Below are 57,671 nucleotides of genomic sequence, written 5' to 3' on the forward strand. Positions count from 1 at the left end.
TCATACCATGATAGAAATATAGTCTATTGTCACATATTTTTCCCTCACAGTCGAGGTACGCACTATCTACCGATTACGAAAGAACAGCGCAGAAAAGAAATTGAGCGTTGTCTTTACGAGGTGTTCAGCAAATATGGAGACAGATTTCCCTAATCATTCGCAACATTGTTGTCCGGGGCTGCTGATGGTATAATATAGTTGTAAGGTTGGTAGCTCCATTCCAACAAGGAAAGGAGCCCAATATGGAGTTTATCAGAGAAGATTGTATTTACGCAAGACAGTCAGTAGACCGCAAGGACAGTATCAGCATTGAAAGTCAGATTGACTTTTGCAAGTATGAATTGAAAGGTGGGAGCTGCCGGGTATTCAAGGACAAAGGCTATTCCGGTAAGAATACGGACAGGCCGGAGTTTCAAAAGCTGCTGGGCGAGATCCGCAAGGGAAAGGTCCGGCGGGTCATCGTGTACAAGCTGGACCGTATAAGCCGCTCTATTCTGGACTTTGCAACGATGATGGAGCTGTTTCAAGAGTACGATGTGGAGTTTGTATCATCCACAGAAAAGTTTGATACTTCGACCCCGATGGGCCGGGCCATGCTGAATATCTGCATTGTATTCGCCCAGCTTGAACGTGAGACAATTCAGAAGCGTGTCACAGACGCCTACTATTCCCGGTGCCTGAAAGGCTTCCACATGAGCGGACAGGCGCCATACGGTTATCAGTTAGAGCCTACTGTGGTAGAGGGTATCCGCACAAAGAAAATGGTTGCTGACCCCGTAGCCGCCGACCATGTACGGCTGATGTTTGAAATGTACGCTGAACCGGAAACCTCCTTCGGAGATATTACCCGATACTTCGAGGAACATGACATAAAAATTTATGGCAAATCCATGTTCCGTACATTTCTTTCCCAGCTTTTAAGAAACCCCGTTTACGCACAGGCCGATTTGGAGCTGTACGAATTTTTCAAGAGCCAGGGCGCAGCGATTGTCAATGACGCTTCCGACTTTGCCGGAACAAACGGCTGCTATCTCTATCAGGGGCGGGATGTGAAGGAGGACAAGGACAGGTGCTTAAAAGACCAGATACTTGTTATCGCTCCCCACGAAGCACTCATTTCCTCTGACACATGGCTTAAATGCCGGAAAAAACTTATGGCAAATACCACCTTCCAGCAGGGACGGAAACCGAAGAACACTTGGCTGGCCGGAAAAATCAAATGCGGGCATTGTGGGTATGCTCTGAAAGCCACCCATGTACCAAACAGCACCGGATATTTCCGCTGTACCAAACGGACGGAAAACAAAGGCTGTCCGGGCTGCGGGAAAATCCGCAAAGAAGAATTTGAGCAATTCATTTTCTCGGCCATGCAGGAGAAGTTCAAAGACTTTCAGATACTCCACGGCAGGGAGGAAAAAGTCAATCCGAAGCTGACCGCCTATCAAGTGGAGCTGGCACAGGTGGAGGCAGAAATTGAAAAGCTGCTGGATACGCTGACCGGAGCCAATGCGACCTTGCTTGCCTACGCCAACAAAAAAATTGAAGAACTGGACACCCGACGCCAGACCATTTCAAAGGCAATCGCCGAATTGAGCGTTGAAACCATATCTCCCCAGCAGATAAAGAAGTTATCCTATTATCTCGACAACTGGGAGAGCATAGATTTTGACGACAAAAGAAAAGCCGCCGATGGTTTGATCTCTACGATCAAGGCCACCAGCGACCGTGTTCAGATAGAGTGGAAAATCTGACATTTCCGCTCTATCGCCCCTCATTTCTATTTTATCTTGTTTGTACCCCTTGTACACCGATGTTTTCTTAAATTTTTTGATAATCCGCTTATTTTCAGCATACATTTACTCTCCTTTTTTTAATTAACACACCATAGAAAACTGCTACGGCTAAGTCCATACCTATAATCAACAGTAGTATCGGAATAATACCAATCCGACTTTTGAGGGCTAAGAATTTTACGGTGGACATTGCAGGTAAGATTGGTATCGGTAAAACTGTGTTTAACAAATAAACAGCAGTCATATGAACAGGAATTACAATTCCAAGAAAAACAATTCTAAGATTACCAGTCCATTACTTACTGCCCTCTATTGCAGGCTATCCCTTGAAGATGGGAAAGACAACGAGAGTATGAGTATCAGCAACCAAGAGAATATTTGTCAAGGGGGATTTCACCCAAAAGATGAAATCCCCTATAAACTGGAATTTTTATCTCTCAATTCTATAAATGTAGCAGGCTTCATTTTGTTTCGTTATAATATTTGTTTAATATTTGGGCTAAAAGTAGAGGATTTTCTTCATTTACAACGTGTCCGGTGTTTTCGATGATTTCTAATTTTGCATTTTGAATATTTTGGTGGAAATAATACGCAGATTTAATGTTGGCGCTATCTTTTTTCCCGCAAATCAAAAGAGTAGGACATTTTATACTGTTAATGCTGTCACTGAAATCCAATGCTCTCATGGAGTTTCCCAAAATGAAAGTGTCTTTTTTATTAAACGCCATATTTTCAAACATTGATCTGGGTAAAAGTCTAAAAATGATATTTTGAATGCCAAATATTACCCTGGGAATTTTATGGGGAGTACCAATCAAAACAAGTGATTTCACTTTATCGGGGAAATCCAATGTGTAATGTAATGCTAATATTCCCCCTAACGAAATGCCGCACAAGTTTATTTGTCCGTCATTATTATTACAATATTCTTTGAATGAAGAATATAAATTTTTATAACAAGTTTCCTTGCCATTAAGAATTGCAGATAAGTCTGGACACAAGATATCTCTATTGTCTTCCATATATGAAATTGTTTCATTCCAACTTGTTGACTTATGGCCCGAACCGTGTATAAAAATAGTTTTCATCAATTTTTCCTTTCAGTCGAGTAGACAGGCACCTCACGATGCCAGCCCCTCACAGATCCGTACGTGCGGCTTTTCCGCATACGGCTCCTCATAACAACATTCACAGTTTCAGAACAGACTGAAATATATCTTCGGCATTGCCAGCGGATAATATTTCAGCATTTCTATAAACCCTTCCCGTGTGTAGCTCTTTCTGTTGCTTCTACGGTTTAGGACTTTAAATAGCATTTCCCGCACTTGTTGTTTGAAATTGCTTATCATCCTGCCGTTGAAACTGACACCATAATACCTGTAGTGCCCTGTCAATTTCAGATTGAGCATTCCCATCAGCTTCTTTAGTTTCTGGTCTCGATTAGCGTACATCCAGACTTTTATGTCCTTCAGTTTCTGCCGGAATTTCTTACTGCTCGTTTTCGGCATTATCCATGCTGTTCCTTTCCTTGTCCTTCCGCAATAAAATGTAAATCCAAGGAAATCGAAAGTTTCCAGCCTTGTTGATTCTCCGCGTTTCTGCTTCGATTTTGCCAGATATCCTCCGCTTGCCAGCATCCTGCTCTTGCTTTCCTCCAGTTCCAGTCCGAACTTTTCCATTCGTTCCTTAAGAAGCTTATAATATTTCTCCGCTTCCCATTCGTACTGGAATCCCGCAATGAAGTCATCTGCATAGACAATCAGGAAATTCTCGCCCCTGCTCTCTTTGGCTATTACAAACTTGTACCATAGTGTAAGAACATTGTGCATATAGATGTTCGCAAGGATTGGGCTGATGATGTTTCCCTGTGCTGAACCTTCTCCGTTTTCAACCAGCTTTCCCTCATCCATCACCCCGGCTTTCAGGTATTTGTTCACCAGCCAGAGGATGTTCGGGTCTTTGATGTATAGATTCAGGAATTTCATTATCCAGTCGTGCTTCATATGGTCAAAGAAGCCTTTAATGTCTGCATCCACGATGTAGCATATCTTCGTGAAGTTCAGCCTCTTATACAGTTCCTTCACTGCCCCATGGCATCCCCTGTCTGGTCTGAATCCCTACATACAGTTTAGAAATCTCGGCTCGTAAATTGCTTCAAGTATCTTCTTCAAAGCCAGCTGGACTATTTTGTCCTCGTAACTTGCAATCCCCAGCGGACGCAGTTTCCCATTGCTTTTCGGAATATATACCCGCAGCGATGGCTGTGGCTTATATGACTTCCTTTTCAGCCTTTCTACAAGCCCCTTGATGTTCTGTTCCAGGTTCTCTCCGTATTCCTTCTTTGTCACTTCATCAATCCCCACTGCCTTGCTGCCGTCCAGTTCCCTGTGGCATTGCATTAACAGTTCTTTATTTATCAGATGGTACAAAGATGTGAATTCCGGTTTCGGCTCATGGGCCGATTTGTCTGCTATTCTCTCCAATTTCGTTTCCATCAGTATCTCCGTCCCTGAGTACGGCTGATGTGCCCTCAGAGAGACCGTTATTATGTAGCCCCCTTCCCTCCACCGGAATTACCCGGCTTCTTCGGTACTATGAAGCTATCCGACTGCCTGACATCTGTTTGACATCCTCCGTTTCAGCGTTGTCCGCCATACTTGAAAACAAGAGACATCAGGCTCTCCCCAGTTGACTGGGTAGTCACAATGTAAAACATGAAAAGCTCTTTGACCCCGCAGAAGCAGACTGCATCTCACCATAGCAATGCCGCCTGTGTTGCTTTCCGCCGAAATTAGAGCGTCAGCCCTCCAAATGTCAAAATTTCGAGGCTCAATCACTTTCCCTGTTTTCTCGCTGTCTACGCTTAGCAGGCTACATTACTGCACCCCACCCAAGACTCGCTACTGCTGGTTGGTTAAACCTTCGCAGACAGGCTTCTCACCTGCCAGACTACCCGCCCTTCGTCTGGGCGCACAATTTCGATTTGTCATGAGTCAAGCATACCACCAATACTGGCAACTTTCAACCCTCATTTATAGGCACTGGTAGTAGTGGTTATACCGAAACTTCTATTATACCGAAATCTCCATGGAAAGCTGATAAAGCATGGCTTCTTGCGGAGATTTTCGGTATAACTTTTTACTGGATCTTATACAGTAGAAAACAAAAAATGCCGCCCCGACACAGGAATTCGGTATAACCTACAAGAGCTTACAAGCCATAGAGTTGCTTTAGGAGATTCTCATCGTCTATGGTATAGCTTGAAGAATCTTCTGGAGCCCCTGTCCCAGAACCCATGGCTTTTTCTATCGCTTTACGCTTTGCCTCCGTGTCGGCATGGGCATAGACCAGAGTGGTCTCAAGGCTGGCATGCCCAAGCCATTGGGAGATCAGTGTCAGGTCCATCCCGTGCTGGTACAGGTGCATGGCACGGGTATGCCTCAAATGGGGAGCTCCCCATTTGCGGCATAGCAAAGCAATGCATCTGCTTCAGTCCGGAGTCAATCTTGTTTATATCAGAGATCTACTGGGACACTCTGATATTTCAACAACCGAAATCTATGCATGGGCAGACGAAAAAATGAAGAGAAAAGCATTGATGGAAGCTTACGACAGTCCATCATCTGACGAACTGCCAGCGTGGAAAAAGGATAAAGACCTTCTTGATTGGTTGAAATCTTTGTAAGGGTTTACCCCTGATTATGCAAAGTTCAAAAGAGCCTATACCCTATAAAATCAGCAAAAGTGTAGGCTCAACTTTGCATAATAACTTACTTTTCATAACCGACACCGCCTTTCTGGTTTGCTATTGCTATCACTTTACACATGGTTTTATTCCTCCGTTTAGTCAGATTTTTCTTTGATGTTGGCTTTCTGCACTTCCACATAAGCCCGGTAATACCTGTTTGTACCCTTGTTCCGGTACAGCTCGGAAACTTCCGTCACAGCCACTTTGGGCTGTCTTTGCAGGAGCTTCTCGAACCACTTAATATCATTCTTCGTTCCCATCAGTCGAATTTTCAGCACGTTTCCTCTCCATTTCTGCAAGGATTTCCTCAATAGACCTCTGCTTTTGGCAGTATTCCGGGTAACGGAGTTTAATGCCCTGCCAGAAGTACAGTGCGTAGCCGCAGCAGAAAATATCGCTTACGGAATACTCCCTGCACTCGCCAATCTGCTCGTCCTTGCGCTTATAATCGTCAACACTCGGCGTTCCGTCTGTGTAAAGGTTAAAGGCAAGCCTTACCACACGGACACTGCCGCTTGTCTGCCAGCCTTGATGCAGACACTCCGGCTTGATGAATCCGGACTTCATATCGTAGATCTGGCTGAAATGATTCCTTGTGTCCTCTGAAATACCGAGAATGTAGATCAAAGCCTTGTGATAGCAGTCCTGATACCTCGCCTGCTCCAATTTCTCATAATAAAACTTCTCATGTTCCTCGTTTGCAAAAACCATGTGTGTGTTGTTGGTGCTACGCACCTCTGCTCTTAACGCTGTGTTGTTCATCCCGTGAACCTCCTTTGATTATTTTGTTTGTGTATATAAAAAGGACTCTATCCTTTGTTTGGGATAGAATCCTTTGAAAAAACCACGAAAAAAGGGGAAAACTCTTAAATGAATTTTCCCCTAATCGTCAAAGATAGATTTTACAAACGAAATCCTCAAAGCGGTTCGCCTTTGTGTACTCCGGACGATGTGCCATAAAATCATTCACATCAGCTCTGGTTATCAGATATTCCGTAAAGTACATATATTTGTAATCTACTTTCCTACATTGTTTATCGCCGCCTGTGCTGCCGCCAGCCGGGCAATAGGTACCCTGAACGGTGAGCAGGAAACATAATCCAGCCCAATCTTATGGCAGAACTCCACGGAAGAAGGATCTCCGCCATGCTCGCCGCAGATTCCCACATGCATCTTGGGATTCACGGGCTTGCCCAGCTTGATGGACATATCCATCAGCTTGCCTACGCCGTTCTGGTCCAGCTTCGCGAACGGATCGTTCTCCAGAATCTTTGCATCATAGTAAGCGGTGAGGAACTTGCCTGCATCGTCACGGGAGAAGCCAAATGTCATCTGGGTCAAATCGTTGGTGCCGAAGCAGAAGAAATCAGCCTCTGCCGCAATCTCGTCAGCGGTAAGGGCAGCTCTGGGAATCTCAATCATCGTACCCACTTCGTAGTACAAATCGATACCAGAAGCCTTGATTTCCGCGTCTGCGGTCTCCACTACAATCTTCTTCACATATTTCAGTTCCTTTATATCGCAAATCAGAGGAATCATGATTTCGGGCTTCACTTTCCAGCCGGGATGCTCCTTCTGCACATTGATAGCGGCACGGATGACAGCCTTGGTCTGCATCCTGGCGATTTCAGGATAAGTCACCGCCAGACGGCATCCTCTGTGGCCCATCATCGGGTTGAACTCATGGAGGCCTGCGATGATGTTCTTGATTTCCTCAACGGTCTTGCCTTGTGCCTGCGCCAGCTTTTCGATGTCAGCTTCCTCGGTGGGCACGAACTCATGAAGAGGGGGATCAAGGAAACGGATGGTAACAGGATATCCTTCCAGGGCCTCGTAAAGCTTCTCGAAGTCGCCCTGCTGATAAGGCAGAATCTTCTCCAGAGCAGCCTCTCTGTCCTCTACGCTGTCAGCACAAATCATCTCACGGAAAGCAGCGATTCTGTCTTCCTCGAAGAACATATGCTCTGTACGGCACAGCCCGATGCCTTCCGCACCCAGTTCTCTCGCTTTCTTCGCGTCGGCGGGAGTGTCGGCATTGGTACGCACTTTCAGCTTTCTATACTTATCGGCCCAGGCCATGACTCTGCCGAACTCGCCTGCAATGGTAGCGTCCACCGTGGGAATCTGTCCGTCATAGATATTGCCCGTAGTACCATCGATAGAAAGGTAATCTCCCTCATGATACTCTTTTCCTGCCAGAGTAAATTTCTTGTTCTCCTCATCCATGGCGATGTCGCCGCAGCCGGATACGCAGCAGGTTCCCATGCCGCGGGCAACCACTGCCGCATGGGAAGTCATGCCGCCGCGGACAGTCAGGATACCCTGAGCCGCTTTCATGCCGGTGATGTCCTCGGGAGAAGTCTCCAGGCGAACCAGAACCACTTTCTCGCCTCTTGCATGCCAGGCCTCGGCATCCTCTGCCGTAAATACAATCTTGCCGCAGGCAGCGCCGGGAGATGCACCCAGACCTTTGCCGGCAGGGGTGGCAGCTTTCAGAGCAGCCGCGTCAAACTGGGGATGCAGCAGAGTGTCCAGGTTGCGGGGATCGATCATGGATACCGCTTCCTGCTCTGTACGCATGCCCTCATCCACCAGATCGCAGGCAATCTTCAGAGCTGCCTGAGCGGTCCTCTTACCGTTTCTGGTCTGCAGCATGTACAGTTTGCCGTGCTCAACAGTGAACTCCATATCCTGCATATCTCTGTAATGATTTTCCAGAGTGGCGCACACGTCCTTGAACTGCTTGAACGCCTCAGGGAACTTGTCTGCCATCTCGGTAATCTTCATAGGGGTGCGGACACCTGCAACCACGTCCTCGCCCTGTGCATTGGTCAAAAATTCACCGAACAGGCCCTTTGAGCCGGTAGCCGGGTCACGTGTGAACGCAACGCCCGTACCGCAGTCATCGCCCATGTTGCCGAAAGCCATGGACTGTACGTTTACGGCAGTACCCCAGGAATAAGGGATATCGTTGTCGCGGCGGTATACATTGGCGCGGGGGTTATCCCAGGAACGGAACACGGCCTTGATAGCGCCCATCAGCTGCTCCTTGGGATCGTCCGGAAAAGCATTTCCAATCTTGGCCTTATACTCAGCCTTGAACTGTCCTGCCAGCTCTTTCAAATCGTCTGCGGTCAGCTCTACGTCCTGCTTCACGCCTTTCTTCTCTTTCATGGCGTCGATGAGCTGCTCGAAGTACTTCTTGCCCACTTCCATGACCACGTCGGAATACATCTGGATGAATCTTCTGTAGCAGTCCCATGCCCAGCGGGGATTGCCGGATTTCTCAGCGATGACATTCACCACGTCCTCGTTAAGGCCCAGATTAAGAATCGTGTCCATCATGCCAGGCATGGATGCCCTTGCACCGGAACGGACGGACACCAGCAGAGGATTCTCCTTGTCGCCGAACCTCTTGCCGGTAATCTCCTCCATCTTGACGATGTATTCATTAATCTGCGACTGAATCTCGTCGTTTATTTCTCTTCCATCCTCGTAATATTGTGTACAGGCCTCTGTAGTAATCGTAAAGCCCTGCGGAACAGGAAGTCCAAGTCCGGTCATCTCTGCCAGATTCGCTCCCTTGCCTCCGAGAAGCTCACGCATGTCCGCGTTGCCTTCCGTAAACAAGTACACCCATTTTCTCATTTTTATCTCTCCCTTTCTAATTGATTTTAGACAGTCATAAAATATGGCTGCCTCCTGACAAAAGACCATAAAACTGCAGGTCCTTTCTTTATGAAAGAATCAAAAAGAAGATTCTGTCATCTGAATTCTATTTTAACAATATGCCAATAGAATAGCAAGACAAATTGTTCCTATTTTGGTCATATCTGGTAATTTCGTGCAATCTGTCCATTCTACATTTTTCACCGGCGGCAACTTGCACAAACAGCCATCTTTTGACGCACAGTCCAATAACCAGCTTGCCGTGCTATCGATTTTCCTTGATAAATCGGGCATTTTGTGTATAATGATATAGGTAAGAAAAATGTACGGCATTTTAATAAGAAGCCAATTTCAGGAAATGAGGATTCAGAATGATCAGTGTAAACAACGTAACCTTGCGAATCGGCAAGAAAGCATTATTCGAGGATGTGAACATCAAATTCACCGAAGGCAACTGCTACGGCGTAATCGGTGCCAACGGCGCGGGAAAATCCACCTTTCTGCGGATACTCTCCGGCGACCTGGAGACCACCAGCGGAACTGTGGTCATCACCCCCGGACAGCGCCTCTCCGTGCTGGAGCAGGATCACTTCAAATACGATGACTTTTCCGTCATGGATACGGTCATCATGGGCAATGCCCGCCTGTACGAAATCATGAAAGAAAAAGACGCCATCTATGCCAAGGAGGACTTCTCCGACGAGGATGGTATCCGTGTCAGCGACCTGGAGGCGGAGTTCGCCGAGATGGACGGCTGGGAGGCGGAGTCCAATGCCGCCATGGTGCTAAACGGGTTAGGCATCGACACAGATCTGCACTATTCCCTTATGAAAGATCTGGACGGCAATCTGAAGGTAAAAGTGCTGCTGGCGAAAGCCCTGTTCGGCAACCCGGATATCCTGCTTCTGGACGAGCCCACCAACCATCTGGACCTGGACGCCATCGCGTGGCTGGAGGACTTTTTGATTGATTTCGAGAATACGGTCATCGTGGTCTCCCATGACCGCTATTTTCTGAACAAGGTATGTACCCATACCGCCGATATCGACTACAACAAGATTCAGCTCTACGCCGGAAACTATGACTTCTGGTACGAGTCCAGCCAGCTGCTGGTGCGGCAGATGAAAGAGGCCAACAAGAAAAAGGAGGAGAAAATCAAGGAGCTGCAGGAGTTCATCTCTCGTTTCTCCGCCAACGCCTCCAAGTCCAAACAGGCTACTTCCAGAAAGCGTGCTCTGGAAAAAATCGAACTGGACGACATCAGGCCCTCCAGCAGGAAGTACCCTTATATCGATTTCCGTCCTGATAGAGAAATCGGCAATGAAGTCCTTACGGTGGAGCATCTGTCCAAGACCGTGAACGGAGAAAAGATTCTGGACGACATCTCCTTTGTGGTGGGGCACAATGACAAGATTGCTTTCGTGGGAAGCCAGGAGTTAGCCAAGACTACTCTCTTCCGGATTCTCATGGGTGAGCTGGAACCGGATGAGGGACATTACAAATGGGGCGTCACCACCTCCCAGACTTATTTCCCCAAGGACAACACCGCGGAATTCGACAATGACCTGACCATCGCGGAATGGCTCACCGGCTATTCTCCCGTGAAAGATGTGACTTATGTGAGAGGCTTCCTGGGCCGTATGCTCTTCGCGGGGGAGGACGGCGTCAAGAAAGTAAAGGTGCTCTCCGGAGGCGAGAAAGTGCGCTGCCTGCTGTCGAAGATGATGATCAGCGGCGCCAACTGCCTGGTGCTGGACGAGCCAACCAACCATCTGGACATGGAGTCCATCACCTCCCTGAACAACGGACTGATCAAGTTCCCCGGAGTGGCCCTGTTCTCCTGCCATGACCATCAGTTCGTGCAGACCACGGCCAACCGCATCATAGAGCTGCTGCCTGATGGGCATATGATCGACAAGATCACCAGCTATGACGAGTATCTGGCAAATGATGAGATGGCCAGAAAGCGCACGATTTTCACAGCGCAGAAAGAAGAGGATGATAACTGAGTATGAGATATCCCATGGCAGCAGTTGATTTGCATGTACATTCCAACCATTCCGACGGCAGCTTTACTCCCACTGAGCTTGTAGACTATGCCATGGAAAAGGGGCTGGCGGCCTTTGCCCTCACCGATCACGACACCATAGACGGACTGGATGAGGCTATAGACTATGCCCGCAGCCTGCGGGACAGGGCAGCTGACCGCCCTGGCGCGGCCCCGGTTCCCGAAGTCATCCCCGGAATCGAATTCTCCACAGAATACCAGAAGCAGGATGTCCATATCGTCGGATTGTATATCGATTATCATAATACCGGCTTTCAGCAACAGCTGAAGGACTTTGTGGATTCCCGGAACGTCAGGAACCGAAAAATGTGCGGCCTGCTCCAGGAAGCAGGGATTCCCATCACCTATGAGGCTCTGCAGTCGGAATTCCCCGATGCCGTCATCACAAGGGCTCATTATGCCAAATACATGCAAAGCCACGGCTATGTGAGCAGCCTGACGGAGGCCTTTGACCGCTATGTGGGGGACGATTCTCCTTATTTCGTGCCCCGGGAAAAGGTGACCCCTGTAGATGCCGTGAAGCTGATTCTGTCCCTAGGCGGCATTCCCATCCTGGCACACCCGGTTCTTTACCACATAAGCGACAGCGGGCTGGATACCCTGACAGCCGAGCTGACGGAGGCCGGGCTCACAGGGCTTGAGGCTGTCTACAGCACCTACACCGCCTCCGACGAGCGCCGGATGCGCACACTGGCGAAAAAATACGGGCTGCTTGTCAGCGGCGGCAGCGATTTCCACGGCGCCAACAAGCCGGGGCTGGATCTGGGCACAGGCTACGGAAGTCTCTACGTTCCTTATTCAGTGCTCCGGGATTTCAAACAAATCGTACAGAAATAACAAAAAAGAGGCGGTCACCCAAGACTGCCTCTTTTTTGTCCCAAAATGTCGCTGCTTTTCAGCCTTCCACTATCAGATATCTGCCATCGCCGATATCGAATACTTCATCTGCTTCCAGAATCTCTTCATCCATGACGCCCTCTGTGTCAACGCCCTGTTCCTCGAAGTACTCAAGCACCTCATCAACGGAATCGACAACCACGGCCATGCAGTCTTCCAGAAAATCCTCAGCCTCCTCCAGTGTCTCTGCCACCTTTTCGGGAAACAGTTGTTGCTGGTTTTCTAAAAAGCACTCCAATACGTCATCGTCAAATTGCTGCATTTATCAGCCCTCCTTTGAATTAATGAAGATTATATTCACATGATAATACGATTGGATGGCTATGTCAATATATTCTACGATTCCTCTGATTTTTCCAAAATCTAACCAAAAATACGCTCTAAATTTCTACTTTTTGCATAGAAGCTAGGTGAAGCGGAGCAGTTCCAGGGGATACTCGATGATCGCGTCCGCGCCACCCTCCTCCAGCTCCGCCCTGTCCCGAAATCCCCAGAGCGCGCCCACGGTAAAGGCCCCCGCGCTTTTTCCCGTCTTCATGTCCGTAGCCGTGTCCCCCAGATAGAGCAGATCCTCCACCCCCAGGCCTATCTGATTCAGGATACGGAATACCCCGTCCGGGCTTGGCTTGATTGCCATACCCTCTTTCTGGCCCTCTATCACGTCAAAATATCCCTTTCCATACAGGGTCTCGATTACATTGACAGTCTCCGCATGAGGCTTGTTGGAAAGGACGGCGATCTTCACATGCTGCGCTTTCAGCGTAGCCAGAAGTTCCGGTATGCCGTCATAGGGGCGCACCCGATACATGCAGTTCTCCCTGAATATCTCTCTGTACAGGGCATAGGCCTCCTCAAAATGCACAAGCTGTGTATCCCCTGCCGCGGTCAGGGCCCGCCTGACCAGATTCTTTGCGCCGTCTCCGACGAAATATTTGTACTGTTCTATGGAAAAGGGGCCGTATCCGAATTTTTCCATCGTCCTGTCGCCGCTGTACTTTATGCTGTGGATGGAGTCGGAAAGCGTCCCGTCCAAATCAAATATCACTGCTTTTTTCATCATGTAATCCATTCCTTCGCTTCCTGGTAGAGCCTGCCTACCGGCAGTCCCACCACATTATTGTAGTCTCCCTGGATTTCTTTGACATATCTGGCAAAGATTCCCTGAATGCCATATGCCCCCGCCTTGTCCATACAGTCGCCGGAGGATATATAAAAGGCTATCTCCTCCTCTGTCAGGGGATAGAAAGTCACATCCGTCCTCTCATGGAAGACTCTGCGCCGCACCGATCCGGAATCCTCCTCAAGCCCGGATTCTCCTGTCAAGGCTATCCGGGTACCGCCTGTTTCGCCCAAGGCTTCCCCCCTGATGCCAACTCCGGTGCCCGGACGGTACAGCAGCGTCACGCCGGTATAGACCGCATGTGTCTTCCCTGAAAGCCGCTCCAGCATTTGTCTCGCCTCTTTTGGACTGCGGGGCTTGCCCAGTATCTGACCCTCTAGCGCTACCACGGTATCCGCTCCGACGACAACTATGTCTTCCGTACTGTCCGAAAGCGTTTCGAGAACTGCCCCTGCCTTCTGTGCGGACAGTTCCTCCACCACCTGCTCGGGCAGCACAGCGCTCACCTTTTCCTCTACATCGCTGACCCTTATCTCAAAATCCAGCCCTATCTGCCCCAGCAGCTCCCGCCTGCGGGGCGAGGCTGACGCTAATATAATCTTCATGCCGCCTCCGCTATGCCTCATGGCTGGTCTCCGGGATGAATGTCCTGGTCATCTGCTCTCCCTCTCCTGCCGCCCTCCCGGCTTCGGCCACCGCCTCCTCACAGAATGCCTCCTGGGAACAGTATGCCTGTTTTCCTCTCTTGCTGGCCTTTGTGTATGTGCCGTCCGGCCGCAGCACCGATGCCTTTACATTATCATCCAGCTGGCTCTGCAGGATATGGAGCAGCTTTTCCTTCAATTCCGGGCGGTCCACCGGAAACAGGATTTCCACCCGCCGCTCCAGATTGCGGGGCATCCAGTCCGCGCTGCCGCAGTAAATCTCATAATTCTGGTCATTCTCAAAATAGAAGATACGGCTGTGCTCCAGGAAATTCCCCACGATGGAGCGCACCGTGATATTCTCGCTGACTCCCCTGATGCCCGTCCGCAGGCAGCAGATGCCCCGCACGATCAGATCGATTTTTACGCCCGCCGAAGCGGCGCTGTACAATGCCGCGATCACATCCTGGTCGCAGAGGGAATTCATCTTGGCAACGATGCGCGCAGGCCTGCCCTCCAGAGCGAACTTCTTCTCCCTATCGATAAGATACAGGAAACGGTTCTTCAGCCACAGCGGCGCCAGAGAAAGCTTATTCCACACCAATGGTTCCGAATAACCCGACAGCATATTGAAGACAGCCGTGGCGTCCTCCCCGATGGCCTCGGAGCAGGTGAGCAGCCCGATGTCCGTATAGAGCTTGGCCGTGGCGTCATTGTAGTTGCCCGTTCCCAGATGAACATAGCGCCTGATCCCGTCTTCTTCCCTGCGCACCACCAGCGTTATCTTGCTGTGAGTCTTCAGTCCCACCAGGCCATAGATGACATGACACCCCGCTTTCTCCAGCATCCTGGCCCAGACAATATTATTCTCCTCGTCAAACCTTGCCTTTAATTCCACCAGCACGGATACCTGCTTGCCGTTTTCCGCAGCCAATGCCAGCGCCGCGATAATCGGCGAATTGCCGCTGACCCGGTACAGGGTCTGTTTAATGGCCAGGACTTCCGGATCTCTGGCCGCCTGCCGGATGAAATCCACCACAGGCTCAAAGGTCTGGTATGGGTGATGCAGCAGGATATCCCCCCTGCGGATTTCGTCAAATATCTTGCAGCCTGCCGGCAGCTGTGGCACCGGCTGCGGCGTATATTTGGGAGTCTTCAGATGGTCAAAGCCCTCCAGTCCGTACATCTTCATCAATACGGTCAGATCCAGAGGCCCGTCTATCACATAGAGGTTCTCATCCTCGATGTGGAGTTCCTCCTCCAGAATCCGCAGCAGCCTCTTATCGCAGCGTGCCGCCACCTCCAGGCGGATGGCTTCTCCCCACTGGCGTTTCTTCAGCTGCTTCTCGATTTCTTTCAGAAGATCCGCCGCATCGTCCTCCTCTATGCTCAAATCGGCATTGCGCATGATTCTGAACGGGTACGCGCACACAATGTCATAGTTCAGGAACAGCTTATTCATGTTACGCTCGATGATTTCCTCCAGGAAGATGATTTTCCGCATCTTCCCGTCAGAGGGCAGTTCTACCACCCGGCTGAGCACGCCAGGCACCTGTACCGTGGCAAATTCCAGTTCCTCGCCGCTATCTTTCTTCCGCACCAAAGCGGCTATGTTCAGCGTCTTGTTCCGTATCAGAGGAAATGGCCTTGACGAATCCACCGCCATGGGCGTCAGCACCGGGTACACATTCTCCTCAAAATATTTGTCCACGAAGACCATCTCTTTCTTCGTCAGGTCCTCATGCCTGCCCACAATCTGCAGACCATTCTGCTTCAGCTTGGGCACCAGCGAACGGTTGTAGGTGGAATACTGCAGCTCCACCAGATCATGGATGGCGACGCTTAAGCGCTTCAGCTGCTCTTCCGCCGTCAGCCCGGCTATGTCCGGTTTCTGATACTTGGCGTGGACCATGTCCCGCAGAGAGGCCACGCGCACCATGAAGAATTCATCCAGATTAGATGCCGTGATGCTCAGGAACTTCAGACGTTCAAACAAAAGCGTAGATTTGTCCCTGGCCTCATTCAATACCCTGTGGTCAAACAGAATCCAGCTCAATTCCCTGTTCGTATAATATTCCGGATTATAAAAATCGATTTCTCCCATAATTTTCACCTGTCTCAAAATATTTTTCTCTGCTTCAGCACTGGCTCCACACTGAACACTTCCTTGAAGAAATCCGTGTTAGCCTCCACAAATCCCTTTTCCAGAACGATGTCCGCCTGAGTGTCCACTGTCAGAATCAGCTGTCCGCCTTTCAGCACCGCCTTCAGCCCCTTCAGCTTCTGCTTGTGGCTCCTGTCCAGGCAGCTGGCCAGGCGCAGGATTGCCGTCAGCTTCGCCACCACCAGGAAAGCCTCCTTCTCCAGGCCGCCTGTGCGATGCACATCGTAGATGAATCTGCTGTGATTGAACCGCACCACATTTGCCACAATCTCCCGCTCCTGGTGGGACAGGCCGATGATTTCCGTGGCCATGATGATTTGGAAAGAGTTCTCCCCCGTATCCACCAGGCTGATGTACTTCCCGCAGTCATGGAGGATGGCCGCCAGCCGCAGGTACAGCCGCTCCCGCCTGCCCAGTCCGTGGATTTTCCTGATGCTGTCAAAGATATTGGTGGCGATATTGTCCAGCGTCTCGGAACGTTTCCTGTTCACCATATACCGCTTGCTGATGCTGAAAGCGCAGGCAACGATGTCTTCCTCGAAATCATGCTCTCCCCGGAACATCTTGATTTTCTCCGCGTACTCGTAGGCGATTCCGTCGCAGAGCGTCACCCCCGGCGCCCAGATGCGCTTCACTCCCATCAGCTCCGCAATGCATTTAATCAGGACGGCGCTGATGAACACCAGCGGAACCCTGTCCTGAGGGATATCCATGGAAGAGGCAATCTGCACCGGGTTCTGGCTGCGCAGCACCTCAAAAATCGTGTCGAAATCCCCCGAATCCAGGACTGCTTTCTCGCTGTCCCCGCCCCTCTTCTTCACCGCCCAGGGCGAAAGATAATCATCCACGATAATCAGATTCTGTATCCCTCTGTCCTTCAGGTAAAGCTTCTCGTAGGTATCCAGCCTGGCCATGGCCATCTCATAGATGACATCCTCCATCTGGGAACTTTTTACTGAAAAACGGTTCAGATAATCCTGAATCCGCAGCACCCCCAGCCGCACATTCTGGGTGGAGACCAGCGTGTCATTGTCGAACAGCGACAGCTGGATGCTGCCTCCTCCGATATCCAGGATTGCTGTCTTCTCCTCGATAATCTTCCGGAAGCTGTCCCCCTTTGAGGCGACAGATTTGTAGTCCATAAACCGCTGTTCGGAATTGCTCAGGGTCTCTACCTTAATGCCTGTGCGCTGAGCAATCTGATCCTGCACGATGGTGGTATTCTCTGTCTCCCGGATGGCGCTGGTGCCGTAGGCTTTGTAACTCTCCACCTTGTAGGCTTTCATGATGTCGGAAAAGTCTTTCAGGGTCCGGCAGAGCTCATCCATCTTCTCATTGCTGATTTTGCCCATGGCATAGGTATCAGAACCCAGATCCAGACGTTTGCTGACACAGTCGATTTCCCGCATATTATTTTTCCCGGAAAACGCAAATATCTTAATCGTCAGCTCATAGCTGCCCACATCAATGGCAGCAAATGTCCTGATGCTCATCCTCAGGTCACCTCCTTATTCCCAATATATAGTCAATGAACTGCTGGGCTGTCCGGCCTGAAAGCCCTCCGTGGGACAGTTCCCATTTGTTGGCCTCCAGCAGCAATTCTTCCTCAGGCATATCGATTCCGTATCTGTCCGCCAGCCCCCGCACGATACCCTGGAACTGCTTCTTGTCGGGAGCGCCGAAATAAATCGTGACGCCGAAGCGGTACACCAGAGACAGCTTCTCCTGCACCGTGTCGCTGGTGTGCATGTCCTGGCGGATATCCGGCAGATGTCCGTCCTCCGTCTTGTCGCCGTAATTCTCCCGGATCAGGTGGCGGCGGTTGGACGTAGCGTAAATCAGCACGTTCTCCGGCTTCTTCTCCAGCCCGCCCTCAATGACGGCCTTTAAATACTTATATTCGATTTCAAAGTCCTCGAAGCTTAAGTCATCCATAAAAATGATGAATTTATAATTCCGTCCCTTAATCTGGCTTATACAATCGTTCAAATCCTGAAACTGATGCTTGTATACCTCTATGATCCGAAGCCCTCTGTCATAGTATTCGTTGGCGATGGCCTTGATGCAGGAGGATTTCCCCGTGCCCGCATCGCCGAACAGCAGACAGTTGTTGGCCTTTCTCCCGGACACGAAAGCCTCCGTATTGTCCCGCAGCTTCTTCTTCTGCAGCTCATAGCCTATCAGATCGTCCAGATTCACATGGGCGATATTGAGAATGGGCTCGATCCGCACATGCCCCTGCCCTCCATGGGCAATGCGGAAAGATTTGTGCAGGCCCAACTTTCCCACCCCGTATTCCTTATAGAAATGCGTGAGGGTGTCTTTCATCTCCTCCGGCGTATTGTCCCTGCAGAAGTCCTCCGCCAGCTCACAGATGCGGGCGCAGATTCTGGTATTGTAGACCTTGCTCTCCAGAGTACTGCTCTCATAATGTTCTATCATGAAAAACTCCGGCACATGGAGCCTGTGGCACATGGGTTCGAAGTCATAGTCGTAGAATTCCTTGAATATCATGATATCGTGCAGAACTGCCCGGTTAATCGTCCCATCCATGCTGCCCCGTATTTCACAGCCCCGGCTGTAGCTGTTCTCATTGTTCACCAGGAGGTTGGCCAGATAACAATGCCACAGATTGCCATGGAATCCGTAAGTCCCCGCCAGCTCAATCAGCCTGTGGATACAGTCGTAAAAAAGCGCCGTCACGGCCTCCGCGGTACGGGGCCTGCCCGCGGCCTGCGCCTCTCCCAAGCCGGCCTCCTCATAATGGGACATCAGCCATGCCATATCCTCCAGCAGCTCTCCGTCCCGGAATGTCCTGTATACAATCAGTTCTTTCTCTCTCATATGTCTTCTTCCAGCTTTCTGTCATTCTTCCATGGATTTTCTTCTTCCGTCAATAGTTCCCCAGAATCTTCATATTTCGGGCCTCCTCCCGAAGCCCTCTCAGGGCATTCTTTACGGCGCTGTCCGCCAGGTTTCCCTCGAAGTCTATGAAGAAGCGGTACTCCCAGTTCCTGTCCTCGATGGGACGGCTCTCAATCTTGGTCATGTTCAGATTATTATAGATGAAATGCGACAATATATGATACAGGGAACCGCTCTCATGGGGCACCTCGAAGCAGAGGCTGATTTTTTTCGCGTCTTTTTGGAATATCTTCCGGCCGCTTACGATGATGAACCTGGTGGAATTCGTACCGGAGTGGTTCACTTTTCGCTGCAGCACCTCCAGCCCGTAAATCTCCCCCGCATGCTCGCTTGCAATAGCCGCCTGGGATCTGTCCTGCTCATCCGCCACCTTTTTCGCCGCGAAAGCATTGTTCTGCATGCTGATCTGACGCCAGTCGTGGAGGCTTAAATATCTGGAACTCTGCATCAGGGACTGGGGATGGGAACAGACCGTCCTGATGTCCTCCAGCTTAGCCCCCGGCACGCCCAGCAGGCAGTGCTCTATCTTGATAATCTGCTCCCCCACTATGTAATTTTCATACTCCTGCAGCAGATCGTATATCTCGCTGACGATTCCCGCCGTGGAATTCTCGATGGGAAGCACCGCGAAATCCGCGCTGCCCTCCTCAATGGCATCCATGGCGTCCCGGAAAGCATCCACATGAAAGCTGTCCACGCTGTCCCCGAAAAACCGCATCATGGCCGCCTGGGAATAGGCGCCCTCCGCCCCCTGGAACACCACTCTTGCCTTTGACCTCTCCAGCCGGTCCACGCCGATGAAAGGCAGCGCCTCCAGCCGTCCGCTCTCCATCAGGAGCCGGTACTGGAGCTTCCTGCTCATGGACATAATCTGCTCGAACAGCTCCACCAGGCAGAAACCGTTGAATTCATTGTGGGCCAGGGCGCGTATCTTTGCCAGCTTCTCCGCCTCCCTGCTCTTGTCAAAGACATTCTTTCCGACGGAAATCTTGTATTCCGCCACCTGTCCGCAGATGTCCATGCGCTGCTCGAACAGCCCCGCAATCTGCGCGTCTATAGCGTCAATCCGCTCTCTCAGCTCTGTCAGGTCCATATATGCGACTCCTTTACTTTTAACCTTTTTACTATCTTATACCAAAACAACCTTGATAGCAAGCAAAAAGGGGTGTAAAATATAAGCAACCAAATATGGAGGTCGTAAAAAATGAGATTGAAAAAATCCGTAAAAATCGTATTAGGCATCATCGTCGTGGCTCTGATTGCAGGCATCATAGCCATTCTGGCCCTCTCCCAGCGCGTAGTCATGAATCCGGACGGTACAGTGGGCAACACCGCCGGCAACCTGAACAATGACGGACGCTTCTGCGAATATGACGGCACTGTCTATTTCCTCAATTCCTTCCCCGGAGGCGGATTGTTCGCCATGAATCCGGATGAAACCGATTTCCGCAGGCTCAATTCCATGGAAGTGCGCAACATCCTGGCAGGAGGCAGATATCTCTATTATTACCACACGGGCATCTCCTACGAGGACGGCGGTTTCTCCGGAGCTCTGGGCCTGAGGACGTTCCAGCGCTGTAAGCTCAACGGCAGCAATGCCACTTCCCTGACCACCAATGTGGTAGTGAAAGGGCAGCTGGTGAACAATTACCTGTACTTCCTCACCGCGACTAACGACATTGTGGCTTTTTCCAAGATGAAGATAGACAATTCCGAGCAGGTGCAGCTGGCCGATTATGAGATCAATCCCGCCTGCGCGGAGAACGGCACTATCTATTACAACGGCACCCAGGGCAACCATTTCCTCTATGCCCTTGACACCTCCACTGACGCGCCCAGGGAAATCTGGCGGGGCAATCTGTGGAATCCCGTGCTGGAGGGGGATTATGTCTACTATATGGACGTAGCGAACGACTACAGGCTCTGCCGCTACTCCTTCTCCCAGGACCTCATCGAAGTGCTGACCCAGGATCGTGTGGAATGCTTCAATGTGGGCAGCGGCTATGTCTACTACCAGACCAACGGAACAGATGCCGCCCTGAAATGCATGGGCATCGACGGCAGCAATCCCACCGTCATCGCCACCGGAGTCTACCACCATATCAATATGACCTCACGGTACGTATATTTTCAGGAATTCCAGGACGATTCCACCATCTACCACTCTCCTTTGGGGAGCAGCGGCTACGAGGTGTTCCAGGCCGCAGAAAGCGCGGCGGCAGAGCGCTGATGTCCTGCTGCCCCTCACTCCTCGATATGGTCAAGTCCCTGGCTAAGAATGGTCACGATATGGGAATCGGCCAGTGAATAAAATATGGTCTTGCCCTCCCGGCGGTTTTTCACCAGATCCATCTGCTTCAGCACCCGCAGCTGGTGGGAAATCGCCGACTGGGACATCTTCAACACCGCAGCGATGTCATAGACGCACATCTCCGCGGCTAACAGCACATACAGTATCTTCAGACGCGTACCGTCGCCGAACACCTTAAAGAACTCTGCCAGATCCAGCAGTTCCTCCTCAGGCGGCATCTTTTCGTCAATCTGTCTCAAGGTCTCTCCATCCACATGGAGATACGCATTCTCTTCCATCGGCACCCTCTTCTCTCATTCTCAGAAAATTTTTCCTTGTCACTGCCATTTTACAACAATTTCCGCTTTCGCGCAAATCATTTTTCATCCGTATAAACGGCATATAGTCCCTGCCGGTCATCCCACGTAGCCAGCCACGCCGTTTTCCCATTTTTTGTGCACGATTCATTCCATACTTAATGCATTGACAGTTCACGCGTTCCACAGTAAAATAGAGAAAGTCAGCAGGATTTCAGGATAGAGAGGGTAAAACAATGGTACTGTCTTGTCACAATGTCAGCAAAGCGTTCCTGGAGAACAAGGTGCTGGAAAATGTCAGTTTTCATATAGAAGATTACGAAAAAGCGGCTATCGTGGGCATCAACGGCGCGGGAAAGACCACGCTGCTACGCATCCTGGTGGGGGAGATGGCGCCGGATGACGGAATCGTCACCCTCTCCAGGGGCAAGTCATTCGGCTACCTGGCCCAGGACGGCGCCGTGGACACTGCCAATACCATCTATGAGGAGCTTTTGTCGATAAAGCAGGAGATGATCGACCTGGAGCGCCGCATCCGCGAATGCGAGCTCTCCATGCAGTCTGCGGAGGGTGGCGCTCTGGAGGGCCTCATGAAGCAGTACGCAGCCCTGACCCATGCCTTTGAGGCAGGGGACGGGTATTCCTATAAAGGCGAGATCACAGGGGTGCTGAGGGGCTTAGGGTTCGCGGAGGAGGAATTCGGGAAGTCCGTCTCCACCCTGTCCGGCGGCCAGAAGACCAGGGTGGCTCTGGGCAAGCTTCTGCTGCAGAAGCCGGATCTGATTATCCTGGACGAGCCCACCAACCATCTGGACATGAACTCCATCGCATGGCTGGAGACTTATCTGATGAACTACAAAGGCGCCGTCGTCATCGTCTCCCATGACCGCTATTTCCTGAACCGGATTGCCACCAAGATCATCGAAATCGATCAGACGAAGTCCACCGTGTTTTCAGGGAATTATTCGGACTATGCCGTGAAGAAAGAGCAGCTGCGGGCCGCGGCCATGACCGCCTATCTGAACCAGCAGCGGGAGATCAGGCATCAGGAGGAAGTCATTGAAAAACTCCGCTCCTTTAACCGGGAGAAATCCATCCGGCGCGCCGAGAGCAGGGAAAAGCTGCTGGAAAAAATGGAGGTGCTGGAAAAGCCCACAGAGGCGCGGACGGACATGCGCATCAAGCTTACTCCCAGAAAGCAGAGCGGGAACGATGTGCTCACCGTGGAGGAGCTTGGCAAATCCTTTGGACCTCAGCTGCTGTTCGAGCATGTGAATTTTGAGATCAAGCGGGGCGAGCATGTGGCCGTCATCGGCGACAACGGCACGGGAAAGACCACTCTTTTGAAGATTCTGAACCAGGTGCTCCCCGCGGACAGCGGACGTTTCCGCCTAGGGATGAATGTGGAGATCGGCTATTACGATCAGGAGCACCATGTGCTCCACGGCGAAAAGACCCTGTTCGAGGAAATCTCGGATGATTACCCTCATCTGACCAATACGGAAATCCGGAATCTTCTTGCCGCTTTCCTGTTTACCGGGGATGATGTATTCAAGCGCATCAATGACCTGAGCGGCGGGGAACGGGGAAGGGTCTCCCTGGCCAAGCTCATGTTGGGCAGCGCCAATTTCCTGATTCTGGACGAGCCCACCAACCATCTGGACATCATGTCCAAGGAGATTCTGGAGGACGCCCTGAACAGCTATGAGGGCACTGTGCTGTATGTGTCCCATGACCGTTATTTCATCAACAGGACTGCCCATCGGATACTGGATCTGACGGCGTACCGATTCGTCAATTACATCGGCAACTATGATTACTATCTGGAAAAAAAGGACGATGTCATGGCGGCTATAAGCGCCTCCACAGCCGACACTTCCCCTGCTTTTCGCCAAGCCGATGTAAAAAGCGCCTCTGTTGACGGACAGAGGGCATGCAGCGGGAAAGCCTCCCGGACAGCGGACAGCGAGGATTCCGATGCGAAACAGAACTGGCTTGCAAAAAAAGAGGAACAGGCCCGAATCCGCAAGCGGGAGAATCATTTAAAGAAATGCGAAGAACAAATCGCCCGTCTGGAAGCCCGGGATGCCGAAATCAATAATCTGATGTCCGATCCGTCCATCGGAACACAGGCGGCCAGGCTCCAGGAACTGGCCACGGAACAGGCCAGTATCCAGACGGAGCTTACATCGCTGTATGAAGAATGGGAGACACTGGCGGAATGACAGCTCTTTCTTCCGGTGAACAGAACAGAAGATATAATGAAAGTGTCTGGAGCAGGTATCCAGAATATTACGCAAGAAGGTATGTCATATGACTGACCGGGAACTGCTTTTAGAATCAGGCAAAGACATACGAGAGATGAAGCATGACATGCAAGTCATGAAAGATGACATACATGAGCTCAAGGAGGATGTTCGGGTACTTAAAGAAGATGCGCAGGTTCTCAAAGGGGAAGTACAGGTTCTCATCGACAAGATGAATGCGGCGATTCATGTTGAAGACAAGGGTAGACTGTCTTGAACGGGATATGGAAATCTTAAAGCACCAGGCTTCGTAATGCACGGAGAAAATTTTAAACGGGAATCCGGCGAATACATTGACGGATTCCCGATATTTTTATGTCAAATCAAAAGCACATCCTACAACAGGCTGTCCAAAGTCTCTCTGATGGCCTTAATGAAGTCAAGGCTGTTCAGGATGACGGGATTCTCACAGGTGGATATCAGCGACAGGCTCTTAGTCATCTTTCCGTCCTCCACAGTCTTGATGCAGGCCCGCTCCAGCTTATCGGCGAATGCCGCAAGCCTTTCATTGCCGTCCAGTTCTCCCCGCTTTCTCAGGGCCCCTGTCCAGGCGAATATAGTGGCGATGGAATTGGTGGAGGTCTCTTCCCCTTTCAGGTGCTTGTAATAATGGCGCTGCACGGTGCCGTGGGCCGCCTCGTACTCGTACACTCCGCTGGGCGATACCAGCACGGAAGTCATCATGGACAGATCCCCATAGGCCGTGGCCACCATGTCGGACATCACATCGCCGTCATAGTTCTTACATGCCCAGATGAAGCCGCCCTCGGAGCGGATCACCCTCGCCACGGCGTCGTCAATCAATGTATAGAAATACTCAATACCGAGTTCCTCAAACTTCTGCTTATACTCCGCGTCATATATCTCCTGGAAGATATCCTTGAACGTATGATCATATTTCTTGGAAATGGTGTCTTTGGTCGAGAACCACAGATCCTGCTTCGTGTCTATGGCATAGCCAAAGCATGCCCTCGCAAAGCTGCTGATGGATTTTTCCGTGTTGTGGATGCCCTGCAGGATACCCGCTCCCGTGAACTCATGGATTACTTTTTTGGTCTCGGTACCGTCCGCCGCCGTGAACACCAGCTCCGCTTTTCCGGGCCCCGGCACTTTGATTTCCGTATTCTTGTAGACATCTCCGTAGGCATGGCGGGCGATGGTGATAGGTTTGCTCCAGTTCTTCACATAGGGCACGATTCCCTTGACCAGAATCGGCGCACGGAACACTGTTCCGTCCAAGATGGCCCGGATAGTCCCGTTAGGGCTTTTCCACATCTCTTTCAGGTCGTACTCTTTCATTCTGGCCCCATTGGGGGTAATAGTGGCGCACTTTACGGCCACACCGTATTTCAGCGTGGCGTTGGCGGAGTCCACCGTCACCTGATCATCAGTGGCATTGCGGTGCTCCAGCCCCAGGTCATAGTACTCTGTCTTCAGATTGATATAGGGGAGCAGCAGCTCATCCTTAATCATCTGCCAGAGAATCCTCGTCATCTCATCGCCGTCCATCTCCACCAGGGGAGTAGTCATTTCAATTTTGTTCATATAAACCTCCGTTCAATTGTGCTTTTCGTCAATCTTCTCCACATCTGCCATCAAAGCCTTTTCACTCTTTATCCTCTTTGGCATAGGCCTCATGCAGACCATTTTTGACCATGTTCTCGTAGGCATTTATCATATGCTGGTGGGCAAGCTGTTCCGCCAAGTCCCCATCTCCCTCCCTGATGGCCTCCATGATCTGCTTGTGCTCCTCATTGGACTTCGGTCCCCTGTTCACATTGGACAGGGTCTTCCTGCGCACCCGCAGAACATAGCTGTGGAAATCTTTCAGCTGATGCTCCAGAATCTTGCTGTTGCAGGCTTCATACATAATATCGTGGAAACGGTTGTCCAACTCTGCCAGCTGCTCCAGATTTCCCTTTCTGGCATGGAATTCCCCCAGATAGACATTCTCCTCCATCTCGTCCATCTGCTCCCGGCTGATATGTTCCGTGGCCCAGCGGGCGCACAACCCTTCCAGCCGGGAACGAATCATGTAGATGTCTTTCACATCTTTCTCCGTGATTCCCGTGACATAGGCGCCCTTGTTGGGAATAATCTGAATCAGCCCCTCCAGTTCCAGCTGGCGGAATGCCTCCCGCACCGGAGTACGGCTGACACCCATCTCCTCCCCAATCGCCACTTCCTTCAGCTCCTCGTGCTCCGCGTATTTCCCGCTGAGGATGTCGCTCCGAAGCTTGTTGAATACACGGCCCCGCAAAGAGTACTTGTCAGTAACCTCCTGCTTTACATCGTAACTGCCCATTTCTTTTTGTTCTAACCTCCCCTGCCGCCTCACTGCGGCAATCGTAAATTTATTTCTCTTCTGCTGCCGATTTCAGGGAGAGATTCTTTTCCCGGCAGACCCGCTCCACGCATGCCACGATTTCCTCATCGGTCATTACCGTGACTCGCCCGCCCGCGTACTCCTCATCCACCCATTTCTTGATTTCGGCTACCAGCTCAGAATTCTTTCCTATCTGCTCCTCGCCCTTTAATTTATAATATGTATTGATCCAATGGGCGATGCCCGCAAGCCCCGAGGTGTTGGATATGGCGCAGAGCACCGGCCTGTTCAGGAACTTCTCCGTGTCGAAGATGTTATAAATCTCCTCGTTCTTCAGCAGGCCGTCCGCGTGTATCCCCGCCCGGGTCACATTGAAATTCCTGCCCACAAAAGGAGTCCTGGGCGGAATCTGATAGCCAATCTCTTTCTCGTAGTACTCGGCAAGTTCCGTGATCACCGTGGTATCCATCCCATTCAGGTCGCCTTTCAGCTGGGCGTACTCGAAAACCATGGCCTCCAGCGGCGTATTGCCCGTCCGCTCTCCGATTCCGAACAGCGAGGTATTAATGCCGGCGCAGCCGTAAAGCCATGCTGTGGTGGAATTGGACACCGCTTTATAGAAATCGTTGTGCCCATGCCATTCGATCAGCGCATGGGGCACCCCGGCGTGAGTGTGGATGGCATAGATGATGCCCTGTACGCTTCTGGGGATAACCGCGCCGGGATAGTTGACCCCGTAACCCATGGTGTCGCAGGCGCGAATCTTGATGGGAATCTGGTACTCCTCCATCAGCTTCATCAACTCCAGGCAGAAAGGCACCACATAGCCGTAGATATCCGCCCTGGTGATGTCCTCCATATGGCATCTGGGACTGATTCCCTCCTCCAGGCACTCTTTGACTACGCTCAAATAGTGTTCCATGGCCTGCCGCCTTGTCATCTTCAGCTTTAAGAAGATATGGTAATCGGAACAGCTGACCAGAATGCCCGTCTCTTTCATGCCGATTTCCTTCACCAGCTTGAAGTCCTCCTTGCTGGCCCTGATCCAGCTGGTGATTTCCGGGAATCGATAACCCTTTTCCATACATTTATATACGGCATCCCTGTCCTTCCTGCTATACAGGAAAAACTCGCTTGCACGTATCATGCCGTTAGGCCCGCCCAGTTTATGTAAATAGTCATATATCGTTACAATCTGCTCCGTGGTATAGGGCGCCCTGGACTGCTGCCCGTCCCGGAACGTAGTATCCGTTATCCAGATCTCCCGCGGCATATTGTGGGGAACGATTCTGTCATTGAAAGGAATCTTCGGTATCTCCGAATAAGGAAACATATTGCGGAATACATTCGGCTTCTTTACATCATCCAGAATATACATATGCTCTTCTATTTCCAGCAGATTGTTATTCTGGTTCATAGTAACCGGACGATTTTGGAACGTCTCGTTCTCTCTCATGTTCATCCCTTCTTTCCATATGGCTTCATGTCCGTATTATTGTATACAATCATGCAGAATGTGTCAATGCTTTTTCACAAAAAATAGCCACTTCCTGAAAGATTTTCATCGGAAATGGCATATGCTCAGCCCAGCAGCCTCTCTACGTTCAGAAGCCCCCAGCCCTGCCGATTCCAGGGGAGTCCCAGATCGGAGGCTGTATATTGTAGTTTTCTTTTGCACTCCTCGTTGGTCATGCGGGGATACTTCTGAAAAGCCAGCGCTGCCGCCCCGGCCACCACGGGCGTGGCCATGGAGGTGCCGCTCTTTGGCACGTAGGCGTATCTGCCGCGCCCTCTCTGGGCATACAGGCCACAGGAGATGATATCCGTGCCGGGGGCCACGATATCCGGCTTGCGGATGGGACTCCCTGAAACGCCCCGGCCGGAATACAATTCGCAGCTCCGGGGGTTTCCCGCCGCGAAACTTCCATCGTAGCAGCCCACTGTCACCACCCTGTTGCCGCCCACCGCGGAGATGCTGCCCTCCCTCGGGCCCTTATTCCCGGCGGCGCACACTACAAGGATTCCGCTGCGCCACAGTTCCTCCATCCTGTCCTGCAAGAGCTGCTCTTTCGCCGGTTCCCGGAGATTTCCGATTCCCACGGAAATATTCACGATTCTGATGTCATACTCCCGGCTAAGCCCCAGCACCCAGTCCAGGCCCTCCAGCATAGCCTCCGTGGAGCCATCGCCCCTCTCGTCCAGGATTTTTCCCACCACCAGCCGGATTCCCGGAGCCATGCCCCGGTAGCGGCCACCGGATAAGCGTCCGTTTCCGCACAGGATGCCGCATACGTGGGTGCCATGGCCGCTGTCGTCGTATATCCACTCCCCGTGCCCCACGAAATCACGGAAACACACTGCCCTGCCCCGCAAATCGGGATGGCTTCCCATTCCTGTATCCAAGACGGCGACCGTCACTCCTCTGCCGTCCGTTCCGGCAGGAAGTTCTCCGGCCACCATTTTCCTCACACGCTGCATATTTCAAATGCTCCGGCATATATTTGGTATATTATATGCCGATATGCGGCAATCCGTACTTCCCCGGGGCATGCTATCCGCAGATATCGCCTGGGACTTCTTTCTCCTGCGGCTTTTCCTCCTGTTGTATCTCCTCCGCTTCTATGCTATCGGCTTCTATGCCATCAGCTTCCGTTTCAGCAGGCAGTTCGGCCCGTTTTTTAAACCGCGCGAAGAATCCGCCTCTTGATGCAATGCCTCTTATAGACCGCAGGCCGCTTTCTTCTGCTTTACCCGCGGTTTCCCTGATTTTGCGGTTCTCCTGTTCCAGACGCTTCTGCGCGCGCCTTTCTTCCTTTTGCTTAATTTTCTGGTTCTTTCGGATTTCTTTTCCCGCGGCCTTTTCTATCTCGCGAATCTGACTTTTTGCATCCTGTATTTTTCTCTTTTCATGTCGATAAGGGTCATGGAGAAAGTACGATATCATACCAAGTATCGTTACTGCCCCTCCCGCAATGGCCGCATACGGAAGAAACAGATCATATTCCTCATATCCCAGTTCATAGCACACGAACATGACCATCATCGCCGGGAATATCAGTATGTACAGAATCTTACAGACCACATCCAGCAGGGCTTTCTGCTTTTTTCCGGCCAGCGCTCCCTCCACAGCGGTATAGGCTAACATCAAAAGACAGACTTTCGAGCCGAAACCGTGCAGCACTCCACAGAGGATAGTCAGCGCCAGTGACAGAAAGAACAGCACTGCGGCAGCGCCCCGATACAGAGCGTTTTTGTACTCTTTCATTCCTGCCAGCTTATCTTCGGTAATCCCGTGGGCCTCATAAATCTGCATATTCAGCTGTTCCTGGAATTCCCGGTTATATTTTCTGGCCTCTTCCGTCTGCCACATGCCGTCATCGATGGATTCCCGCAGACCGGCAATCACTTCCTGCTCCTGCAGCAGCCGTTCCAGCCTGGCGTCCTCCGCCGCGCGCTGCCGCTCTATCTGCTGCTTGATATATGCGGCTTTCTGCACCCGCAGATTTTCTTTTTTAAGTTCCTCCCGGGGCAGTTTTACCTCTTCCTGCGTATTTTCCATATCATCCGCTCCTATCCGCCGCAGGGCTCTGCATTCCAAAAAGCCCGCTCAGGAATATTATAAGACTTCCTGCGCAGGCTGGCAATATCCTCTCTCCTAAAATTGCAGACTCTTTCAATGTACGAATCTCTCAAGAGAATATTTCCCGGCATATGCCGTGAATCTCCGCTGAAAATCCGCACTGTCATTCCTTACGCTGCGGAGCGATTCGTGGAGGTTCATATTGTGTTGGGCCATATCGATGACACATCCGGCAATGTTGGAACAATGGTCCGAAGTGCGTTCCAAATTGGTGAGCAGATCCGACCATATAAAACCGGCCTCAATGGAGCAGGCCCCCTGCTGCAGGCGCAGGATATGGCGGGTGCGCAGCTGCTCTTTCAGCTGCTCGATCACCTGCTCCAGAGGCTCCACCATGGAGGCAGTCTCTAAGTCGTCCGACAGAAACGCTTTCAGCGACAGATCCAGAATTTCATTTACCGCCGAGGTGATGACTTCCATCTCAGATACTGCGGCCTCCGTGAACGTCAGCTCCTTTTCCTGCATTTCCTCTGCGGACTTCGATATGTTGACCGCATGGTCAGAAATCCGCTCAAAGTCCCCAATCATCTTCAGAAGCTTCGCCGCCTCCGCGCTGTCGGAACTGCTGATCTGTTTCTCACTGAGCTTTACAAGATAGGTTCCCAGAATATCCTCATAGTAATCAGTCTTTTCCTCTTTCTCGCGGACGGATGCCGCAAGGTGCGGGGAATCATCCTGCAGACAGGACAGGCTTATCTTCAATGCGCTTACCGCGGTCTCCGCCATGTCCGCCGCCACCTCGCGGCAGCGCTCCAGGGCAATGGGAGGAGTCGCCAGTAATCTCTCGTCCAGTTCCGACTGGCTCTCCGGCTGCTTTGCATCCGGTACGAGCCGGTTCACCAGTTTTTCCAGGAACCCTGAAAGAGGCAGCATCAATATCGTGCATAAAAGATTGAAGACGGAGTGGGCCACGGCAATGCCGAACAGGGAGGCCGGTTCCCCTAAAAGCGCCAGGTTCCAGATTTCTTTTATCAGGCAGAAGACAGTCAGCCAGACCGCCGTTCCGATTACATTGAAAGACAGGTGCACCATAGCTGCCCGCTTGGCGTTCTTGTTGGCTCCCACCGAGGAAATCATGGCGGTCAAACAGGTGCCGATATTCTGTCCCATGATGATGGGAATGGCGGCGCCGTAAGAAACCTGCCCCGTGACGGCCAGGGCCTGCAAGATGCCCACCGAAGCAGAACTGGACTGAATGATGGCTGTAAGGACAGCCCCCGCCAGCACGCCGAGAATCGGATTTCGGAACATGATGAAAAGATTCTGAAACCATGGGACGCTGCGGAGTCCGGAAACGGCCCCCGACATGGTTTCCATGCCGAACATCAGGGTGGCAAAGCCCAGCAGAATCATACCGGTATCTTTCTTTCTGTCATTCTTGCAGAACATATAGAAAATGATGCCGATCAAAGCCAGGACGGGCGTAAAGGAGGACGGCTTCAAAAGGCTTACGAATATGTTGCCGCTGTCGATTCCCGCAAGGCTCAAAATCCATGCGGTCACTGTGGTGCCGATATTGGCTCCCATGATGACATTGATTGCCTGGGCCAGTGTCATCAGGCCGGAGTTCACAAATCCCACCACCATGACCGTAGTGGCCGAAGAGCTCTGAATCACCGCCGTAATGCCCAGCCCGGTCAGAAGCCCGGCGGCTCTGTTCGTCGTCAGTTTTCCGAGAAGCTGCCGGAGATTTCCCCCGGCCCTGCGCTCCAGAGCCTGTCCCATAATGTTCATGCCGAACAGAAACAGGCTTAATCCCCCAATCAGTGTGAGTATATTGAAAATATCCATTATCTTCCTGCCTTTTCCATCTTTTTTCTATGGAATATATTTTATCAAATGTACAGCAAATCTATTATCGAGATTTTGTAAAGTTCTTGTAAAGTTTTGGTTTTAGCCTTTAATCTCTCCTGGATGTCCTGTCCTCCTCCAGTCCCTACAGAACATCAAAACCTTTCCGTCTTTGTTGCATCCGTAATTACGTTCTGCTGTTGTCACGTCTTATGTCAAATTTTCATTTGCAGCCTGTCTTCTCCCCTCTGGCATCCGTCTCGCAGCGCAGCACCTCTTTCTCCGTGAATCCGAAACAAGCAGCATAACTTGTCAGAAGTGGTGGCCACCACCTCAAGATTGTTCAAATTCCCGGCTCTGCTGATTTTTATTCAGCCTTTCCCTGTCTTGATCCTCAGCACCATAAAGGAAAGCGGCGGCATTGCAATACCCTCCAGAGCGTCATACTCTCTCTCATAAGGCACGGCCCCATCCGGCTCCTCCATGCAGTTATACACATCCCTGCCTGCCCCGGTCAGTATGACAGCCTGGGCCTTACCGCAGTTCTTCCACTCTTTCGGAAGTTCCAGATTCAGCGTCTGCTCCCTTTCTTCGGAATTGACCGCTTTTACGATTACGTCACCGCTTTCTTCGGCAAGGCTGACAGAATAATAGATGCCCTGGGCTGCAGCCTCCTTTTCCCCGCCGCAGGTATCCAGCACCGCATCTCCCATATTGCAGGCGTACATCTTCTGCACATAATAGCTGGGGCTGCCATAGCAGGACGCGCCATCGAACCAGATCATGTCCGGCGACCACTGGGTATATCCCAATCTGGCGAACAGCGGCGCGTATGAGGCCAGCACCACCACGTCCGCGTTCCGCTCCACCCCGGTGAGGAAAGCAGCCTCCGACAGAGCGCCATCCAGTGTATTTGCCTTTGGATTGTTGAATCCATTGGACGGATGGGCCGCATACTCTCCCGAGAATACTTTCACCTTTCTGGAATACCCGTCATAGAAATCCACATGCCCGTACAGCCACTCAGGCTTCACATAGTAATGTTCGTCCACGGCATACACGAAATTCTTCTGATTCTCATGGGCATGGTAGAATTCCCAGGCCTTCGTGTAGCGCTCGGAGGTCACATCGGGCCCTGCGGAACCAATCAGCCGGATATCAGGCGCTTTTTCATGTATCGCTTTTTCGAATATTTCATATCGTTCAAAGAAATCCGCTTTCTCCGTCTGCCACTGCTCATTGCCGATTCCAAGCATCGTAAGGCCGAATGGCTCCCTGTGCCCCATACGGGCGCGGACAGCTCCCCAGGGCGTGTCCTCCCCGCCGTTGGCAAATTCTATCAAATCCAGCCCATCCTGCATGAATTCCCGGAAAGCGGCACTGTCCCTGTCCACCAGCTCATCAGACTGGTACTGGCAGGCAAAGCCTACGTTCAGCACCGGCAGAGGCTTTGCTCCCAATAGCTCGCAGAGCAGGAAATATTCATAATAACCGAGGCCCAGAGTCTGGTTGTAATGGCTGTAATCGCCCTCGTATCCGTTCTCCTCTTTGGTCTCATGCACTGCCCAGCGGTTCCAGTTGTTCTTCCTGGCCCATACCGGCTTTAAGCTGTCCTTATAGCGATAGCGGTTGGCCAGGGTATTTCCCTCCACAATGCAGCCGCCCGGGAACCGCAGGAAACCAGGGCGCAGCTCTTTCAACATGTGGAACAGATCCCTGCGGAAGATACCCTCCACCGCGTCCCCGGGAAACAGCGAGACGAAATCCAGCTCTACAATGCCGGACTTTGACAGGCACAGGGCAAACGTGCCTCGCTCCACGGACTCCTGCGCCTCCATGACCGCCTCATATTTTCGGAAATGGTTGTAGGTCTCCTCCTGGCCTGCCGACGCGGAAATCTTCCCCTGGGCGTACCGGACTCCGTCCTTTTCCACGAAAAAGAGGAATTCGGCCTCAAACGCCACACATCTGGCCCAGAATGTGAGTCTGTAGTCCATTCCCTTTTTTAAATATATGCCGTCATAGGCTTTGTTCGCTATGCCCTCCCCATCCTGCGCTGTCTCCAGACGCATGTAATGGGGATTTTCTTCGCTTAAGGGACTGCCGGTGACACAGCGCAGCCTGGCCCGGGCTGTGGCCGGATACGCGCTCCAGGCATATCCGCCGTCGTATTCTGTCTGATAATCGCAGGCCTTTCCCGTGGCCTTTACAGCCTCAAAGGAACGGTTCTCCAGCATTTCGGCGTACAGGCCGCCGTCTGCCGCGTAGTTGATGTCCTCGAAGAACAGGCCTATCATGCCATTTTGTATTCTGTTTTTTTCTTTGAGTTGGATTTTAATCTTCATAACTTAGTCCTCCATCTTTTTAAGACAGTGTCAAAAACTACCCTGTTTTTGCTCAGTTTTTTCTTATTGCCTTCCGCCAGCTGGATAAAGTCAATATCTTCACCGATACGTTCGATGGTTCCGGAGTCCTTTAACTCTTTGAGGATTCTCTGAACCTGTCTTTCAGAAATCCCAAGTTCCAATGCAAGGCTTTTGGCGGTATGTCTTTCATCCTTCCACAAAAGTTTTACAGTCTCCCGCATTTTACAATGTAGTTATTCCTCTACTACAAGTCAGTATAGCATACCTCTTATAGACTATCAAAATAAATTTTGCAGTTTGAAAGATTTCTTACTCCCGGCTAAAGCTGCATCGCATATCTGCCACCCCTGACGGCAGATGCCCTATGAGAAAGCCCCGGTCTGCTGGATACGATGACGGTCTGCAATCTCCACCCGAATGCGGCGTTTTTTCAACAGCTGTACTCCCTCTCCAGGCCGTTCTTCCAGATACCACTGCACCGCATCTCCCAGAGACTGACGCTGTAGATGCACGGCAAACCCCTTTCCCCAGACAAGACAGGCTGTTTCCAGCGGATACTCCCTATACTCTGGAAGTTTCTCCCTTTCCTCTTCCCCCTGGAAATCATCCCGGGAATCCTCCGCCCGCAGCTGCTCCTGCAGTTCCAGCAAATCCAGGTTCACCTCTTCCACATAACTCCCCGTGAGGGACAGGGCACTTCCCTCCCCCTCTTCATTCCCCAGAGCCTGGCCGATGGTAAGGACATTCACCCAGTCCGGCAGCCACTTTCCGAGAGCGGCATCCATCCACCGGGCAAAAGTCTCCCACAGCCGGTATCCGCCGAACACCGTGAAGTAATCCGCCACTGTCTGCCCCGTTCCATGGACAGAATCCTGAAAATCCTTCTCCCCATAGCAGTATTCCAGCCTGTGGTCAAGCCCGGATACCGTGAGAAGCCCTCCGTAGACCTCCACCTCCGTAACGCCCTCCAGCTCCGGTCTCAGCCAGTCCGCAAGGAGCCTGTCCAGGCTTTGGGCCCGGTACATCCTGGTGGTGCCGTCAGCGTAATACATGCCGCTGTCCCCCTGGTAGACACACAGGGGCCAATAGTCCGACTGGGGCGAATATTTGAACCCCCACCCAAAGCGCCCTACATAGCGTTTCCCCTCTTTGATCTTCGTCCGGGAGACATCCATGTGGAAACCCATGCTTCTCTCATATTCTGCGGAATGGACGCCGACAGGAAAGCCGAAAGGAGACAGCGCCCCGTAGAATACCTTATCATGCCGTCTCTCCCTCTCCTGTCCATAGCGCAGCACACAGTAGCCTTCCACCCCTTCCGGGAACCCCATGGCCTTTAACACCGCCCGGGCTTTCTGCGGCAAATCCATCCCCTCCAGATTCTGCACGGCCAAAGGCACAGGCTTGGGCTGGCGCAGCAAAAGCAATGACTCCCGCGCAAGGTTTTCCAGCTCCACAGGGTCTGGCGCAGACACCCGACTCCCTCCCAGTCCCAGAGCATCCAGGGACAGCGGAACCTCCTTCCAGCCGAACTCCGCCCTTCTGAAAATCCTGTCCTCCCAGCCGAACTCCATCTGGCGGAAGATACGGATTCCTTCCCCGGAAACCACCGCCCGGAAACAGAACCTCTCCTGTTCCTCATAACAGACCGCCCTGGTTCCCGCAGGCAGACGGTCATTGTCCGCGGCCAGCAGCCTGGCCAGCAAAGGACAGATCTGGGGATACAAAGGAAGTTTCCCCAGCCACTGCAAAATCAGCTCCTCCGCCGTCGTCCGCTCCGAATTCTCAATAGCTGTCACAGCCAGCAGAAAGAAGAAATCTGCCGCCCGGGAATGCTCCAGAGCCCACTGGCGCAGTTGGGCAAAGGACAGTACCGGAGTCAGCACCGGCGCTTCCTCCACGAAATACAGGCAGTAATGATAATGGAACTCCACCCGCAAGACCTTGCCGTCTGGCAAGTCGCATACCGCGCTCACCGGTTCCGGGATAGACTCCGTCTCCTGGCAAAATCCCGTAAAGGCCCTCTGCCATACCCTGGAGGGCGCGTAGAGATAGCGGATATAGGCCGGAAGATAGCACTCCCCGTCCATCTCATACAGATATCCGTCCTCCCAGGCTCCCCGGATCCGGCTGTGGCGGAAACCGTATCCCCGCATCAGATAGTACTGCCAGAAATCCCCATTCCCCTCCAAATCGTCCATGTCCACCTCCGGAACAGGCATTCGGAAACGGTAATCAATCTCTTTGCACATCCGCCCTGTGCTCAGGGAGCGCAGCAGGCTCTCCAGTAATTCCGTGCGTCTGGGCTCCGGATAATTCCCCTGCTGCAGATACCGAATCAGTCCCTCTGTCAGGGAACGGGGCATCACGAGCCTTTTCGCTCCCCCGTAAAGCTTGTCGAACAGCCCCCTGTTCTCCCGCAGCTGCCCCCACTCCGGCATGGCGAGCAGAGCCTCCACCTGTTCTTTTATCCGGGGCGTTTCCTCGTAGATGGATTTCTCGTAATTGTTATGGTTGTCATTGATGATCCGGGAGCAAAGGCGGTATACTTTGACGGCCTTCTGCTCCAGTCCCTCCTGACCAAAGAGCATCTCCTCCACCTGAGGCAGCTGTCTTTGCACCTGTTCCTTCAAAGCCCCGTACAGCCCTCTGGTGCTGCTGTGCTCCAGCTCCCGGAAAGAGAACTTCTGGTACAGGAACTTCAGCACACATTCCGGCAGCCGTTCGTCCTTCAGCCACTGGACATAGAGCTTCACCACGCATTCGCTGCGGCTCTCGTAGTCTGTCCCGCCCAGCCGTTTGCCGTTGCGCTCATAGAGATAGTGAACCTGTCCGAAACTCAGGATATGCTGCCATTCTTCTTTTTCCGACTCCGTAAGCTGTCCCTTAAGCCCCATTTCCTTTAAATTCAGATAATCAGAAAAGGCATTATGGCGCACCTTGTTGGCGGGCTGTTTCATCATCCGCCTGGTCATGGATTTCAGGTCACAGTCCCAGCCCTGTCTGTTGAAAATCTCTGCCACCAGTTTCCTGGCGGGGAAAGTCTGCTCTACCGTGACCTTGTACCACTCCTTGGGGTATTTCATTCCCTGTCCGTACTCTTCCCCGGCAAAATGGGGAATCAGCGCATAGGCGATGGCCAGCTCCTGAAGGAGGGCCATGGGAAGATTGCCGCATGGGCAGATTTCCTGTTCCATGAGGTAGGTGTACAGGCCCCTGGCAAATTCCTCCGAGTACTGTTCTCCCAGAAAAGTCTCCGACAGGAAAAAGCGTCTCCAGGTGTCGGCGTTTTTCGCCTGTTTTGAATTTGTAAAAAGGGAGATGAATTCATGCAGGGCGCCTGTGTCCATGCTTTCCTGTATGGCCTTCTGCTGCGCGTCGGCAAGTCTCTCTAAAAGGGAAACCATCCGGCCAGATTCCGTGTCATTGCTTTTTACACTTTCACTGCTTCTTCTGTCTTCCGGGCTTTCTCTGTCTGTATCCGCTGTCCGGGCAAAATCCAGCGCCTGTCTGTAAGCCTGATTCAGCTCCACAAAATATTCCGGCTCCTCCTCCGGGTGGTGCAGCCTGGACTGGGCCGCATAAGCGCTCCGGATTGCTTTCCTGTCAGCAGTGGGTTTTATTCTCAAAAGCCCCCATATGTCACTGCTCATCGTCTTACTCCTCTTCCCAATCTTCCTGATTATTCCCTGTTTTCACAGTCCTCTTCCCGTTGTCCTGATTCTCTTTCCCTTCGCTCCGGTTCTCTCCCACTGTCACAACCCTCTTCCGAATCATTCCGGTTCTCGTCCTTGCTGTCCCAGTCCTCTTTCCCACCGTCCCGGCTCTCGTCTTCGTCGTCCCAGCCTTCTTCCTCATACCAGTCATAGGAGACTCTTCCGTCGAACAGTCTCTCCTCTTTTGTCTCCCGGCTCTCCTCCAGTATGGACAGCCAGGCCCTGGCAGTCTCCCAGGCGTTCCTGACCGCCTTCTTTCTGCCGCTGCACAGCCCCTGGGTGATGCTTCCTATCATGGCCCCGATACGCTCCCGCCGCTCTCCGGTGCTTTCCTCGAAATATGCCAGGAACCGTGCCAGCATCTCCCGGTTCTCCGGCTGCTCAATGGGCGGCAGCATAATCTTCTCCATTTCCTTTGTATACCGCTCCAACTCTTCCGCGCTCAGAGCCTGGTTCGCCAGCAGGATCTGTCTCCGCTCCCCCATTTCGTTTTCCACCGACACATGCAGGATGCCGTTGATGTCGTATGTGAACTGCACGTCCACCCAGGCCTGTCCCGCCGGTTTCAAGGCCACCTCTATGGCCACCTCCCCCAGATAGACATTGTCGTCCACATAATACTCTTCTCCCTGGTAAATCTTCACCAGAATCTCCCTCTGATAATCGCCGGTAGTGACGAACCGATTCCTACAGGAAGCGGGGAGGGTGGAATTGCGCTCAATCATAGGGCTCAAGACATTCTTGTCCTGACCGCTCCTGTTCCGAATCCCAATCCCCAGGGTAAAGGGACACACATCCGTCAGCAGCATGTCCCGAATCTCCTCCCCGCGTCTGCGGATTCCGGCGTAAATCCCCGCCCCCAGGGCCACCACCCGGTCTGTCTCGTCCAGCACCACAGGCTCTTTCCCCAGAAGCTCCGACAGGAACCGCTTCACCACCCCCAGCCTGGAGGAACCGCCCACCATGACCAGGTCATCTATCCGGGAGACCCTGGAATCCGCATCCTCCAGAAGATGCAGAAAAAGCTGCTTCATCTTCCCGAAAAGCGGCATGCACAGCTCAAAGAGAATATCCTCCGTCAACGGCGCCCTGCACGCCTTTCCTCCTACGGTCAGCTCCATGTCTGCACGCCCGCCAGAAGCCAGGGCGCATTTGCACTGCTCCGCGAGATGCCGAATCCTTGCCAGTTCCTCCAGGGGCAGCCGTTCCTCCACAAGGCCGTTCTCCCTGCAGAAATAGGACTGAATCGCCCTGTCGATGTCGTCCCCGCCCAGATGGTTGTCTCCGGCCACAGCCACAATCTCTATCACGTTCTCAAAGCATTCCACATAGGACAGATCCAGCGTCCCGCCCCCGAAGTCGAAGACGATCAGCGTCCTGTCCTCCTGACCTGCAGCCATCCGGTAGGCCAGGGCAGCCGCCGACGGCTCATTGATCAGGCGCTCCACCTTCAGCCCCGCCACCTGGGCCGCCTTCTTGGTGTCGCTCCTCTGTCTGTCGTTGAAATAGGCCGGAACCGTCACGATGGCTTCTTCAATCTCCTCCTGCAGCACCCTCTCCGCATTCCTCCTCAGCCGCTCCAGCACCATGGCCGACAGCTCCATGGGGGTATACGCTCTGCCACCCAGACTGTACTCCTTTGCCGTGCCCATAAAGCACTTGAAAGAAGCTACCGTGTCGTCGGGATGGGTCAGCAGCCGTTCCTTTGCCGCCGCTCCCACCAGAAAGCCTTCCCCCTCCACATATCCCACCGCGCTGGGGAACAGCACTTCCCCGTCCTCACCCGGAATCAGCTCCAGCCTGCCGTCCCTCCAACAGGCCGCCAGGCTGTTGGTCGTCCCCAAGTCTATTCCTATGATTGCCATGTCCCTACCTCCTGATTATCCTTATATATTCCTAAAATATCCAGATTGCTTATACTGAGGCCTTGCCCGGTTTCCCACTACAGTCCGAATCTTGAATTCTGCCAGGATGCCCACCAGAGTATTATCGCAGATCCCTCAAATGCTTTTCCCGGCCAGAGCCGTTCCGGCCCCATAAAGTTTTCTATTGTATTTACCGTGGTAAGATACAGGAATGGACAGAAAAGACCTTGAGGCAGGCCCTGTCGGACAGCAGGCCTGATATATCCGGCAGCGGGAAGAACAGCTGCCGGATATAAGAAAAAGGGCAGAGCCCAGAAACTTTTTATAGAAAGGCTGAACCAGTTACCCTGAATCACAGCACCCATTTTTTCATCGCAAGCGGATTTTTAATCCGCGGACTACTGCCTCATGCCTCCCCGGCGGCCTGCAGAAACGCTGCGAATATCTTCCGGCTGTCCTCATTGACCCGATAGGAGAACTCCGGATGCCACTGGACGCCCCAGACGAACTTCCTGTCCGGCATATAGATTGCCTCCACGATGCCGTCCGGCGCGCAGGCCATGGCCCGAAAAGGTTCGGCAAGCCGTTTGATTCCCTGATGGTGACAGCTGTTTACCCCTGCTTTCTCCGTCCGCAGCACCCTGCTAAGCGGAGAATCCGGCTCCAGACGGATTTCATGGGCCTTTCCGTCATAGGGCGGCTGCATCCGATGACAGATTTCAGAAGGGCGTTCCGTAGTCAGATCCTGATACAGACTCCCGCCGTACACCGCATTCATCAGCTGATGCCCCCTGCAGATTCCCAGCAACGCCTTATCCCGTTCCACGGCTCCCCGCAGAATACAGGCATCCATCCTGTCCCTGACAGGCGCCGTATCGCCGCACTGCCGGGAAACCTCTTCTCCGTACACGGCGGGCGCCACATCCTGCCCGCCAGTCAGCACAAAGCCGTCACAGGCCTCCAGAAAATAATCCAGCTCCGGCTCCTCCGTGCACAAAGGCGGCATAAGCACAATCGCTCCCTGCTCCTCCAGCCCTTTCATGTAGCCGGGCAGCATCCAGTAGCTGTCTCTTCCCTCATCATACAAAGGCATTATCGCTATCACAGGTCTCCCCTTATACATAATGGCCCCTCCAGTCTTTTTTAGGATTATTATAGGGGCTGGGGACATTTTGTCAAGAATTATTATTTTAACATGTATTTTTAATCTTAATAACGATATTTCTTTCTGCACCCAATCAAAAACAGCACCGCCACAACCGCCGCCATCAACTCTGCGGCCACGGTGGAGATCCAGATGCCGTCCAGTCCCCAGATCAGCGGAAAAATCAACACTGCCGCCACCTGGAACACCAGCGTCCGCAGGAAAGAAATCATGGCGGACACCAGCCCGTTCCCCAGTGCCGTGAAGAATGAGGAGCCGTAAATCGCTATTCCCGCGAACAGGAATGAAAAGGAGTATACCAGAAATCCCCGCAGGGTCATGTCCAGAAGCTCCTTGTCATATCCCACGAAAATCAGGGAAAGCGGCCGCGCCAGCCCCTCCGCCAGCACCACCATGCCTATCGAGAAGATGCCGATAAGCACCAGGCTCTTTTTCAGCAGCCCTTTCAGCTCCTCCTGGCTCCCGGCGCCGTAATGATATCCCACAACCGGCGCCACGCCCACGGCATAGCCGATGAAAGCCGCCAGGAAAATCATGCTCACGTACATCAGTACCCCATACGCCGCCACGCCGTCCTCCCCGGCATACTTCATCAGCTGGCCGTTATACATCATGCCCACCACGGACATGGAGATATTGGACATCAGCTCGGAGAAACCGTTGATGCATGCTTTCCCTATGGCGCTGCCGTCGAATTTCGTCCTGGTCAGCTGCAGCAGACTCGTGTTCGGCCGGCCAAAATAGATGAGCGGGATGATGCCGCCCACTGTCTGGCTGAGAGCCGTGGCTGCGGCCGCCCCCACCAGCCCCCATTTGAACGCCCCTACCAGCAGAGCGTCCAGCACCATATTGGTCACGCCTGCCGCCACCGTGACAGCCAGGCCCAGCTGCGGCTTCTCCGCCGTTATGAAAAAGCTCTGGAACTCATACTGCAGAATCAGCATCGGCAGCGCCACCAGAACCACGCGGCCATAAAGCACGCAGTTCTCCAGCATCTCTCCCTCCGCTCCCAGCCATACCGCCACCGGGCGGATTGCCAGCAGGCCCAGCACACCGATTACGAAACCGCAGATAATCGACACATAGACAAACAGCGAGAACAATCTTTTTGCCTTCTCCCCATCGCCTGACCCGATGGTGATGGCCACCAAAGCGCTGCCGCCGGTGCCGAACATGAAGCCCACCGTGCCCAGGATCATCAAAAAGGGAAAGATGAAGTTCACTGCCGCAAAGGGCGTCTTTCCCACAAAGTTCGATACGAAAAAGCCATCCACCACGCCGTAGATTGATGTAAATATCATCATTACAATCGAGGGGAATGTGAAACGCAGCAGCTTTTTATAGTCAAAATGGTCTGATAATTGAATTTTCATTATGAATCTGCACCTCCTGTTTCTGCCGTATCCGCCGAATCCTCCATGTCCGCCAGACTCCCGGCAGCCCCTCTGGCTCTCAGCTCCTGAACCTTTGCCCTGAGGGAGTCCAGATACCTTTGCGTCAGCCCCAGATACTGCTCCAGCTCCTCCCTGGACCAGGAATCCAGGAGGCCGTTCTCAATCTCGATCAGCTTTACCACTGTATCCTCCGCCAGCTTCTTCCCTCTCTCCGTCAGGCATACCCGCTTTTTCCGGCCGTCGGAAGCCTCCAGATAGACGATTCCCTCGCCCTCCAGCTTGCGCAGGGCAGAATTGATGGTCTGCTTGCTGATGCCGGACAGCCTGCAGATATCGCTGATCAGGCAGCTGTCGCCATTGTTGCAGATCGTATAGAGCACCTGCTGGGTGCTGTCGGACAGCCCCAGCTTCTGGGCAGCTTCGTGATAGACGGCATTGGTCTCACTGATCAGATAGTTGAACCGCTTCATCTCCGCTGTCGTATAGCCTTTCATAATGAACCTCCTTCTACTGACTTTTCCTTGTTTCGTTTTGCCATTTTTGTACGATTTCGTACTTTTTCAGTATGGTACAGTTCGACATTATAGTATGATTTCATACTATTGTCAAGAGGGCTGAACCTATGAAAGCAAGAGATATCCATCATGCTGTTTATGCTCCGGCCGGAGCGGCCCCGGGATAATGGAAAAAAAGAAGAGGCTGTCGCGAAACAGCCCCTTAAGTCCTCTAAACCGCTTTCTCTTTCCATTTCCCGCGCTTATAGAAGAAGAACGTAATCAGCGCACCGGCCACCCAGGAAGACAGCAGCGAGATAAAGATACACTCCTGTCTTCCTCCCGGGAACTGCGCAGACCTGGTGAGGAAAGCGATTCCGTAAGCCACCGGCACACGGATGAAAATCGTGGTGACAATGGATATCCACATAGGCGTCACAGTGTCTCCCGCGCCGCGCATGACGCCGGACAGGCTCTGGGTCACCGCCATGGCGATATAGCCCACCGCCAGGATGCCCATCATATCCCGGCTCAGATCCACCAGCTCCGGTGTCTTCGTGAAGATTCCCATCAGCGCTTTTCCGAATATCAATATCAATGAGGTCAGCACAGCCGACACGCCCATGGCAATCAGAGTCCCCTGCTTCGCGCCTTTCCCCACTCTGTCATACCTTCTGGCTCCCACATTCTGCCCCGCATATGTAGTCATGGCCGTTCCGAAAGAGAAATTCGGCATCATGGCAAATCCGTCCACGCGCATTATGATGACATTGGCAGCGATGAACATCTCGCCGAAGCTGTTGGTCAGGGACTGCACCACAATCATGGCCATGGAGAAAATGGCCTGGGTAATGCCCGAGGGGAGTCCCAACTGGATGACCTTCAGGGCATGGTATTTCTGCAGTTTCAGATAGGAAGGCTTCATGTCGAACAGCTCCACCATCCGCCGCAGGCGCAGAAAGCACAGCACAGCCGATATCAGCTGGGCGATGACCGTAGCCAGCGCCACGCCGCTGACGCCCATGTTCAGTTTTGCCACGAACAGCACGTCCAGGACAATATTGACTACCGTGGACACCAGCAGATAGGCGAGGGCGGCCATGGAGTCCCCCAGGCCCCTCAGGATTCCGCTCAATATATTATAGAACGCAAGCCCCGCCGATCCGATGAAGAGAATCAGCAGATATGACTGGCACCAGTCGATGATGGATTCCGGCGTGTCCAGAAGCTCCAGCAGCGGACGCGCCACAAGGGAAGCCACCACCATCACGAATATGGTGGCTATGGCCGTCAGCGTGATACAGTTCCCGATGGTAATCGACAGCTTCTCCCGCTCCTTTGCCCCGAAATATTGGGACACTATGATACCCGCGCCCACGCTTATCCCTACGAACAGCACCAGGAGCAGGTTCAGGATAGGGCCTGCGCTCCCCACTGCCGCCAGGGCATTGTCCCCCACATAGTTGCCCACTACTACGCTGTCCACCGTATTATAGAGCTGCTGGGCGATATTCCCCACCAGCATGGGCACCGTAAAGAATACGATTTTCTTCCAGGGAGCGCCTTCCGTCATATCCACTGGTTCGAAAAACTTCTTCAACATTTCCATCACTTTTCACCTCTGTGTCAATTTTATTGTCCATTATACACTGACTTGCGAAATCTGTCACTTCTTTCTTTCACAAAATATATTCCTGTACGTTTCCGGGCAATCTGTCATGGGAATCGAGTCTTGCTACCACAGCCAGAAAATCATATATTCGAAACACGGAACTGATTTTATCAATAAAAAGGTCGGTTGAGTGCGCTCCCGCTACCCCAGCACATCTATAATCCGGATCTCCACGCCCCAGTCCCGGCCCTGGACCTCCGAGCGGAAGCGCCCCTGGCACAGATATTCTCCCAGCAGGGGACTGTCCGTGATGAACCGGGGACATGCATTGAAATACGGGTCAGCCTTATTGGCGGCGGTAAATCTTGTCAAGTCCCAGAGCGTTCACCTCTTCCACAAATGCATCGAAGTTGTCCGTGGATTCGATTCACATGATTACTTTTGTGTAATATTCCATCACCTTGTCCGTAACCGTGGACATCTTCTGGCCCATGGTAGGAGTAGGGCCGGTGGTGAATTCGTTCATCAGGAACAGGGTGTCGTCATAATAGTGCTGGATGGTGTCAAATGCGGACATATCGTTGCCGAAGGTCTTCATGCCGCCATAGCTGGTGACGATGTCACCGGAGAGGTATTTCTGGATATCGTTGTAGGATACCAGCTCCTCGGCGTTGAGGCTGGAAGCGTCATTCTTCTCCAGAGCCTCCACGATATGCTGATGGATTGTCAGGTTCTTTAACGGGAACCAAGCCTTGAGCATGACCCAATGCAGGGGGAAGTTCAGGACACCATTGGCATCTTCCACCAGGTAGTCATTGTACTCATCGCCCGAATAAGCATATTTGTCAACCCAGAAGTTCAGCAGCCTCACCACGGCTTCCGGATGCTCGCATTTCTTGTTCACCACTACATAGCCCGTGATTCTGGGAGATGTCTGGGGCCTTGCCTCAGAGCCGGTGGCGGAGGGCAGGGGCAGTGTCACCCAGTCCGCTTCGGGGTCATTCTGCACTGTGGCATTCAGGGGCCAGTTGGCGTTCCACATCAGGCCGTACTGGATGCCGGCACGGCCTGAAGCAGCCGCCTCGGAAGCCTTCACCTCGTCATTGAAGGAGAAATCCTGGTCAATCAGGCCCTCCTGATACATTTTCGCTATGTACTCCAGTGCCGCCTTGTTCTCTTCCATGATAGAGCCATATTTCAGTTTGTCTTCCCCGTCCTTCACCCAGATGGCAGGGTATGCGCCGAAACCGTTGAACAGGCCTACCGCGTCTCCCAGCCCTGCGGAGAGGAAATTATTGTGGAATACCATGCCGATGGTGTCGTCCTGGCCGTTTCCGTCAGGATCCTGATCCCGGAAGGCAACCATCACATCGTAGAGTTCGTCCATGGTCTTGGGCATTTCCAGATTCAGCTTCTCAATCCAGTTCTCCTGATTCCAGTCTGCCGATATAGCAGGTGAAATCTCAAAATAAGACGTCAGCGTCACCGGCTCATCGTATTTGAATCTGGGATCCACCTCTTCGTCTGTGACTGTGCCGCCGTCCGCCGTTCCTGCGCCGCCGTCCCCACTGCCGCTTCCGCTGTCGCCACATCCGGCCAGGCTTCCCACCGCCATTGCCGCTGCCAGTAAAAGAACCAGTTTCTTTTTCATGCTTTCTTTTCCTCCTTGTATTTTTCCCTTTCTGTGGAGTTGTTTTGTTTACTGAATTCATCATATCGGATATTTGGAATATCAATAATGAAACATTCTTGATATCAAGGTCAAAAAATTGACCTAGTCAAAAAATTGGCCTAGTCAAAAAATTGGCCTGGTCAAAATTTGACCTGGCCAATTTTTTAATCTATATTTCAGCCTACATCGAAAACCGAACCTTCCACGGCGCCTTCCCAATAATACGCCAAAGCTATACCGGAGCACAACAGCCTGCCTTGCGGATTCTCAACGCCATATACTGCCTCCCCGGCAGTTCAATCCGGTTATGCCCCCGCAATATGCGTCACCCAGCTTTTTGAAAAGTCATAGTTCGCTCCCCCGTTGTGGACGGAAAGCAGCTTATGGAAAGAATCGTTTGCCGATACAATCTGTCCATACCGCTCCCAGTCTTCTGCCGTTTTTACCTTGATAAAATCAAATTCATTCGCCAGCGACCACCATATGTTCCGATACGCGCTGTATCGGGCGACTACATACTTGAGATACCTGTCGCAGGCCTCCTTATCCATCTCGTTCAATCCCCATTTGTCATAAGGATGCATAAGAATCATATCCGCTTCGATTCCCATTTCCATCAGCTGTGCAATCCGCTTGTCAAATCTTTGAAAAGAATCCGCTGACCGACTTCTCCTCCTTATCGCTCTTAAAAGTAACGGTCATCGCATAATCCCGAAATGGGTTGCCATCGCTTTTTCCATTGCTGCTGACTTCAAATAGTCCCCATTTTTCAACTTCTCTCATTTGTTCGCTATCCTCCTATATCAGCTACCCCTGCACCGCGGCTGTCTGTCTTGAATGGATATGAATTTACAATTACCGATTAGAGCATCCGGACTCAAACCCATTCTCTCTAGTCACCTGGGCATACCACTTTGCGCTCTTTTTGGGAATGCGCTCCGATTTTTCATAGTCTGTATAATAAAGCCCATATCTGGCGGCATAGCCTGCGGACCACTCAAAATTGTCCATCAATGACCAAAGGTAATAGCCGCGCACATCGGCGCCCTCCTCCATCGCTTTGTGCAGCCAGAACAGAACATTCTTCACATACTCGATTCTGGCCTGATCATCCAGGTTCGCTTTCCTGCCGGCGGCATCATCAAAGGGCAGTCCATTCTCCGTGATATAAATCGGAATGTCCACATGATACTTCTCCACGAGCATATGCAGCACATCCCTCAGCGCCTCCGGATGGCTTTCCGGCCTGTCCTGATAATTTCCTCCTGCCTTTCTGGCTTTTTCCCTTTCGCGCATTTTGTCGGTATTGTCATAAAGCCCATTGTAGAAATTCAGGCCGTAAAAATCCAGCGGTTGGCGGATTGTCTCGAAATCTCCCTCCGCGATAAGAGGCATCAGCCGGTTCTCTTCAAAATAATCCAGCAGTTCTTTCGAATATCCGCCTAAAAAGAGGGGATGAAGAAACATCCCATAGCCGCGGATTTCATTGTTCTCAACTGCCATGGCCTTATCTTCCTCATTCTCCTCCCTCGCGGGATAATGCCTCCATACATCCACAACGATACCGATTTTCCCATGCCCAGGCTCACGTTCCCTGAAAAGCTTTACAGCCTCCCCATGGCACAGCAGGAGATGGTGCAGAGCCTGTCTGGCATACTTTTCATCCCGAAGACCCGGCGCAAAGAATCCCTGGCCATAGCCCACATAAGTCGCGATAGGCTCATTGAAAGTCGCCCACATATCTACGTCTTCTCCAAAATTGTCCAAAAGGACGGCAGCATATTCGCAGAACCATTTGATAATTTCCCGATTTCCGAATCCGCCTTTCAGCTGCAGGGCATAAGGCAGGTCCCAGTGGTACATTGTGGCGTTTGCCCGAATCCCGTTTTCCTTTAACAGGGCAAGAAGCTTTTTGTAATAGGCAATGCCTTTCTCATTTACCGTTCCTGTACCCTCAGGCAGAATCCTCGACCAGGAAAAGGAAAAACGATAGGAGTTCACTCCCAGTTCTTTCATCATCTCCACATCCCGCTCCACAAGATGATAAGAGTCACAGGCTACTTCCGGGAGACCGCCGTTCTTGATTTTGCCGGGCAGCCTTGAAAAGGCATCCCAGATAGACGGTCCCCTCCCATCCTCAAATGCCGCTCCTTCAATCTGTGCCGCGGCCGTCGCCACTCCCCAGGTAAAATTTTCCGGAAACTGAATCTTCATGCTTTTCTCCTTTCCTCTTTCAAATCTCTCATCCATATCTGCCGCCCACAGGCAAGAGCATAATGAATCTGTCAAAACCACAGCCTCCATTGCTCCCAGGCACCGAAACATTTACTCTGTTCTATGTGCCGCCGATCATTGCGCAGCAGGCAGAACCGTAGCAAAATACTGCTGTTTTGCATTAAATCCTCTTACAAAACGCCCGTGTCAAAACGATACAATCTCATTCCTGCCGCATTCCAGCCCCACTGCCGTTCCGTCCTCTCTCAGGAACCGCCCGGTCATGCCCTCCGGAAGGGTTATCTCATACCGCATTCCCTTTTCCCCCGGCACATAGCAAAACAGGATGTCGCCGTACTCGGTCACCATCTTCCCCTCCAAATCCGGCAAATAGTCCATATGCGGACAGATTTCCACCCTGTCGGGGCGGCCCGGTTCCCTGCGGATTCCGGCCATGACAGCTATCAGCTCATACATAGGAAGCGCGCTCCAGGCATGGCACTCGCTTCTGGAATTGGACGGGGTCTCCGGGCATGTGGCGCAGCGCTCATCAAGCAGCCCGATCCACCAGTCCATCTGCCTGCCAGTCAGCTCATAACAGCCCGCTTTCTCGCAGGCCCTGAACAGCTCATAGCAGGTGGAGAAGTAACAGCGCAGCACATCTTCCTCCTCAAAGGTCCTGCGCATCACTTCAGCCCCTTCCTCTTTGGAGAGCATGCCGTTGAGCACTGCCCAGCTCTGGGCATGCTGGGAGAACTCCTGGTACTCCGGTCCCTCTCTGTACATGCCTCTCTGTGTATCCCAGCACAGCTCCTGAATCCGGTCGGCAATGCCCCTCTGCCTTTCCCTGTATTCCTCTGCCAATCCTTTCCGTCCGGTAGCCTCATTGATTTCGGCACCGTTCAGAAGCGCCAGTCCGTACATCAGATTAATGATAGTAGAGGGCCCCTTGGCGGCCGCGGCGGGGCGCCCGGCCGACTCGTGCCAGGTCTCCTGCCAGTCCACGAAGTCCCAGTAACCCAGATTCTCCACCAGTCCCTGCGCCCCCACATGTCTGTCGTAATACTCCAGAATCATGTCCACATCGGCCCGGTACAGCTTCAGGATCTCCGCATCCCCCGTGCGCCTGTAGTATTCCAGAAGCATGAAGATATAATGCAGCGAAAAAGTGGAGATGATCTGCCTGGGGTTGCTGGGCGCACGCCCCTGAATCAGTCCCACGGGCAGCATGGAATCATGGAAATCCTGCAGCGCCTTGCGAGCCAGCTTCGTATCCGTGCTGCATACATAAGTGAAGATTGCCTGCAGCCTGGTGTCCATGGGATACTGCATCTGTTCCCAGAAGGGGCAGTCCATATAGGCCTCCATCATACAGCTCTCCAGCGTCCTGACGCACATCCCATAGACCTGCTCCACCCATGCCGCATCCGATTTCACATAGGAGCCGGGATTCAGGGGATACCCCGTCTTCAGCAGCTGCGGCCTGTAAAAGCGCACTGCCTCTCCGGCCGCCTGTATGTCAATCTGAAGAAATCGCATCGTCCGGTACCAGAAAGGCTCATACATCAGCCTGCCGCCCTTTAAGACGATTCTGTCCGCCTGGCCGTTCTTTCCGATTTCTCCATTGACATAGTCATCCCTCTTTACTTCGTCGATGCCTTTCGTGAATTTCTCGAAATAAGTAAAGGAGATTTCCGCATCTCTCCCTCCTTCCAACGCATAGCGCCAAAAGGCATTGGACACATGCCCCCCATCGAACAAAAGCCTGCAATGCTGCCCCGGCTCCACGGTGACGAAATCCGCGTCCTTCATGACAACCTCCCCCAGCTCCTTTTGCAGGGTATCCGGCCTCTCGTACAGCAAAGGAATCGGCCTCTCCTCCATCATGAAAGTCTTCAAGATGCCAAACAGCATCTCGAAGCCGCTCTTCACCTGCTCCAGCTCCTCGCCCTCCCGCCAGCCGGAATCGTCGAAATCTGTCCGTTTCCAATCGGCGAGTGTTTCTCTGTAGTCGATTTTCTCTGTCAGTGCTCCCATATTTCCGTTCACTGTGGGCTCTTTCGTCAGGTAATAGGTATTGTCCAGCCATACCCTCCAGGGAGCCTTGCCGGTGGTCGCTTCTGCCAGGATATTTCCCTCTGAATCCCTGACCTGCCCCTCTATCGCCAGCCTGTGGCCCGCAGGCAGGGTATCCACGCTGTTTAAGGGAGCCCTGTCGTCCCCGGGCCCCGCTTTTACATACATGCTGTCGCACAGGAGCACCTGCACGGCCAGCACGTTCTTCCCCGGCCTCAGATAGCGGCCCAGCTCTACCGTTTCGTAGTACTGCCGAAACCTGTCGCTGCGGCAGGGGCCGGATAATATCGGTTCTTCGTTCACCCAGAGTCGGTATCTGGAATTCGCGGATATGTCCGCTTTCAGCTGCGCCTCCTGCTCCAAATCAAACGCCAGGCGGTAATAGGCAAACCTTCCGTTCATGTCTCCCTGATAAATCTTCTTCTCCTCAATCTCGGCCCTGGGCAGTCCCAGCCATAATGCTTCGTTCCACATACCTTTTCCTCCTTATTCCACACAGATATCCTCCCGGAAACCTCCCGGCCGCTTATCTTACGGCTTTTCGGAAAACACTAAGCATATCATAAAGCAGCCGGAGGAAATAAGCAATGTGAAATTCTTGATTTCCCCCGGCAAAAATTGACTTCCGTCCAAATCCGCAATCCGTATCCGCCTTTTTACAGCGGTACAGACATATCCAGTTTCAAAACTACCTTAAGCCCCCCCAGATTACTTCTCTCCAGCAGCACCCCGCTGCCCTCTCCATAGGCCAGCTTCAGCCGCCTGTCGATATTGGACAGGGCATGGCCTGCCGCCCGGCCCCGATAATCTCTGATGTACTCCCGCATCTGCTCCAGATTTTCCTCAGTTCCCCCGCCGCCGTTATCCTCCACGGCAATGTACAGAAAACCGTCTCTGATTTCATAGTCTACCGCTATCTGTCCGTCCCGCAGGATATCCGCCATGCCATAATTGTAAGCATTCTCCACAACTGGCTGCAGAATCAGCTTTGGCACCAGAAAAGAACCTGCCGGGGCCGGAAGCTCTCCCAGCCTCACCGTAATCTTGTCCCCGAAGCGCATCTGCTGGATATCGATATAATTTTCCATGTGCTCCGCCTCTTTGGAAAGAGGCACGTTCTGGTTCACTTCTTTGTTCAGGAAACGGTAATACTTCGCCAGCGAGGTCACGAACCCGGTAATCTGTTCATAGGACTCATTCTTTGCCATGATGCGTATCAGATAAAAGCTATTGTACAGAAAATGGGGATTAATCTGGGACTGCAGCTGCATCAGCTCCGCATTCTGCAAAAGCCGCCCCTGCTCCCTGACATTCTCAATCAGCTCCTGAATCCGCTCCACTGTCTTGTTAAAAGCAGAATAGATGTACTGGAACTCATCCTGATACTTATGAGATATCCGGATGCTCAAATCCCCCTCCTGCATCTTTTCAAAGGCCTGCACCACTTTCTGCAGCGGTTTGTTCACGATTGCATCGGTCTGCAGCAGCATGAACAGGAACATGCCGCTGACCAGAAAGATGACTCCGCCCATCACAAGAAGCGCTGTCACCGTGGAACGGTCCAGCCATCTGCCGCTTCTATATGCCACTAAGGTGGTGCCGTATTCCGGGATGGCCTCCGAGGCGAACCGATAGCTTTTTCCCATGCAGCTGGCGTTTCCCAGAAAGCTTTCCGGACAGCCTGCCTCCTCCCATATCTGGCGCCAGATTTCCATCAGTTTTCCCCGATTCTCCGAATCCGGCTCCTCTGGAATCTGAATCAGCCCGTCCCCCGTGTCAAGCACAGAAAAACCGCCTGTCTGCTCCTCCACGGCAAACAGCTCCAGCAGTTCTCTCAGATAGCTCTCCGCCAGCGTGACACGCACACCGTAATCCGGCACATATCCTTCCTCCACGGAGCGCGTCAGGGGATACCACAGCTCCATCTGCACTTTTTCCTCCGCATAGACCAGCGTGCGCGCCGTATCGTCTTCTGCCCTCGCAGCCGGTACGCACTCCTTTCTGCTCAACTCATTGACCGTGCTCAGCTCCAGTTCCTGTTCCGGAAACAGAACCGCAACCTCTTCGATGATATTGTTCATGGACTGGAAACTGCGCATGCTTCCCAGCAGCCCTAACCGCAACTGAGAGATTTCATAGGCGTCCCGATTCGTGTCCTGATACAGAGCCAATGTCCTGCTGTCGCTGACCAGATTCTTCTCCAGATCCGCCACGATATCCAGCTGTTCCCGCAGGACGGACGCTCCCTGCCGCACTGTCGCCCGCATGGCTTCGATTTCCGCCTTCCTCCGGGAAGACGCATAGGTCAGGAAAATGATAATAGTGCACACATAAATAATCGCCATAGTCACCATAAACAGAAGATACAGCTTTTTGAAGACACTTCCCATCTCCAGCTTTTTCATGTCCCTACCTCCATTACCCAAAACAAAACTATCATGATCAATCTGTCATTTTTCCTGTTTCATTGCCAATATGCGCCACTCTGTGGTACAATGTAAGCGCAGAGAAAAGCTGTTTTACCATTAAAGAAAAGAGGTATTTACATGAATCGTGAATTTCTGAAAGACCTGCTGGCCACTCCGTCTGTCAGCGGATACGAGGAGGCCATCCAGAGAAAAGCCCTTGCCTACGGCAAGGAATTCGCTGACACGCAGATTACGGATCCCAGCGGCAATGCCGTCTCCATCGTGAATCCGGATGCCGCCCACAGGGTGCTGCTCTGCGGGCATATCGATGAAATCGGTTTCGTGGTCACACACATCGATGAGTCGGGCCGTCTCCACCTGGCTGAGGCAGGCGGGGTCAGCCCCAGGCTGTATGTGGGCTCGCCTGTGCAGGTCTGGCATGAGGGCAGCAAGGTAAACGGCGTCATCGCCACCTCCTCCGACCTGGTGAAAAAGGATAAGATAGAGGTGTCCGACCTGTCGGTGGACATCGGCGCCTCCTCCGGGGAAGAGGCATCTGCCGCTGTGGCCGTGGGCGACACGGTCTGCGCGGATGTACCTGTCAGGGAGCTGATGAACGACTGCTTCACCTGCCGGGCGCTGGATGACCGCACCGGCGCTTTCGTGGTGCTGGAGGCCGCCAGGGAGGCTGCCGCTCAGGGCGCTTCCATGGGCATCTGCGCCGCCACCACCACAGGCGAGGAGACCACCGGCAGAGGCGCTTACCATGCAGCCGCGCGCCTGAAGCCCGACTGCTGCATCGCCGTGGACGTGACCTGGGCCAGCGATGCCCCCGGCGCCAATCCCAATGACACCGGGGAAGTGAAGCTGGGCGGCGGGCCGGTGCTGTGCATGGGTTCCGCGGTGAACAAGCCCCTGAACGCCCTGTTAAAGCAGGTAGCGCAGGAACTGGACATGAAAGTCCAGTGGGAAATCGCCGGAAGCCGCACGGGCACCGACGGCGACACAGTGAATCGGGCCGATGAGGGCATTCCCATGGCGCTGGTCTCCATTCCTCTGCGCTATATGCACAGTTCCGTGGAGGTGGGCAGTTGGAAAGACATCCAGGACTGCATCAGGCTGCTGAGCGCCTTTATAGTGCGGCTGTCCGAAGAGATGGACAAGGGCTTCGATTTTTGCCCTGTGAGGCCCTGAGCCAGGGGAACGCCGCAGTCCGGTAACCTGTCTGCCGTACAGTTCATAACAGCCATCCGTCTATTCGGATGGCTGTATTTTCATCAGGCTGCCCTAACAGTTTTATTTGCGTCTTTTATAGACAACTATTTCTGCGTCCGAACCGCCCTCCCCATATTCGCTTACCAGCAGGTAGTCCTCGTCCGCTGCAAGGCCATAGCACCTGTCGCTGCCCATCTTGCGAATCTGATTCCCCAGATAGATTCTGCTGTCGTCCCAGAACCGTATCTCCTGGCCGCCCGGAAGCTTATAGGCCAGATTGACATATGTCCCGCTCAGCGCATTCAGACTTTTGACTTCCTCCATGTCTTCGATTCCCAGAGCATTGAATTCCGCAATCAGCTCCTCTTTCAGCCTGCAGGGCGCCTCAAAGGATCTGCCGCAGTTCTCACAGCCCTTTTCATCACAGCATACCGCAAGCATGCAGCTGCCTCCAAAGGGACGCCCGTCTGTCTCCGTGCATCCGGGGCACTCCTGGAACCCGCATTCCTCACAATCCAATCCGCATTTTGTCTTCATTCCATGTCTCCTTTCCGCTTTTTCCTCCGTCTCTCTCATGTCTGTCTCCTTGTCCCGGGAGCCTGCCTGGAAATTCCCGCAATCTGCTCAGATTCATTTTAGTATATTCCGGGGGCTTATGCAAGTTTTTTCACCGGCCGCTTGCCCGGTTTCCTGCGGCGATGTATAATAGAGAATACGCACAATCATTTTCCAAAGGAGGCAGACATGAACAAAGTAATCGAGACCATCAAAGAGAGAAGCTCCACAAGGGGCTACATGGTGGAGCCGCTTACAAAAGAGGAGCTGGACATCCTGCTGCACGCGGGTCTGCAGGCTCCCACGGCAGCCAACAGGCAGGAAATCCATTTCACCGTTCTGTCAGGCAGCCATCCCATTTTACAGGAGCTGGAGGAGGAGAAGAACCGGCTGCGCCAGATTACAGATCCGCCCCACAACTTCTATTATGAGGCTCCCACCGTAGTCATCATCAGCGCGGACAGCGCCAATAAATGGGGCTCCCTGGATGCCGGCATCGCTGTGGAGAACATGGCTCTGGCGGCGGAGGCACTGGGACTGGGAAATCTGATCATCGGGTGCATTCTGGATGCCATGTCGGGAGACAAGAAAGCGTATTTTTCCGATGCCCTGAGGCTCCCCCCTTCCTATGAGTACAAGATTGCCATCGCTTTCGGGCACAAAGCCGTCACAAAGGAGCCCCATACCTATGATGCCGAAGCGCAGATTACAATACTGTAATACAGGCATCCGCTGTTGCGATTGTCTGTCCCCTGCTCCTGCCGGAAAGGTTGGAAGCAGGGGACTTTTTTCTTTCGCTCCGCCTATATTGGACAGAAACCGCGAGCCACCCCGCAAAACGAGATGTGGACTTATTCTGAAAAAACGGTATAGTTTAAACAGAAGCTTCTAAAACAAAAAACAAAATAGGCAGGTAAAAGATATGAATATGGTATTTTCTAATAATATGAAGAAGTTCAGGCAACAGAAAAACCTCACCCAGGAGCAAGTGGCAGAGTTTTTAAATGTAAGCCCACATACCGTCTCCAGATGGGAGTGCAATACCACCTTGCCTGACGTCACGATGCTCCCCAAAATAGCGAAGCTCTACTGTGTGACAATCGATGACTTTTTCAGGGATACATCGGCCGCATATGAAAACTATGCACAGCGGTTAGCCTCCCATTATGAGGCCACGCGGGAACCAGAGGATTTTATGGCTGCGGATCTGGAATTCAGAAAATTGATCAAAAATGGCCAAAGCTCCACTGAAGACCTAAGACTGTACGGAATCATACATCAGTATATGATGCAATACTGTATCCGCAGGGCTACAGAATTATTCGACCAAGCGCTGGAAGCAGGAAAGGATATAGATGAAGACATCTTCTGGCGCACAAAGCATCAGAAAATGCTCCTGTATGCACAGATTGGAAAAGGCCGGGAAAACATCGATTCTGCGCTGGAGACCATCAATACAGGTTCCGAAAATCCGGAGGACTGGATTTGCCTTATAGCGGCATACCGCTATAACGGAGAGGAGGAAAAGGCTTATGAATGGTTCTTAAAGGCCATCCGGAAATTCCCGGATACAGCTGCCCTCTATATTTACGGCGGCGATGCCTGCAAATGGCTTGGGCGGTATGAGGAAGCACTCTCCTATTGGGATAAGGCGCTGGAAATCAATCCTACATTTCACGATGCGAAATACTCAAAAATATTCTACTACGAAGAAATGGGAGATTATGAAACTGCCTATAGGATTCGGCGGGAAATCATTGACGATCTCAAACAGGATGGATACGATGTCGAAGCTGCGGCGGACGAAAAGCTGGCACAGGCATGTTTCGAAAAAATAAGCTAGTACAAAAATCGTCATCCGCAATCCCTGTGTTCCCTGGCAGCTGCGCGTTGATGTCCAGCCTTAATCCCCTCTGCGCCGGGCTCCGCTATGGGCTGGATCAGGTCGAATATCTGTAATGTAAAAGGGCCCCGGCATGCACCGGAGCCCTTTTACTATACTTATGAGGGGGGAGATAGTGAGTTCATCAACTATCTGATATATATATTACAGGCAAAATGTGTTCATATTGTGTCCATATTCTAATTTAAATCTAAAAAACCTGAAAAGCATTCCTAAACTCCTGCCGTCATGCAAAAAGGCTCCCACGCTCCTCTGGCCTACGGCAAATCGGCGGGGAGCCAGACCGGAGCCAGATCCAGCCCCCTGCGGTACTCCTCCAAAGCCTCCTCCCCCACGAAGCCCTTTGCCCCGCCGTTGTGGCGAATCTTCAGGGCGGCGAAGACTTCCGCCCTGACCAGCGCCTCCACCGCCGGACAACCTTTCCCATAATAATGGATAAAAGCGGAAAACAGAGCGTCCCCGGCCCCAAGGGTATTGACGGCCTCCCCCACAGGGACTGCCTCCAGCCTGCAGATTCTGTCCCCGGAGCGCTCATACAGCATCGCCCCTTCCCCGCCTAAGCCGATGACGATAATCCCGGCCGGATATGCCTCCTTCAGCTGGCAGAGGAACCGCTCTGGCCCGCAGGGCAGCCCCTCGTGGCTCAGGAACAGGATATCCGCCGCCTCCATGAACTCTTTATTGTACGGATCCCGGATATCGCTCAGCACATGGACGTCGGTAGCCACCGGCTTTCCGGCCCTCTTCGCCGCGCCAAGCAGCAGCCGGTTGAAATTCGTGTTGCACAGGACTATCAGGTCGCTCTCCCGAATCTCCTTTTCCATTCCACCCGGATCCATGGCCTTTTCCTGGATATCCTTCAAATCGCAGTAAATCTGCCTCCTGCCCTGACCGTCATGGAGCGCCACGGTCACGGGCGTCTGGCCCGGCTCCCGGCGGATCAGGCCTGTCCCTATCCCCTCCGCCTCCAGCCTGGCAAGAATCCGCCTGCCCTCTTCGTCCTCCCCTACGTAGGACGCAAGCCTTATCCCGTCCCCCAGGGCGGACAGCGCTTTCGCCACATTATAGGCCACCCCGGACACATCCGACGCGATTCCGAAAAAGGGATAGTCAATGGGATAATAGTCGATAGGGAATTTCCTGACCTGCAAGGTAGTCTCAATATTGACCAGGCCCGATATCATCACTTTCATTTCTTATGGCTCCTCTCCGCTTTATCTCGAAAAGCGTGTTCAGCTTCAGGCCGTCGTCATATATCTCCCGGCCGTATCTCTCCTTTAGCTTCAGCAGATAGATATCGTTATGGATATGTTCCGAC

At 52.4% G+C, this 57,671-nt stretch carries 48 protein-coding genes and 1 pseudogene (1 of these 49 running past the window's edge); 10 read left to right on the forward strand and 39 right to left on the reverse strand.

Features of this window, described 5'->3' with window-relative positions:
* The first annotated feature begins 242 nt into the window (after nucleotides 1-242).
* Nucleotides 243-1,751: a recombinase family protein gene (locus NFS35_RS18180; RefSeq protein WP_055650135.1), complete on the forward strand. Its 1,509-nt coding sequence runs from the start codon at nucleotides 243-245 to the stop codon at nucleotides 1,749-1,751.
* A 503-nt stretch (nucleotides 1,752-2,254) separates the two neighbouring features.
* On the opposite strand, the gene NFS35_RS18185 is transcribed toward NFS35_RS18180, so the two are convergent.
* The 4 genes from NFS35_RS18185 to NFS35_RS18195 form a co-directional block, all read right to left on the reverse strand.
* A complete protein-coding gene (locus NFS35_RS18185; RefSeq protein ID WP_251208530.1) occupies nucleotides 2,255-2,881 on the reverse strand; it encodes an alpha/beta fold hydrolase in 627 nt (208 codons plus the stop codon).
* 108 nt (nucleotides 2,882-2,989) lie between these two features.
* Nucleotides 2,990-3,877, reverse strand: coding sequence for a reverse transcriptase domain-containing protein (locus NFS35_RS29715; protein WP_456298457.1), 888 nt, complete (start codon nucleotides 3,875-3,877; stop codon nucleotides 2,990-2,992).
* Nucleotides 3,878-3,910: 33 nt separating this feature from the next.
* A complete protein-coding gene (locus NFS35_RS30045) occupies nucleotides 3,911-4,288 on the reverse strand; it encodes a hypothetical protein (RefSeq protein WP_330640338.1) in 378 nt (125 codons plus the stop codon).
* Between the two features lie 715 nt (nucleotides 4,289-5,003).
* Nucleotides 5,004-5,237: a tyrosine-type recombinase/integrase gene (locus tag NFS35_RS18195; RefSeq protein WP_330640339.1), complete on the reverse strand. Its 234-nt coding sequence runs from the start codon at nucleotides 5,235-5,237 to the stop codon at nucleotides 5,004-5,006.
* 10 nt (nucleotides 5,238-5,247) lie between these two features.
* On the opposite strand from NFS35_RS18195, the pseudogene NFS35_RS18200 reads away from it, so the two are divergent.
* A pseudogene (locus NFS35_RS18200) lies at nucleotides 5,248-5,478 on the forward strand (tyrosine-type recombinase/integrase); the annotation flags it as partial.
* A 158-nt stretch (nucleotides 5,479-5,636) separates the two neighbouring features.
* Here NFS35_RS18200 and NFS35_RS18205 read toward each other — a convergent pair.
* The 3 genes from NFS35_RS18205 to ppdK all read right to left on the reverse strand — a co-directional run bounded on the left by NFS35_RS18205 (nucleotide 5,637) and on the right by ppdK (nucleotide 9,189).
* Nucleotides 5,637-5,819: a hypothetical protein gene (locus NFS35_RS18205; RefSeq protein WP_150837829.1), complete on the reverse strand. Its 183-nt coding sequence runs from the start codon at nucleotides 5,817-5,819 to the stop codon at nucleotides 5,637-5,639.
* Nucleotides 5,785-6,303, reverse strand: a complete 519-nt coding sequence (locus NFS35_RS18210) for a DUF6075 family protein (protein WP_251208531.1) — start codon at nucleotides 6,301-6,303, stop codon at nucleotides 5,785-5,787. The genes NFS35_RS18205 and NFS35_RS18210 overlap by 35 nt, the downstream gene beginning before the upstream one ends.
* A gap of 255 nt (nucleotides 6,304-6,558) precedes the next feature.
* Entirely contained in the window at nucleotides 6,559-9,189 is a 2,631-nt protein-coding gene (gene ppdK, locus NFS35_RS18215) for a pyruvate, phosphate dikinase (RefSeq protein WP_251208532.1), read from the reverse strand.
* Between the two features lie 392 nt (nucleotides 9,190-9,581).
* Here ppdK and NFS35_RS18220 point away from each other — a divergent pair, with 392 nt between their 5' ends.
* A complete protein-coding gene (locus NFS35_RS18220) occupies nucleotides 9,582-11,219 on the forward strand; it encodes an ABC-F family ATP-binding cassette domain-containing protein (RefSeq protein ID WP_251208533.1) in 1,638 nt (545 codons plus the stop codon).
* A gap of 14 nt (nucleotides 11,220-11,233) precedes the next feature.
* The gene (locus tag NFS35_RS18225) at nucleotides 11,234-12,115 is read left to right on the forward strand and encodes a PHP domain-containing protein (protein WP_251208534.1); all 882 of its coding nucleotides are present in this window, start codon (nucleotides 11,234-11,236) and stop codon (nucleotides 12,113-12,115) included.
* A gap of 58 nt (nucleotides 12,116-12,173) precedes the next feature.
* Here the strand turns inward: NFS35_RS18225 and NFS35_RS18230 are convergent, their stop codons facing one another.
* From NFS35_RS18230 to pheA, 7 genes are all read right to left on the reverse strand, one after another.
* Nucleotides 12,174-12,437 (reverse strand): glyoxalase, encoded by a 264-nt coding sequence (locus NFS35_RS18230; RefSeq protein WP_251208535.1) that lies wholly within the window; start codon nucleotides 12,435-12,437, stop codon nucleotides 12,174-12,176.
* A gap of 144 nt (nucleotides 12,438-12,581) precedes the next feature.
* On the reverse strand, nucleotides 12,582-13,244 hold the full coding sequence (locus NFS35_RS18235) for an HAD family hydrolase (RefSeq protein WP_251208536.1): 663 nt from the start codon (nucleotides 13,242-13,244) through the stop codon (nucleotides 12,582-12,584).
* A complete protein-coding gene (locus NFS35_RS18240; protein WP_251208537.1) occupies nucleotides 13,232-13,900 on the reverse strand; it encodes a Maf family protein in 669 nt (222 codons plus the stop codon). Before NFS35_RS18240 ends, NFS35_RS18235 begins: the two co-directional genes overlap by 13 nt.
* 10 nt (nucleotides 13,901-13,910) lie before the next feature.
* Nucleotides 13,911-16,043 carry an RNA degradosome polyphosphate kinase gene (locus tag NFS35_RS18245; protein WP_251208538.1) on the reverse strand — a complete coding sequence of 711 codons (2,133 nt, stop codon included), beginning with the start codon at nucleotides 16,041-16,043 and terminating at the stop codon, nucleotides 13,911-13,913.
* Nucleotides 16,044-16,057: 14 nt separating this feature from the next.
* Nucleotides 16,058-17,596 (reverse strand): Ppx/GppA phosphatase family protein, encoded by a 1,539-nt coding sequence (locus tag NFS35_RS18250; RefSeq protein ID WP_251208539.1) that lies wholly within the window; start codon nucleotides 17,594-17,596, stop codon nucleotides 16,058-16,060.
* 7 nt (nucleotides 17,597-17,603) lie between these two features.
* Nucleotides 17,604-18,947 carry an ATP-binding protein gene (locus NFS35_RS18255; RefSeq protein WP_251208540.1) on the reverse strand — a complete coding sequence of 448 codons (1,344 nt, stop codon included), beginning with the start codon at nucleotides 18,945-18,947 and terminating at the stop codon, nucleotides 17,604-17,606.
* Nucleotides 18,948-18,996: 49 nt separating this feature from the next.
* On the reverse strand, nucleotides 18,997-20,121 hold the full coding sequence (gene pheA, locus NFS35_RS18260; protein ID WP_251208541.1) for a prephenate dehydratase: 1,125 nt from the start codon (nucleotides 20,119-20,121) through the stop codon (nucleotides 18,997-18,999).
* Between the two features lie 111 nt (nucleotides 20,122-20,232).
* Here pheA and NFS35_RS18265 point away from each other — a divergent pair, with 111 nt between their 5' ends.
* Nucleotides 20,233-21,258 (forward strand): DUF5050 domain-containing protein, encoded by a 1,026-nt coding sequence (locus NFS35_RS18265; RefSeq protein ID WP_251208542.1) that lies wholly within the window; start codon nucleotides 20,233-20,235, stop codon nucleotides 21,256-21,258.
* Nucleotides 21,259-21,272: 14 nt separating this feature from the next.
* Here NFS35_RS18265 and NFS35_RS18270 read toward each other — a convergent pair whose 3' ends face one another.
* On the reverse strand, nucleotides 21,273-21,617 hold the full coding sequence (locus tag NFS35_RS18270) for an ArsR/SmtB family transcription factor (RefSeq protein WP_251208543.1): 345 nt from the start codon (nucleotides 21,615-21,617) through the stop codon (nucleotides 21,273-21,275).
* A gap of 254 nt (nucleotides 21,618-21,871) precedes the next feature.
* Between NFS35_RS18270 and NFS35_RS18275 the strand changes: the two genes are divergently transcribed.
* Both NFS35_RS18275 and NFS35_RS18280 read left to right on the forward strand, forming a co-directional pair.
* Nucleotides 21,872-23,860: an ABC-F family ATP-binding cassette domain-containing protein gene (locus NFS35_RS18275; RefSeq protein ID WP_251208544.1), complete on the forward strand. Its 1,989-nt coding sequence runs from the start codon at nucleotides 21,872-21,874 to the stop codon at nucleotides 23,858-23,860.
* A gap of 88 nt (nucleotides 23,861-23,948) precedes the next feature.
* Nucleotides 23,949-24,158 carry a hypothetical protein gene (locus tag NFS35_RS18280; protein WP_251208545.1) on the forward strand — a complete coding sequence of 70 codons (210 nt, stop codon included), beginning with the start codon at nucleotides 23,949-23,951 and terminating at the stop codon, nucleotides 24,156-24,158.
* A 119-nt stretch (nucleotides 24,159-24,277) separates the two neighbouring features.
* Here the strand turns inward: NFS35_RS18280 and NFS35_RS18285 are convergent, their stop codons facing one another.
* The 21 genes from NFS35_RS18285 to NFS35_RS18385 form a co-directional block, all read right to left on the reverse strand.
* On the reverse strand, nucleotides 24,278-25,486 hold the full coding sequence (locus tag NFS35_RS18285; RefSeq protein ID WP_251208546.1) for an NADP-dependent isocitrate dehydrogenase: 1,209 nt from the start codon (nucleotides 25,484-25,486) through the stop codon (nucleotides 24,278-24,280).
* A gap of 61 nt (nucleotides 25,487-25,547) precedes the next feature.
* Nucleotides 25,548-26,246, reverse strand: a complete 699-nt coding sequence (locus NFS35_RS18290; protein ID WP_251208547.1) for a GntR family transcriptional regulator — start codon at nucleotides 26,244-26,246, stop codon at nucleotides 25,548-25,550.
* Nucleotides 26,247-26,295: 49 nt separating this feature from the next.
* A complete protein-coding gene (locus tag NFS35_RS18295; RefSeq protein WP_251208548.1) occupies nucleotides 26,296-27,723 on the reverse strand; it encodes a beta/alpha barrel domain-containing protein in 1,428 nt (475 codons plus the stop codon).
* Between the two features lie 125 nt (nucleotides 27,724-27,848).
* The gene (locus NFS35_RS18300; RefSeq protein WP_251208549.1) at nucleotides 27,849-28,745 is read right to left on the reverse strand and encodes a S8 family peptidase; all 897 of its coding nucleotides are present in this window, start codon (nucleotides 28,743-28,745) and stop codon (nucleotides 27,849-27,851) included.
* A gap of 73 nt (nucleotides 28,746-28,818) precedes the next feature.
* The gene (locus NFS35_RS18305; RefSeq protein ID WP_251208550.1) at nucleotides 28,819-29,826 is read right to left on the reverse strand and encodes a hypothetical protein; all 1,008 of its coding nucleotides are present in this window, start codon (nucleotides 29,824-29,826) and stop codon (nucleotides 28,819-28,821) included.
* A 114-nt stretch (nucleotides 29,827-29,940) separates the two neighbouring features.
* A complete protein-coding gene (locus NFS35_RS18310) occupies nucleotides 29,941-31,698 on the reverse strand; it encodes a Na/Pi cotransporter family protein (protein ID WP_251208551.1) in 1,758 nt (585 codons plus the stop codon).
* 371 nt (nucleotides 31,699-32,069) lie between these two features.
* Nucleotides 32,070-34,043 (reverse strand): alpha-L-arabinofuranosidase C-terminal domain-containing protein, encoded by a 1,974-nt coding sequence (locus NFS35_RS18315; RefSeq protein ID WP_251208552.1) that lies wholly within the window; start codon nucleotides 34,041-34,043, stop codon nucleotides 32,070-32,072.
* Nucleotides 34,040-34,264 (reverse strand): winged helix-turn-helix transcriptional regulator, encoded by a 225-nt coding sequence (locus tag NFS35_RS18320; protein ID WP_251208553.1) that lies wholly within the window; start codon nucleotides 34,262-34,264, stop codon nucleotides 34,040-34,042. The genes NFS35_RS18315 and NFS35_RS18320 overlap by 4 nt, the downstream gene beginning before the upstream one ends.
* Before the next feature lie 162 nt (nucleotides 34,265-34,426).
* Nucleotides 34,427-37,717, reverse strand: coding sequence for a J domain-containing protein (locus NFS35_RS18325; RefSeq protein WP_251208554.1), 3,291 nt, complete (start codon nucleotides 37,715-37,717; stop codon nucleotides 34,427-34,429).
* Nucleotides 37,718-37,746: 29 nt separating this feature from the next.
* Entirely contained in the window at nucleotides 37,747-39,645 is a 1,899-nt protein-coding gene (locus NFS35_RS18330; protein WP_251208555.1) for an Hsp70 family protein, read from the reverse strand.
* A gap of 406 nt (nucleotides 39,646-40,051) precedes the next feature.
* A complete protein-coding gene (locus NFS35_RS18335; RefSeq protein ID WP_251208556.1) occupies nucleotides 40,052-40,768 on the reverse strand; it encodes a gamma-glutamyl-gamma-aminobutyrate hydrolase family protein in 717 nt (238 codons plus the stop codon).
* Between the two features lie 86 nt (nucleotides 40,769-40,854).
* A complete protein-coding gene (locus tag NFS35_RS18340; RefSeq protein ID WP_251208557.1) occupies nucleotides 40,855-42,183 on the reverse strand; it encodes an MATE family efflux transporter in 1,329 nt (442 codons plus the stop codon).
* A complete protein-coding gene (locus NFS35_RS18345) occupies nucleotides 42,183-42,698 on the reverse strand; it encodes a MarR family winged helix-turn-helix transcriptional regulator (protein ID WP_251208558.1) in 516 nt (171 codons plus the stop codon). The genes NFS35_RS18340 and NFS35_RS18345 overlap by 1 nt, the downstream gene beginning before the upstream one ends.
* A 232-nt stretch (nucleotides 42,699-42,930) precedes the next feature.
* The gene (locus tag NFS35_RS18350; RefSeq protein WP_251208559.1) at nucleotides 42,931-44,307 is read right to left on the reverse strand and encodes an MATE family efflux transporter; all 1,377 of its coding nucleotides are present in this window, start codon (nucleotides 44,305-44,307) and stop codon (nucleotides 42,931-42,933) included.
* A gap of 204 nt (nucleotides 44,308-44,511) precedes the next feature.
* Complete coding sequence (locus NFS35_RS18355) at nucleotides 44,512-44,682, reverse strand: hypothetical protein (protein ID WP_251208560.1); 171 nt, start codon at nucleotides 44,680-44,682, stop codon at nucleotides 44,512-44,514.
* 55 nt (nucleotides 44,683-44,737) lie between these two features.
* Entirely contained in the window at nucleotides 44,738-45,961 is a 1,224-nt protein-coding gene (locus NFS35_RS18360; protein WP_251208561.1) for an extracellular solute-binding protein, read from the reverse strand.
* A 326-nt stretch (nucleotides 45,962-46,287) separates the two neighbouring features.
* Nucleotides 46,288-46,599, reverse strand: coding sequence for an apiosidase-like domain-containing protein (locus NFS35_RS18365; RefSeq protein WP_251208562.1), 312 nt, complete (start codon nucleotides 46,597-46,599; stop codon nucleotides 46,288-46,290).
* Nucleotides 46,600-46,618: 19 nt separating this feature from the next.
* Nucleotides 46,619-46,765 (reverse strand): DUF5060 domain-containing protein, encoded by a 147-nt coding sequence (locus NFS35_RS18370; RefSeq protein ID WP_251208563.1) that lies wholly within the window; start codon nucleotides 46,763-46,765, stop codon nucleotides 46,619-46,621.
* A 72-nt stretch (nucleotides 46,766-46,837) separates the two neighbouring features.
* Nucleotides 46,838-48,196 (reverse strand): GH1 family beta-glucosidase, encoded by a 1,359-nt coding sequence (locus tag NFS35_RS18375; RefSeq protein WP_251208564.1) that lies wholly within the window; start codon nucleotides 48,194-48,196, stop codon nucleotides 46,838-46,840.
* 207 nt (nucleotides 48,197-48,403) lie between these two features.
* Complete coding sequence (locus NFS35_RS18380; RefSeq protein ID WP_251208565.1) at nucleotides 48,404-50,746, reverse strand: alpha-L-rhamnosidase-related protein; 2,343 nt, start codon at nucleotides 50,744-50,746, stop codon at nucleotides 48,404-48,406.
* Nucleotides 50,747-50,928: 182 nt separating this feature from the next.
* Complete coding sequence (locus NFS35_RS18385; protein ID WP_251208566.1) at nucleotides 50,929-52,677, reverse strand: sensor histidine kinase; 1,749 nt, start codon at nucleotides 52,675-52,677, stop codon at nucleotides 50,929-50,931.
* A gap of 141 nt (nucleotides 52,678-52,818) precedes the next feature.
* Between NFS35_RS18385 and NFS35_RS18390 the strand changes: the two genes are divergently transcribed.
* A complete protein-coding gene (locus NFS35_RS18390; protein ID WP_251208567.1) occupies nucleotides 52,819-53,874 on the forward strand; it encodes a zinc-binding metallopeptidase family protein in 1,056 nt (351 codons plus the stop codon).
* A gap of 102 nt (nucleotides 53,875-53,976) precedes the next feature.
* Here the strand turns inward: NFS35_RS18390 and NFS35_RS18395 are convergent, their stop codons facing one another.
* Nucleotides 53,977-54,471, reverse strand: a complete 495-nt coding sequence (locus NFS35_RS18395) for a DUF3795 domain-containing protein (RefSeq protein WP_251208568.1) — start codon at nucleotides 54,469-54,471, stop codon at nucleotides 53,977-53,979.
* Between the two features lie 168 nt (nucleotides 54,472-54,639).
* Here NFS35_RS18395 and NFS35_RS18400 point away from each other — a divergent pair, with 168 nt between their 5' ends.
* Together NFS35_RS18400 and NFS35_RS18405 are read left to right on the forward strand one after the other, a co-directional pair.
* On the forward strand, nucleotides 54,640-55,170 hold the full coding sequence (locus NFS35_RS18400; protein WP_251208569.1) for a nitroreductase family protein: 531 nt from the start codon (nucleotides 54,640-54,642) through the stop codon (nucleotides 55,168-55,170).
* A 202-nt stretch (nucleotides 55,171-55,372) separates the two neighbouring features.
* Nucleotides 55,373-56,293 carry a helix-turn-helix domain-containing protein gene (locus tag NFS35_RS18405; RefSeq protein WP_251208570.1) on the forward strand — a complete coding sequence of 307 codons (921 nt, stop codon included), beginning with the start codon at nucleotides 55,373-55,375 and terminating at the stop codon, nucleotides 56,291-56,293.
* 317 nt (nucleotides 56,294-56,610) lie between these two features.
* On the opposite strand, the gene NFS35_RS18410 is transcribed toward NFS35_RS18405, so the two are convergent.
* Together NFS35_RS18410 and NFS35_RS18415 are read right to left on the reverse strand one after the other, a co-directional pair.
* The gene (locus NFS35_RS18410; RefSeq protein WP_251208571.1) at nucleotides 56,611-57,546 is read right to left on the reverse strand and encodes a carbohydrate kinase family protein; all 936 of its coding nucleotides are present in this window, start codon (nucleotides 57,544-57,546) and stop codon (nucleotides 56,611-56,613) included.
* Nucleotides 57,512-57,671: the 3' end of a TrmB family transcriptional regulator gene (locus tag NFS35_RS18415; protein ID WP_251208572.1), read on the reverse strand. 668 nt of this gene lie beyond the right edge of the window; only the last 160 of its 828 coding nucleotides appear in the window; its start codon lies off the right edge, out of view; it ends in the stop codon at nucleotides 57,512-57,514. Before NFS35_RS18415 ends, NFS35_RS18410 begins: the two co-directional genes overlap by 35 nt.

The organism is Acetatifactor aquisgranensis (assembly GCF_943193215.1).
Taxonomy (GTDB): domain Bacteria; phylum Bacillota; class Clostridia; order Lachnospirales; family Lachnospiraceae; genus Acetatifactor; species Acetatifactor aquisgranensis.

Bases quoted from the DNA above. Each gene is read 5' to 3' on its own strand.
- NFS35_RS18180 (WP_055650135.1), top strand. From the start codon at position 243: ATGGAGTTTATCAGAGAAGATTGTATTTACGCAAGACAGTCAGTAGAC.
- NFS35_RS18185 (WP_251208530.1), bottom strand. From the start codon at position 2,881: ATGAAAACTATTTTTATACACGGTTCGGGCCATAAGTCAACAAGTTGG.
- NFS35_RS30045 (WP_330640338.1), bottom strand. From the start codon at position 4,288: ATGGAAACGAAATTGGAGAGAATAGCAGACAAATCGGCCCATGAGCCG.
- NFS35_RS18210 (WP_251208531.1), bottom strand. From the start codon at position 6,303: ATGAACAACACAGCGTTAAGAGCAGAGGTGCGTAGCACCAACAACACA.
- ppdK (WP_251208532.1), bottom strand. From the start codon at position 9,189: ATGAGAAAATGGGTGTACTTGTTTACGGAAGGCAACGCGGACATGCGT.
- NFS35_RS18220 (WP_251208533.1), top strand. From the start codon at position 9,582: ATGATCAGTGTAAACAACGTAACCTTGCGAATCGGCAAGAAAGCATTA.
- NFS35_RS18225 (WP_251208534.1), top strand. From the start codon at position 11,234: ATGGCAGCAGTTGATTTGCATGTACATTCCAACCATTCCGACGGCAGC.
- NFS35_RS18230 (WP_251208535.1), bottom strand. From the start codon at position 12,437: ATGCAGCAATTTGACGATGACGTATTGGAGTGCTTTTTAGAAAACCAG.
- NFS35_RS18235 (WP_251208536.1), bottom strand. From the start codon at position 13,244: ATGGATTACATGATGAAAAAAGCAGTGATATTTGATTTGGACGGGACG.
- NFS35_RS18240 (WP_251208537.1), bottom strand. From the start codon at position 13,900: ATGAAGATTATATTAGCGTCAGCCTCGCCCCGCAGGCGGGAGCTGCTG.
- NFS35_RS18245 (WP_251208538.1), bottom strand. From the start codon at position 16,043: ATGGGAGAAATCGATTTTTATAATCCGGAATATTATACGAACAGGGAA.
- NFS35_RS18250 (WP_251208539.1), bottom strand. From the start codon at position 17,596: ATGAGCATCAGGACATTTGCTGCCATTGATGTGGGCAGCTATGAGCTG.
- NFS35_RS18255 (WP_251208540.1), bottom strand. From the start codon at position 18,947: ATGAGAGAGAAAGAACTGATTGTATACAGGACATTCCGGGACGGAGAG.
- pheA (WP_251208541.1), bottom strand. From the start codon at position 20,121: ATGGACCTGACAGAGCTGAGAGAGCGGATTGACGCTATAGACGCGCAG.
- NFS35_RS18265 (WP_251208542.1), top strand. From the start codon at position 20,233: ATGAGATTGAAAAAATCCGTAAAAATCGTATTAGGCATCATCGTCGTG.
- NFS35_RS18270 (WP_251208543.1), bottom strand. From the start codon at position 21,617: ATGGAAGAGAATGCGTATCTCCATGTGGATGGAGAGACCTTGAGACAG.
- NFS35_RS18275 (WP_251208544.1), top strand. From the start codon at position 21,872: ATGGTACTGTCTTGTCACAATGTCAGCAAAGCGTTCCTGGAGAACAAG.
- NFS35_RS18280 (WP_251208545.1), top strand. From the start codon at position 23,949: ATGACTGACCGGGAACTGCTTTTAGAATCAGGCAAAGACATACGAGAG.
- NFS35_RS18285 (WP_251208546.1), bottom strand. From the start codon at position 25,486: ATGAACAAAATTGAAATGACTACTCCCCTGGTGGAGATGGACGGCGAT.
- NFS35_RS18290 (WP_251208547.1), bottom strand. From the start codon at position 26,246: ATGGGCAGTTACGATGTAAAGCAGGAGGTTACTGACAAGTACTCTTTG.
- NFS35_RS18295 (WP_251208548.1), bottom strand. From the start codon at position 27,723: ATGAGAGAGAACGAGACGTTCCAAAATCGTCCGGTTACTATGAACCAG.
- NFS35_RS18300 (WP_251208549.1), bottom strand. From the start codon at position 28,745: ATGCAGCGTGTGAGGAAAATGGTGGCCGGAGAACTTCCTGCCGGAACG.
- NFS35_RS18305 (WP_251208550.1), bottom strand. From the start codon at position 29,826: ATGGAAAATACGCAGGAAGAGGTAAAACTGCCCCGGGAGGAACTTAAA.
- NFS35_RS18310 (WP_251208551.1), bottom strand. From the start codon at position 31,698: ATGGATATTTTCAATATACTCACACTGATTGGGGGATTAAGCCTGTTT.
- NFS35_RS18315 (WP_251208552.1), bottom strand. From the start codon at position 34,043: ATGAAGATTAAAATCCAACTCAAAGAAAAAAACAGAATACAAAATGGC.
- NFS35_RS18325 (WP_251208554.1), bottom strand. From the start codon at position 37,717: ATGAGCAGTGACATATGGGGGCTTTTGAGAATAAAACCCACTGCTGAC.
- NFS35_RS18330 (WP_251208555.1), bottom strand. From the start codon at position 39,645: ATGGCAATCATAGGAATAGACTTGGGGACGACCAACAGCCTGGCGGCC.
- NFS35_RS18335 (WP_251208556.1), bottom strand. From the start codon at position 40,768: ATGTATAAGGGGAGACCTGTGATAGCGATAATGCCTTTGTATGATGAG.
- NFS35_RS18340 (WP_251208557.1), bottom strand. From the start codon at position 42,183: ATGAAAATTCAATTATCAGACCATTTTGACTATAAAAAGCTGCTGCGT.
- NFS35_RS18345 (WP_251208558.1), bottom strand. From the start codon at position 42,698: ATGAAAGGCTATACGACAGCGGAGATGAAGCGGTTCAACTATCTGATC.
- NFS35_RS18350 (WP_251208559.1), bottom strand. From the start codon at position 44,307: ATGGAAATGTTGAAGAAGTTTTTCGAACCAGTGGATATGACGGAAGGC.
- NFS35_RS18360 (WP_251208561.1), bottom strand. From the start codon at position 45,961: ATGAAAAAGAAACTGGTTCTTTTACTGGCAGCGGCAATGGCGGTGGGA.
- NFS35_RS18365 (WP_251208562.1), bottom strand. From the start codon at position 46,599: ATGGAAATGGGAATCGAAGCGGATATGATTCTTATGCATCCTTATGAC.
- NFS35_RS18370 (WP_251208563.1), bottom strand. From the start codon at position 46,765: ATGAGAGAAGTTGAAAAATGGGGACTATTTGAAGTCAGCAGCAATGGA.
- NFS35_RS18375 (WP_251208564.1), bottom strand. From the start codon at position 48,196: ATGAAGATTCAGTTTCCGGAAAATTTTACCTGGGGAGTGGCGACGGCC.
- NFS35_RS18380 (WP_251208565.1), bottom strand. From the start codon at position 50,746: ATGTGGAACGAAGCATTATGGCTGGGACTGCCCAGGGCCGAGATTGAG.
- NFS35_RS18385 (WP_251208566.1), bottom strand. From the start codon at position 52,677: ATGAAAAAGCTGGAGATGGGAAGTGTCTTCAAAAAGCTGTATCTTCTG.
- NFS35_RS18390 (WP_251208567.1), top strand. From the start codon at position 52,819: ATGAATCGTGAATTTCTGAAAGACCTGCTGGCCACTCCGTCTGTCAGC.
- NFS35_RS18395 (WP_251208568.1), bottom strand. From the start codon at position 54,471: ATGAGAGAGACGGAGGAAAAAGCGGAAAGGAGACATGGAATGAAGACA.
- NFS35_RS18400 (WP_251208569.1), top strand. From the start codon at position 54,640: ATGAACAAAGTAATCGAGACCATCAAAGAGAGAAGCTCCACAAGGGGC.
- NFS35_RS18405 (WP_251208570.1), top strand. From the start codon at position 55,373: ATGAATATGGTATTTTCTAATAATATGAAGAAGTTCAGGCAACAGAAA.
- NFS35_RS18410 (WP_251208571.1), bottom strand. From the start codon at position 57,546: ATGAAAGTGATGATATCGGGCCTGGTCAATATTGAGACTACCTTGCAG.